At 71.9% G+C, this 53,407-nt stretch carries 44 protein-coding genes and 2 tRNA genes; 18 read left to right on the top strand and 28 right to left on the bottom strand.

Annotated features, from left to right (window positions below; translation table 11 throughout):
- Positions 1 to 380 (top strand): DDE-type integrase/transposase/recombinase (locus AB1460_RS18805; protein ID WP_368962879.1); only part of this gene is annotated, 380 nt, incomplete at its 5' end.
- Between the two features lie 409 nt (positions 381 to 789).
- Here AB1460_RS18805 and AB1460_RS18800 read toward each other — a convergent pair.
- Positions 790 to 865, bottom strand: a tRNA-Thr gene (locus AB1460_RS18800).
- Between the two features lie 496 nt (positions 866 to 1,361).
- On the opposite strand from AB1460_RS18800, the gene AB1460_RS18795 reads away from it, so the two are divergent.
- Complete coding sequence (locus AB1460_RS18795; protein WP_420497311.1) at positions 1,362 to 2,486, top strand: adenylate/guanylate cyclase domain-containing protein; 1,125 nt, start codon at positions 1,362 to 1,364, stop codon at positions 2,484 to 2,486.
- A 16-nt stretch (positions 2,487 to 2,502) separates the two neighbouring features.
- On the opposite strand, the gene AB1460_RS18790 is transcribed toward AB1460_RS18795, so the two are convergent.
- The 10 genes from AB1460_RS18790 to AB1460_RS18745 form a co-directional block, all read right to left on the bottom strand.
- Positions 2,503 to 2,928 carry a DUF3307 domain-containing protein gene (locus tag AB1460_RS18790; protein ID WP_368962875.1) on the bottom strand — a complete coding sequence of 142 codons (426 nt, stop codon included), beginning with the start codon at positions 2,926 to 2,928 and terminating at the stop codon, positions 2,503 to 2,505.
- Positions 2,929 to 3,319: 391 nt separating this feature from the next.
- Positions 3,320 to 3,805, bottom strand: coding sequence for a hypothetical protein (locus tag AB1460_RS18785; protein WP_368962873.1), 486 nt, complete (start codon positions 3,803 to 3,805; stop codon positions 3,320 to 3,322).
- A 223-nt stretch (positions 3,806 to 4,028) separates the two neighbouring features.
- Positions 4,029 to 4,862, bottom strand: a complete 834-nt coding sequence (locus tag AB1460_RS18780; RefSeq protein ID WP_368962871.1) for a hypothetical protein — start codon at positions 4,860 to 4,862, stop codon at positions 4,029 to 4,031.
- A complete protein-coding gene (locus AB1460_RS18775; RefSeq protein ID WP_368962869.1) occupies positions 4,859 to 5,212 on the bottom strand; it encodes a hypothetical protein in 354 nt (117 codons plus the stop codon). Before AB1460_RS18775 ends, AB1460_RS18780 begins: the two co-directional genes overlap by 4 nt.
- Positions 5,213 to 5,302: 90 nt before the next feature.
- On the bottom strand, positions 5,303 to 5,911 hold the full coding sequence (locus AB1460_RS18770) for a GTP-binding protein (protein ID WP_368962868.1): 609 nt from the start codon (positions 5,909 to 5,911) through the stop codon (positions 5,303 to 5,305).
- On the bottom strand, positions 5,892 to 6,284 hold the full coding sequence (locus AB1460_RS18765; protein WP_368962867.1) for a DUF742 domain-containing protein: 393 nt from the start codon (positions 6,282 to 6,284) through the stop codon (positions 5,892 to 5,894). The genes AB1460_RS18770 and AB1460_RS18765 overlap by 20 nt, the downstream gene beginning before the upstream one ends.
- A gap of 43 nt (positions 6,285 to 6,327) precedes the next feature.
- A complete protein-coding gene (locus AB1460_RS18760; RefSeq protein WP_018637389.1) occupies positions 6,328 to 6,738 on the bottom strand; it encodes a roadblock/LC7 domain-containing protein in 411 nt (136 codons plus the stop codon).
- Between the two features lie 3 nt (positions 6,739 to 6,741).
- Positions 6,742 to 9,675 (bottom strand): nitrate- and nitrite sensing domain-containing protein, encoded by a 2,934-nt coding sequence (locus AB1460_RS18755; protein WP_368962866.1) that lies wholly within the window; start codon positions 9,673 to 9,675, stop codon positions 6,742 to 6,744.
- A 303-nt stretch (positions 9,676 to 9,978) separates the two neighbouring features.
- A complete protein-coding gene (locus AB1460_RS18750; RefSeq protein WP_368962864.1) occupies positions 9,979 to 11,412 on the bottom strand; it encodes a LuxR family transcriptional regulator in 1,434 nt (477 codons plus the stop codon).
- A 577-nt stretch (positions 11,413 to 11,989) separates the two neighbouring features.
- A complete protein-coding gene (locus AB1460_RS18745) occupies positions 11,990 to 13,237 on the bottom strand; it encodes a sensor domain-containing protein (protein WP_420497310.1) in 1,248 nt (415 codons plus the stop codon).
- A 1,055-nt stretch (positions 13,238 to 14,292) separates the two neighbouring features.
- Here AB1460_RS18745 and AB1460_RS18740 point away from each other — a divergent pair.
- The 5 genes from AB1460_RS18740 to AB1460_RS18720 all read left to right on the top strand — a co-directional run bounded on the left by AB1460_RS18740 (position 14,293) and on the right by AB1460_RS18720 (position 20,141).
- Positions 14,293 to 14,673 (top strand): hypothetical protein, encoded by a 381-nt coding sequence (locus tag AB1460_RS18740; RefSeq protein WP_368962862.1) that lies wholly within the window; start codon positions 14,293 to 14,295, stop codon positions 14,671 to 14,673.
- The gene (locus AB1460_RS18735) at positions 14,670 to 15,995 is read left to right on the top strand and encodes a glycosyltransferase (protein WP_368962861.1); all 1,326 of its coding nucleotides are present in this window, start codon (positions 14,670 to 14,672) and stop codon (positions 15,993 to 15,995) included. The genes AB1460_RS18740 and AB1460_RS18735 overlap by 4 nt, the downstream gene beginning before the upstream one ends.
- Positions 15,996 to 16,144: 149 nt before the next feature.
- Entirely contained in the window at positions 16,145 to 16,819 is a 675-nt protein-coding gene (locus AB1460_RS18730; protein WP_368962859.1) for a family 16 glycoside hydrolase, read from the top strand.
- A gap of 71 nt (positions 16,820 to 16,890) precedes the next feature.
- Positions 16,891 to 18,171 carry a non-hydrolyzing UDP-N-acetylglucosamine 2-epimerase gene (wecB, locus tag AB1460_RS18725; RefSeq protein ID WP_368962858.1) on the top strand — a complete coding sequence of 427 codons (1,281 nt, stop codon included), beginning with the start codon at positions 16,891 to 16,893 and terminating at the stop codon, positions 18,169 to 18,171.
- Between the two features lie 122 nt (positions 18,172 to 18,293).
- Positions 18,294 to 20,141 (top strand): DUF2334 domain-containing protein, encoded by a 1,848-nt coding sequence (locus AB1460_RS18720; protein ID WP_368962857.1) that lies wholly within the window; start codon positions 18,294 to 18,296, stop codon positions 20,139 to 20,141.
- Between the two features lie 95 nt (positions 20,142 to 20,236).
- On the opposite strand, the gene AB1460_RS18715 is transcribed toward AB1460_RS18720, so the two are convergent.
- The 3 genes from AB1460_RS18715 to rlmB form a co-directional block, all read right to left on the bottom strand.
- Complete coding sequence (locus AB1460_RS18715; protein WP_368962855.1) at positions 20,237 to 20,881, bottom strand: hypothetical protein; 645 nt, start codon at positions 20,879 to 20,881, stop codon at positions 20,237 to 20,239.
- Positions 20,882 to 21,179: 298 nt separating this feature from the next.
- Positions 21,180 to 22,661: an EAL domain-containing protein gene (locus AB1460_RS18710; RefSeq protein ID WP_368962854.1), complete on the bottom strand. Its 1,482-nt coding sequence runs from the start codon at positions 22,659 to 22,661 to the stop codon at positions 21,180 to 21,182.
- A gap of 180 nt (positions 22,662 to 22,841) precedes the next feature.
- On the bottom strand, positions 22,842 to 23,936 hold the full coding sequence (rlmB, locus tag AB1460_RS18705; RefSeq protein WP_368962852.1) for a 23S rRNA (guanosine(2251)-2'-O)-methyltransferase RlmB: 1,095 nt from the start codon (positions 23,934 to 23,936) through the stop codon (positions 22,842 to 22,844).
- Positions 23,937 to 24,270: 334 nt separating this feature from the next.
- On the opposite strand from rlmB, the gene AB1460_RS18700 reads away from it, so the two are divergent.
- The 4 genes from AB1460_RS18700 to AB1460_RS18685 all read left to right on the top strand — a co-directional run bounded on the left by AB1460_RS18700 (position 24,271) and on the right by AB1460_RS18685 (position 29,167).
- Complete coding sequence (locus AB1460_RS18700) at positions 24,271 to 25,530, top strand: protein kinase domain-containing protein (protein WP_368962851.1); 1,260 nt, start codon at positions 24,271 to 24,273, stop codon at positions 25,528 to 25,530.
- A 220-nt stretch (positions 25,531 to 25,750) separates the two neighbouring features.
- Entirely contained in the window at positions 25,751 to 27,319 is a 1,569-nt protein-coding gene (locus AB1460_RS18695; RefSeq protein ID WP_368962850.1) for a protein phosphatase 2C domain-containing protein, read from the top strand.
- 92 nt (positions 27,320 to 27,411) lie between these two features.
- Positions 27,412 to 27,585: a hypothetical protein gene (locus AB1460_RS18690; RefSeq protein WP_195905297.1), complete on the top strand. Its 174-nt coding sequence runs from the start codon at positions 27,412 to 27,414 to the stop codon at positions 27,583 to 27,585.
- A 4-nt stretch (positions 27,586 to 27,589) separates the two neighbouring features.
- The gene (locus tag AB1460_RS18685; protein WP_368962848.1) at positions 27,590 to 29,167 is read left to right on the top strand and encodes an FHA domain-containing protein; all 1,578 of its coding nucleotides are present in this window, start codon (positions 27,590 to 27,592) and stop codon (positions 29,165 to 29,167) included.
- 121 nt (positions 29,168 to 29,288) lie between these two features.
- Here AB1460_RS18685 and cysS read toward each other — a convergent pair whose 3' ends face one another.
- The 5 genes from cysS to AB1460_RS18660 form a co-directional block, all read right to left on the bottom strand.
- On the bottom strand, positions 29,289 to 30,812 hold the full coding sequence (gene cysS / locus AB1460_RS18680) for a cysteine--tRNA ligase (protein WP_368962847.1): 1,524 nt from the start codon (positions 30,810 to 30,812) through the stop codon (positions 29,289 to 29,291).
- 147 nt (positions 30,813 to 30,959) lie between these two features.
- Positions 30,960 to 31,352 (bottom strand): PPOX class F420-dependent oxidoreductase, encoded by a 393-nt coding sequence (locus AB1460_RS18675; RefSeq protein ID WP_018637407.1) that lies wholly within the window; start codon positions 31,350 to 31,352, stop codon positions 30,960 to 30,962.
- A 204-nt stretch (positions 31,353 to 31,556) separates the two neighbouring features.
- Entirely contained in the window at positions 31,557 to 32,039 is a 483-nt protein-coding gene (gene ispF, locus AB1460_RS18670) for a 2-C-methyl-D-erythritol 2,4-cyclodiphosphate synthase (RefSeq protein WP_368962845.1), read from the bottom strand.
- Positions 32,036 to 32,725: a 2-C-methyl-D-erythritol 4-phosphate cytidylyltransferase gene (ispD, locus tag AB1460_RS18665; RefSeq protein WP_368962843.1), complete on the bottom strand. Its 690-nt coding sequence runs from the start codon at positions 32,723 to 32,725 to the stop codon at positions 32,036 to 32,038. Before ispD ends, ispF begins: the two co-directional genes overlap by 4 nt.
- 206 nt (positions 32,726 to 32,931) lie before the next feature.
- On the bottom strand, positions 32,932 to 33,414 hold the full coding sequence (locus AB1460_RS18660) for a CarD family transcriptional regulator (protein ID WP_006545253.1): 483 nt from the start codon (positions 33,412 to 33,414) through the stop codon (positions 32,932 to 32,934).
- 1,171 nt (positions 33,415 to 34,585) lie between these two features.
- On the opposite strand from AB1460_RS18660, the gene AB1460_RS18655 reads away from it, so the two are divergent.
- The 4 genes from AB1460_RS18655 (at position 34,586) to AB1460_RS18640 (ending at position 39,375) form a co-directional block, all read left to right on the top strand.
- Positions 34,586 to 35,371 carry a hypothetical protein gene (locus AB1460_RS18655; protein ID WP_368962841.1) on the top strand — a complete coding sequence of 262 codons (786 nt, stop codon included), beginning with the start codon at positions 34,586 to 34,588 and terminating at the stop codon, positions 35,369 to 35,371.
- A 139-nt stretch (positions 35,372 to 35,510) separates the two neighbouring features.
- Entirely contained in the window at positions 35,511 to 36,983 is a 1,473-nt protein-coding gene (gene radA / locus AB1460_RS18650; RefSeq protein ID WP_368962839.1) for a DNA repair protein RadA, read from the top strand.
- 146 nt (positions 36,984 to 37,129) lie between these two features.
- A complete protein-coding gene (gene disA / locus AB1460_RS18645) occupies positions 37,130 to 38,209 on the top strand; it encodes a DNA integrity scanning diadenylate cyclase DisA (protein WP_368962838.1) in 1,080 nt (359 codons plus the stop codon).
- A 245-nt stretch (positions 38,210 to 38,454) separates the two neighbouring features.
- The gene (locus AB1460_RS18640) at positions 38,455 to 39,375 is read left to right on the top strand and encodes an A/G-specific adenine glycosylase (RefSeq protein ID WP_368962881.1); all 921 of its coding nucleotides are present in this window, start codon (positions 38,455 to 38,457) and stop codon (positions 39,373 to 39,375) included.
- Between the two features lie 52 nt (positions 39,376 to 39,427).
- On the opposite strand, the gene AB1460_RS18635 is transcribed toward AB1460_RS18640, so the two are convergent.
- The 5 genes from AB1460_RS18635 to pstS all read right to left on the bottom strand — a co-directional run bounded on the left by AB1460_RS18635 (position 39,428) and on the right by pstS (position 44,999).
- Complete coding sequence (locus AB1460_RS18635; protein ID WP_368962836.1) at positions 39,428 to 40,597, bottom strand: winged helix-turn-helix transcriptional regulator; 1,170 nt, start codon at positions 40,595 to 40,597, stop codon at positions 39,428 to 39,430.
- A gap of 35 nt (positions 40,598 to 40,632) precedes the next feature.
- Positions 40,633 to 41,409 (bottom strand): phosphate ABC transporter ATP-binding protein PstB, encoded by a 777-nt coding sequence (gene pstB, locus AB1460_RS18630; protein ID WP_368962834.1) that lies wholly within the window; start codon positions 41,407 to 41,409, stop codon positions 40,633 to 40,635.
- Between the two features lie 56 nt (positions 41,410 to 41,465).
- On the bottom strand, positions 41,466 to 42,530 hold the full coding sequence (gene pstA / locus AB1460_RS18625; protein ID WP_368962833.1) for a phosphate ABC transporter permease PstA: 1,065 nt from the start codon (positions 42,528 to 42,530) through the stop codon (positions 41,466 to 41,468).
- Positions 42,527 to 43,714: a phosphate ABC transporter permease subunit PstC gene (gene pstC / locus AB1460_RS18620; protein ID WP_368962831.1), complete on the bottom strand. Its 1,188-nt coding sequence runs from the start codon at positions 43,712 to 43,714 to the stop codon at positions 42,527 to 42,529. Before pstC ends, pstA begins: the two co-directional genes overlap by 4 nt.
- Positions 43,715 to 43,886: 172 nt before the next feature.
- The gene (gene pstS / locus AB1460_RS18615; protein WP_368962830.1) at positions 43,887 to 44,999 is read right to left on the bottom strand and encodes a phosphate ABC transporter substrate-binding protein PstS; all 1,113 of its coding nucleotides are present in this window, start codon (positions 44,997 to 44,999) and stop codon (positions 43,887 to 43,889) included.
- 1,083 nt (positions 45,000 to 46,082) lie between these two features.
- On the opposite strand from pstS, the gene AB1460_RS18610 reads away from it, so the two are divergent.
- The 3 genes from AB1460_RS18610 (at position 46,083) to AB1460_RS18600 (ending at position 50,030) form a co-directional block, all read left to right on the top strand.
- On the top strand, positions 46,083 to 46,376 hold the full coding sequence (locus tag AB1460_RS18610) for a hypothetical protein (protein WP_368962829.1): 294 nt from the start codon (positions 46,083 to 46,085) through the stop codon (positions 46,374 to 46,376).
- Positions 46,377 to 46,456: 80 nt separating this feature from the next.
- Entirely contained in the window at positions 46,457 to 47,863 is a 1,407-nt protein-coding gene (proS, locus tag AB1460_RS18605; protein WP_368962827.1) for a proline--tRNA ligase, read from the top strand.
- A gap of 733 nt (positions 47,864 to 48,596) precedes the next feature.
- The gene (locus AB1460_RS18600; RefSeq protein WP_368962826.1) at positions 48,597 to 50,030 is read left to right on the top strand and encodes an aldehyde dehydrogenase family protein; all 1,434 of its coding nucleotides are present in this window, start codon (positions 48,597 to 48,599) and stop codon (positions 50,028 to 50,030) included.
- 63 nt (positions 50,031 to 50,093) lie between these two features.
- On the opposite strand, the gene AB1460_RS18595 is transcribed toward AB1460_RS18600, so the two are convergent.
- The 4 genes from AB1460_RS18595 to AB1460_RS18580 all read right to left on the bottom strand — a co-directional run.
- Positions 50,094 to 50,921, bottom strand: a complete 828-nt coding sequence (locus tag AB1460_RS18595) for an SDR family oxidoreductase (RefSeq protein ID WP_368962824.1) — start codon at positions 50,919 to 50,921, stop codon at positions 50,094 to 50,096.
- Positions 50,918 to 51,853: a zinc-dependent alcohol dehydrogenase gene (locus tag AB1460_RS18590; RefSeq protein ID WP_368962823.1), complete on the bottom strand. Its 936-nt coding sequence runs from the start codon at positions 51,851 to 51,853 to the stop codon at positions 50,918 to 50,920. The genes AB1460_RS18595 and AB1460_RS18590 overlap by 4 nt, the downstream gene beginning before the upstream one ends.
- 462 nt (positions 51,854 to 52,315) lie before the next feature.
- Positions 52,316 to 52,392, bottom strand: a tRNA-Pro gene (locus tag AB1460_RS18585).
- Between the two features lie 144 nt (positions 52,393 to 52,536).
- Positions 52,537 to 53,407: metallophosphoesterase (locus tag AB1460_RS18580; protein ID WP_368962821.1), on the bottom strand; the 871-nt coding region annotated here is incomplete at its 5' end.

Raw genomic sequence — 53,407 nt, 5'->3', positions numbered from 1 at the left:
TCGACGTCCTCGCCAGCACCCGCCGTGATCAGGCTGCGGCACGCCGGTTCTTCACCGGCGCGCTGTCCCACGGGCGCCGGCCGGTCGAGGTCACCACCGACAAGGCCCCCGTCTACCCGCGGATCCTCGACGAGCTGCTCCCCGAGGCCTGCCACGTCGATGCCGCGCGGGAGAACAACCGGATCGAATCCGATCACAGCCGCGTGAAAGCCCGGCTCCGCCCGATGCACGGCCTGAAACGGCTGCGTTCCGCCCAGACGATCAGCGCAGGGCATGCGCTGGTCCAGAACATCCGCCGCGGCCACTACGAACTCGGGATCGACACCGACCCGCACGCACGGCTGACAGCCGCGTTCACCGAACTCACCCTCGCGATCTGATCACCCGCTCGGCAGGGCCAACCATGCCCTGCCATCCCGCAATGCAACAGACCCCCGACACATTCGCGCCCACGGCGGCGCCACGGCCCCCAACGGCCCCGTGCACGCCCGATCCTCACGCAGCGCGACCAGCCGGCTGGGTGCGCGGATGAACCACCGCCAGCCGACGCGCAACGCTCTTACCGCGCCCCACCCACCCCAGAACCGCAGAAAAATAACAGACCGTAACCACCGCTGGGACGGTGGTGGGCCCTCAGATCCCGGCCCAGACGGACAAAGGCGACACCCAAAACAAGATCGCCCCCAGCACGCCAACGCAAAATGCGCACACCATGCGCACACCAACCCGGTTTGATCTTGTTAAAATGATCTTTGACTTTGTAAAATCGCAGGTCAGAGCCTATTTTTCTGGAGCCGGCGAGGGGACTCGAACCCCTAGCCGCTCGATTACAAGTCGAGTGCGCTACCAATTGCGCCACGCCGGCCAGTGCCCCCAGCGTACCGGACGGCGTCCGCCACCCGGGCCGACCGCCAGCTCCCGCTGCGCCCCGGACGCCGGCCACTGGACTGAGTCGAGCGGGAACGGTTCGAGCCCCGGGCCGGCCTGAGCGGGCGGAGGCGCCGGTGGCCCGCGGGCGCCGCACCGGTTCCCCGGGGTCGACTGAGACCGACAGCACGGAACCTCGCAGAAGGCCGACCGGTTGCCCCGCCCGAAGGTTCGCGCCCGCTGCGGTCCATCGATCGTTCCTGGTGAACGCGTCGGATCCGAAATGCCCCCGCGGGCGGCGGTACGACACCCGGCGAAGGGTGTCGGGTACTGGACATTGAATATTCGGGACCAGGTCGGATGATCTGATCGTACATCTCCTCGGTTCCGGGGGTCTTCCCTCGAATCAGGCTGGCTGGCTCCGGATTCACGGCTATGATTCCGCCGGGCCCGCCGTGTCAGCGGGTCGAAGGACGGGGACGACGATGGTGGGAATGGAAACGACAACCGTATTGGTCGTGGATCTCGTGGGGTCGACGCGAGCCATCGCATCAGTTCCACAGGTTCGCATGGACGAAATGATGGCCGAGGCCGTGCTGCCGGTTCGCCGGGTCGTCGAGGAGCTCGGCGGTGAGATCATCAAGTTCACGGGTGATGGTTATCTGACCGCGTTCCGATCAGCGACGGGCGCGCTGCACGCGGCCGCACAGATCGTCAATCTGTTCATCTCCGGGCGGCGGTTGCCGATCGGCGAGTGGGTGGAGGGGTGCCGGGTCGCGATCCACACCTGCGACACGACCAGATTCGAGAACGACCTGCTGGGCGAGGGTGTTGTTATCCCGGCCCGGATGGAGAAGCAGGTTCCCACGAACGAGGTGTACGTGACATCGACGACGGTGGAGGCCGCGAAGTCGGCGGAGTTCGCCTTCGACCTGATCGGTGATCTCTCGTTCAGCGGGATTCCGCGGCCGGTGCGCGTCCATCGACTGCTCGCGGAGCGCTACCGGGGAATCGAGCGCGAAACGTTCCTCACGGTGACCGATCTGATCGGGCTGAACGCGCTGGCCGCCCAGGTCTCGCTGACCACGCTGAACGAGCGGCTGCGCAGCTGGGTCGGCATGCACCACGAGGCGCTGGGCGCGACGCGAGGTCGGCTTCGCTCCGTGGCCGGCGACAACATTCTGTCGACGCACGACAGTGCGGACGACGCCACGGACTTTCTGGTCATGTTGGATCGCCTCGCCCGCGACCGGGTTGGCACGCCCGTCCCCGAACAGGCAGCAGCCACAGACCCGGCGGCGGCTGCGGCAGGTGTGACGGTCGTTCCGGGGCCGGACGAGAGGCTCCAGGCTCCGTTCGCCTTCAGCGCCGTCATCACCTACGGTGATCTGTTCGTCCCGGATTTCGGTCTGGCCGGTCCGGCCGTCAGCACCGCCTGCCGGACACTGCAGGCCCTCACACCGGGAATGAAGATCGCGTCAGCGGAGGTGCTGCGCCAGCTCGCCGCGCCGCGCGAGGAGTTCGGCGGCGCACTGCCGCCGCTGCCGGACGGGCCGCCGGCCACCTACCACTTGTTCGGGATCCCCGACGGCGGCGGGGCCGCCTTCTCCGGGGCCTGACCGAGGCGTTCGCCGGTCAGCTCAGAGCTGCCGCCAGCAACGCGCCAACGAACAGGCAGCCGATGTGCAGGGACTGGTCAGCCAGGTAGATCCCGTTGATGCCGCCACTGTCGATCTCGGCGAAGCGGGGGGAATGCCCCCGTTGCAGGATGCGGCGTACCGGCCATCGACGATCGATGAAGGCGTGGGTGACGAGCGACCAGGCCAACGCTGCCGCAACACCGGCGGGTCGCAGCGGCACATCGATCAGTACGAGGCCCAGCAGCGCCGCGCCGATACACAGGTGGTAGTTGAGGAGATGACTGGCCATCGCCCGGGCCGCCGCCCAGCCCGGACCGTGCTTGCTGGTGGCCTGCCAGTCGGTCTGCGCGACGTGGTCGCCAAGATGGTGTCCGACAAATAACGCGATGAACACAGCAGAGAATAGCGCGGTCTGATTCACATTTCCCCCTCCTGCCGAAATCACAGTAGGACACGAACGCGGGAGATATCCGCGGGTTCGGCGGAGAGAGAGCTCGGAACACGCCAACTGGCTGGCATCGTCGCCTCCAGTGTTCGCACAGCTGGGCGAAACGACGAAAATCAGCGGTGTTCGTCCCGATATGCGACGGCCAGCCAAGGCAGAATACGCATATCCATTTTATACGGACAGAAGCGGCAACGACGAGCCTCTGCACCGTGGTTCCGGCGACCAGGTGCGGCGCGCAGGCTGCCGGCCGCGACTCGGAACCGTGACTCCGGTCGGGGCCACCGACCGAGAACGGAAGGCCCGACCGGTCGAACGACCGGTCGGGCCTGACGGTGCTGCGAGGCGGTGCGGCGGTGCGGCGGTGCTACAGGGTGCGGGTGCCGGTGGAGCTGACCGGGCCGGAGAACAGGACGTTGCCGTTCAGGTCGTAGGCGGTGGCCGTGCCCGTGGAGGTGTACGTGTTCCACGCTGTGAAGGTGGCCGCGTGGCGGATGTCGATGGTGCCGATCACCGAGCCGTTCGGGCCGGGCAGGCTCCGGACGAACTTGTAGGTGAAGGTGCGCGGGCCGGTCGACTTCCAGCTACCGGTGAAGGAGCCGGTCGGGGTGGCGACCTGGAAGGTGCCGTTCAGCAGGAACTTCGTCTCCACGGCCTCGGTCTGGCCGGTGGAGGTCGTCGCCGTGCCCGACCAGCAGCCGACCGGCAGATAGTAGATCGATCGGGCCGACGTGTCCGCGGTGGCGGGAGCCGCGGTGGCCGCCGGGGCGCCGACCAGGACGAGCGCCCCGGCCAGTGCCGTCAGGATCAGTGTCACGCGTGTGGCGGCAGCCCGGACGCGAGATCTCAACATTCATGTGCTCCTTTGTTGCCGTCATCATCGAGGCGCCTGAACACCCGGACCGACATGCGGATGTCTGGGGATCACGTCGGTATGCGCACTCAGGCGGCGTCGCGCACACGTGCCCGCCCCGCGACAGATCTGGGACTCCACGCCCCCCGTCCGTGGTGTTGGGGGTTCGTGCCGCCATCCACGGCACGAGCCCCCGACCTCACGGCTGGCGGACCCCGTTCTGTCAGCGTGCGGGCGACGGCAACGACGAGCGCGCGGGAAAAGGGGTGAAGCGGGACGCGTCAACGTCCGTACTGAGTGCTTCTGACCAGTTCCCCGCGGCCGGGACGACAACCTTCCAGTCGTCATCGACCCAGTTCACCTCGACCCGCATCGCTGTCATGACGACTCCACCGCCGCCCCCGGACCGGGTGAGAACATACCGTACAACCGCGTTCCCGGATGAATAACGCTCCATCTGCCATCCGCTGATCTCAATCAGATCGGGAAGGAAGGATGTGTGCTCCCGAATTTCTTCGGTCTCCCGGCGGATCACCGGGCCGGCCGGCGCCGAGCCTGACCGCCGATGCCGAGCAATCAATCCTTTTTCGGCATAAATGTCCGGTTTATCTGCCACCCGAGCACTCGAGAGGACGGCACCATCACACCGGTTGGCGGGTTCAGGACATGCGACACGCAACAGCTCGGCGCCGGCAAGCCTCGACGCGAGGTTGATCGCAGCGACAACCGCCCCCAGCGGCGACCGCTCGAAACCCTCCACCTCTCGGTCGTTGATCACTGCCGGGCCGGCGGACGGGCTGTAGGGCAGTTTTATTCCGACCGCCACACCGGATTCTCGCGCAGTACCGGCCACGCCAACCGTGGCAGCCCTCAATCCGGGTGACGCGATACCGCTCTGACCTTTTGCTGCCAGGCTACGGCCGCTTTCCGTCAGGTGCTCGTAGAAAGCGATGTCGGTCATGCTGATTCGCTGGCTGCGTGCCCGTAGCCGGAGCAGGACCCAGACGGTCACGCCGAACACCGTTGCCGCCTCGGCCGTCAGCAGAAGCATCGTCATGCGATGTCTCCGGGAGTGATCCGGGGGCGCGAGCTGGCCGGCGGCAGGTCGGCCAGCTCAGGGTGGTGGTCCGTACCGGCGGCCATCCGGGCGGCCGCGAGCAGCGCGCGGGCGACCTGGGCCCATTCGCTGCAGTCGCCGCCTATCGCGCCGCGGATCGTCTCCAGGCTGTGCAGTTCGTGGGAGAGACCCCCGGCGACGTAGGCGGGCATGCGGACCATGACCGCCGGTCGCCGGCTGTTCGGCGGGTCCTCGACCTCGATCGGGTCCTCCCAGTCGACATAGATCTCCATCTCAACTCCCGGCACCCGGCCGCGCGGCCGGGGCAGGTCGAGGTCGTGGCTGGGCATGGCGGCCTCCTGATGTCCCCCCGGGACTGATCAAGTCTGTCCTGGCGTTACGGGCCGGAACCGGGCCGGACCCGCGTCGAAACAGTCCGATCACGGACCGTTTCGCCATGGGCCGTCCGCAGGATCACCGGAAAGTGCCAGCTCCAGGGCATGGCGCACCAGGTGGACGAGCGTTGTCTGGGCACTGTCCGCACGCCGGGCGTCGCAGTACATCAGTGGTCGGTGCGGTGCGAGGTCAGCCGCATCGCGGACCATCGGGAGGGGGTACTCGCGGTTGTTCGCGTCGAACCGGTTCACCGCCACCAGAAACGGCACCTGACGGTTCTCGAAGAAGTCGATGGCGGGGAACGAGTCGGCCATGCGGCGGGTGTCGACCAGCACCACCGCACCGATCGCGCCGCGGACCAGCTCGTCCCACATGAACCAGAACCGGTCCTGGCCCGGCGTGCCGAACAGGTAGAGAATGATGTTGTTGCTGAGCGTGAGGCGGCCGAAGTCCATGGCCACGGTCGTGGTGGTCTTGCGGTGCACGGCGGAGGTGTCGTCCACGCCGACGCTCGCGCTCGTCATGGCCGCCTCGGTGGTGAGTGGCTCGATCTCGCTCACCGCCCCCACGAAGGTCGTCTTGCCTACGCCGAAGCCACCGGCGACGAGCACTTTCACCGCGGTGGGCGCGCGCCTAGAGAGTGGTGAGACCATGCAGAACCCTCCGTAGGAGTTCCGGGCTGGGCCGATCGGGATGTTCGGGGCGGTGGACGGAGACCATTCCGTCCCGCGCCATGTCGTCGATGAGGACCCGCACGACCATCAGCGGCAGTTTCAGCCGGGCGGAGATCTCGGCGATCGAATGGATGCGCATGCAGAGGATCGCGATGTCGTGTTCCTCGGGGGCGAGCCGGCCGCGGCGCCGGATCGCGGCCATGCCGCCGTCCGTCGTCGCCACCAGGGCGACGAGTTCGAGCGGTACGGCCGGAGTGGTGCGTCCCCGGGTCACCGCGTAGGGGCGGACCATCGGTTCGGCGTCATCCCAGCTCTCGCCCGGCGCCGGTGACCCGGACCAGTCCTGCGCCACCGTGTTCCTCCTCCCTGGTCGGACCGGTCCCCACGGTCCGCCGTCAGGACGGCAGGGCCGCCCGCATCTGGTTGCGCAGTTCGGGGGTCAGGAAACGGCCGGCTCGGCTGACCAGATGCGCCATCTCGTAGGCGATCTGGCCGACGTCGGCGTCGGCGGTGCTGGAGACGGCGAGGCAGGCGCTGTGCCCGACGGCCGTGATGAACAGGTAGCCGTTCTCCATGTCCACCATGGTCTTGTTGACCTGGCCCCAGCCGTGCTGCCGCGCGGCGCCGCGGGCCAGCGCGTCGAAGCCGGAGGCGACGGCGGCGAGCTGGTCGGCCGCGGCCCGGTCGATGCCGCTGGAGGTGGCCAGCAGCAGTCCGTCGGCGGACAGGACGACCGCGCAGAGGATGTCCGGCACGGTTTCGCGGAGCCTGTCGAGCAGAAAGGACAGGTCGGGCTGTCGGGGCATCGCTTATCTCCCGTCGAGGTCGTCGGCGTCACGCATGCCGCGTTCGAAAGCGCTGGTGAAGCCCTGCGCGAGTGCGCGGGCGGCCTCGGGGTCGGGCGTGCGGGCCACCCGTCGGGCAGCCGGCTCGCCGGGTGCCCCGCCGGGGTCCTCCCGCAGGCTCTCGGCGAGGTGTGAGCCGCGGCGACGCCGTGGGAGATCTTCCAGGCGCGGGTGACCGCCGGCGCCTGCCGACGCGGTCGACGCGGCCCCGTCGCTGCCTCGTAGCGGTCCGAACAGTGGGTCGAACATGCCGTTGTCAGCAAGATCCGTGCCGCCGTGGGCGGCCAGCCCGGGCGCCCGGCCGTCGACACGGCGCGGCGGGGCGGCGTCGAGGTCCCGATTGAGGCGGATGTGCCGCGAGTCGTCCGCGAACCGGTCACCGACGCCGCCGGCATCCTCGTACCCGTTTGTCCGAGCCGTCTCGCCGTACCCGCCGGCGACCCGCGCTCCGTCCCCACCCCGCTGGGCCGCGGCGCCGGCCTGCGGCTCCGCGCCGACGCCGTCGAACCGCCCCGCATAGCCGTTCCGCCCGGCATAGCCGTCCCGCCGGGCATCGCCGTCCCATCCCGGGTAGCCGTCTCCGCCCCCGTGACCCTCCCCGCCTCCGTGGCCTTCCCCACCCGCGTAGCCGTTCCCGCCCTGCCCGGCGTAGCCGTCGTGTCCGGCCTGCCTCGCGTAGCCGTCCTGTCCTGGCTGACCGTCCCGTCCGGCGGAACCGTCGTGCTGCCCGCCGTAACCGTTGGGACGTCCGTCCGTGCCGTCGGGATGTCCGCCATGGCTGTCGGGACGTCCGCCGTAGGTGTCCTCCGCGCGCGGGCCCAGGTGGTGCGGTGCCGTCCCGGCCGCGCCGGTCAGCGCGAGCTCCTCGGTGGGTGCGTGCATCCCGCGCATCCCGGCCCGGCCGCCCGAGCCGGCGCCGCCCCCCTCGCCGCCCGAGCCGAGCTCGGCCATCCGGCGGCCGGGGGCGTCCGGGCCGCCGGGCGTCGCGGCCCGGCCGGCGGGAAGCAGGGCGTTCTGGTGGGGAACCTCGGTGTGGATCAGTGCCGCGGGGATGATCGTGACCACGTGGACGCCGCCGTACACGCTCGGCTTGAAGCGCACCGCGATCCGATGCCGGGCCGCGAGCCGGGCGACCACGAACAGGCCGATCTGGCTGCCGTGCGTGGAGGCCTCGAAGGGCGGCGGGTTGGCCATGCGGTCGTTCGTCGCGGCGTAGGTCTCGTCGTCAAGGCCGACCCCGCGATCCTCGATCTCCACCGTCCAGCCCTGGCCGACGCGACTGGCCTGGACGGTCACCGGGGTGTCCGGCGGGGAGAACGCGCAGGCGTTCTCGATCAGCTCGGCAAGCATGTGGGTCAGGTCGCCGACGGCGGTGGCGACGATCTCGACATCCGACGTCGGCAGGTGCACGTGAACCCGGGTGTAGTCCTCGACCTCGCTGACCGCCGCGCGTAGCACCTGGACCAGGCGCACCGGCCCGCGGAACGTGCGCCCGGGCTGGCCGCCGGACAGCACGATCAGGCTTTCCGCCAGCCGCCGCATCCGGGTCGCCTGGTGGTCGACTCCGAACAGTCTGGTCAGGATCTCCCCGTCCTGCTGGTCGCGTTCCAGCTCGTCGATCAGCCGTAGCTGGCGCTGGATGAGCCCCTGGGTGCGCCGCGCAAGCGTCTGCAGGATCGCGCCGACACTGCGGCCCTCGGCGACCTCGTAGGCGGCGGTGATGGCCGACGAGTAGGTGACGTTGAAGGCGCGCGCCACGTCGCCGATCTCGTCACCGGTCGCGGTGGCGAACGCCGGTGGTTCGGCGGCGAGATCCACGGGATGCCCCTGCCGCAGTCTCGAGGTGATGGCCGGCAGCCTGCTCTGGGCCACGTCGAGCGCGCCGGCTCGCAGCGTCCGCAGCGCGCCGACCAGCCGGGAGGCGACACCGACGGACACCGCGATGGACAGCGCGAGGACGCCGGCGGCCAGCAGACCGGACAGGATGGCCTGGCGCAGCGCCGCCTCGGCGAGGGTGCCGCTGCGGTTCTCCAGATCCTCGACGACCCGTCGCTGCACCGCGCGGATCTGCTCGGACTTCGCTCCGCTCGCGGACGCCCAGGCGGTGAAGTCGATGCGCTCGCCGCGCAGCACCTGGTCACGCAGGTCGGTGACCGGGGCCTGGGTCGGGCCGACCAGCCGGTCGTAGAGCGCGGCCTGGTCAGCGGTCGCCGACAGGCGGAACTGGGTCAGCCACGCGGTCTCGGACCCGGTCGCGGCCTGCACCCGGGTGACGCTGTCCGGCACCGCGGTGCCGAGCACGGCCGCCGAGGAGACGTACCCGTACTGCTGGCTGATCGCCTCACCCACCCGGGAGATCGCGGACAGCGCGGTCGCGACCCGGACGAGCTCGGTGTCCTCACTGCCGATGCCGACCATGGCGGCGCCAACGTCCAGCCAACCGGAGATCATCTGGTTGTAGGTGACGGTGCCCGGGCCCGGCCGCAGGGACTGCGCGTCGACACCCGCACGGACCGTCACCAGCCCGCCCATCTGGCCGCGCGCGGCGGTGACCGCGTCCCGGACCTGGTTACGGGGGCCGGCCGGAAGCTCGCCGGCGGCCTCCGTGACGGTCGTGAACGCGCCGTCGACCGGGCCCCGCGCGTTCATCGAGCGGACCGCGAAGTCCCGTTCCCGGTACCCGGAGCCGACCAGGCTGGAGACGGCGTAGCGCTCGGTCTGCAGGGCGTACACAAGATCGTTGACGTGGATGAGGAAGCGGGCCGCGGTGCGGGTCTGCTCACTCGCCTGCTGGGCCGCGAGCTGACCGGACACGACCCAGCTCCCGAAACCGACCAGAGCCAGCAGCGGCAGGAGCAGGACCAGCGTGATCTTGTAGCGAATGGGCCAGTTCCGCACTCCGCCACCTCTCGTCGGGGACGTGACCGTCCTCTGGACGTCAAGTCGGCCGACGGGACCGGACTGTGGCAGGGAGGGGACTCACCACACCCAGCCGCACGCGCGCTGGGTGTCGTGGCGACTGCACGCCGATTTCAGTCGCCACACAGAGCCACGCTGAGCAGCTGTACCGATCCCGTCGGCGATCACGACGGTAACTGCGGTAGACGGTTGACCGGAAGAGTAATCATGTGACGCTTAAGGGACGCCGTGTCCTGTTCATGCCATTCCAGCCATGGATAGGACGAACTGTTGACAGATCGGTCACCCTCGCGCGCGCTTCGCCGGCGCGCCCTGGGGCGGACGTCCCGCACGGCCCCGGACCCCTGTCCTCGCCTCCGGGCCGGACCCCGGTCGGGCGTCCGGTGCCGGTCTCCCATCCGCTGCCGCACGGCCATCCGCTGCCGCACGGCCATCGGCCGCCGCTCGGACGTCCGGCGATAACGGCGGCGACGGCGACGGCGCGGGACGTGGCGGGCGCGGCAGCCGTGGCGGGCGGGGCGCGGCGCTCGCGCGCGTAGGCAGCCGCGCGCCGCCGGGGATCGCCAGCACCCCGTCGGTCCGGGTGGCCGCGGCCGGGCCCGCGCCGCCCACCGCACGGCCCGTCCCACCGGCGCCGGCCCCGCCGGAGGCATCGGCCGTCTCGGCCGTCTCGGCCATCTCGGCCATCTCGGTGAGATCGACGCTCTCGGCTCCCCGGGCGGCCTGGACCAGGAAGCCGGCACCCGCGGCGGCGGCACCCAGCTGGAACCGGGTCAGCACCCCGAAGCGTTGGCACAGGTCCGCCACGTCCCGTTTCACCGTCCGGTCGGAGACGCCGAGTTCGCGGGCCGCCCGGCTGTCGTCGAACCCGATGGCCAGCAGCCGCAGCAGCGCACGCTGGCGGCGCAGCGCGGCGGGCTCGTCGACGGTCACCGCCGGGGTTCCGCGTCGCTCGGCCGCCCGCTGCATCCGGGTCACCATGTCCGCGACCGCCAGGACCAGCGTCGGCGCCACGACGACGAAGGCGCCCTCGTCGAGGTCGTCATCACGGACGGGGACGAGCGCCGCGGCACTGTCCCACACGATCGCACGCATCGGCAACGCCTGGGCCACGTGGATCTGGCCGATGGGCGGCAGCCGCCGGCCCTGGTTGCGCCGCCGGGCCGCCGAGATCGCGGCTGCGGTCCACGCACTGGAGACCCGCACGCCGCGGCCGACAGCTGGCACGAGCAGGTCTGTGACCTCGCCACCGAGCCCGGGAGGCTGCGGTCCGTTCAGCAGGAAGCGGATCGACTGGTTCGACTTCCTGGTGAACTCGGCCATCCGGGAAAAGATCTCGTCGCGGGCGAGCACCTGCACTCCGGAGTTCGTCCCGGCCCGGCGACGGCCGGCGACGTAGTCGCCGAACAGGCCGGAGCGGTAGAGCTGGGCACGCTCGTCGGCCATGCGGGCCCGTTCGGCCACCAGTGCCGCCTCGCGTGCCGCATGCCGGGCCTGCAGCACACGTGCCGGGTCCTGCGGCTCCCACTGGTGCCCGACCTGACGGACGAGGCCGGCCTCGACCAGGCGCTCCAGCTCTTCCTGGACGATCGGCTCGGGCCGACGCAGCCATTCGGCAAGCAGGTCGACGCCACAGGAGGGATGCCGCGCCACTGTGCGCCACACCTCGTCGGAGAATTCGTCCAGCCCGTCGAACCCGAGTTCGGACAGACGCATGCGCACCCCTTCCCGCGTGACCTGCCGCCACGAGCAACGAACATTCCAGATACGCCCCGGAAACACTTCGCTGGATTCACGGGAAAGTCGCGGTGCGTGGCAGACCGCACGTTGCGCTGACACACCGATTACAACTGGTTACGGCAAGCTATACCAGCCCCGCCGGTTCTTCAACGGCTTTGCGCGAAATCGCAGAGAGATCCCCGCAACACCACAACGTCATCCCAAAGATGATCGATCATTTGCGTTGCCATGTTCTTGCATGGTGTGTCCGAACGCGGATATGGGCGGAATCCGGCTACCGCGATCAGCACACCAATACACACCAACGGAGACACATCGAAACGTCGTGCGCGGTCATCCACCCACGTCAAAAGGCCCCGCCCGCGCCCCGGCGTCTGGGCGTTCCGCCATGCGCCGGGCACCGAGCGGTAACTCGTCTGTTACCCGGAAGTCGTTCGGTGCCCGGGCGGGAATCACCGCTCACCACTCAGAGAACTATTTACCGGACGGACATCACCGGCCCGGAAACATCGGGTTCTGAATAGCCATCCGACGGAAATGCGATCCTGCCCGGTTACTGAGGGGACTCCCGGTCGCGCCACGGCACCGTCGCGACGACCTCGGTCGGCCCGCCGGCCGGACTCTCCAGCCGCAGTGATCCGTCCAACGCCCCCAGGCGTTCGGTGAGACCGGCGAGACCGCTCCCGATACCTGGCCGCGCACCGCCCTTCCCATCATCGGTGATCCGCAGCAGGAGCCGGTCGCCGGCCCGGCGGACGTGGACGGTCGCCGCCGCCGCACCGCTGTGCTTGCTGATGTTGGTGAGCAGCTCGGCCGTGGTGAAGTAGATGATGCCCTCGATGGCCGCGGCCGGCCGCTCCTCGAGGTCCACCGCGACCTGCACCGGCACGGTGCACCGCGCCCCGAGCGAGGGGATCGCGCCGGGCAGACCGCGGTCGGTGAGGATCGCCGGGTGGATCCCGCGGGCCAGGTCGCGCAGCTCGCGCAGTGCGAGCTTGACCTCTCCGTGTGCCTCTTCGACCATCCTCGCCGCGGCGTCCGGGTCGTCCTGGAGCTTGTCGCGGGCCATGCCGAGGCCCATCGCCAGTGCGACGAGGCGCGCCTGAGCGCCGTCATGCAGGTCCCGCTCGATGCGGCGCAGATCGGCGGCAGCAGTGTCCACCACGGTGCCGCGGTCGGCCTCGAGCTCGCGGATCCGCCGTTCCATCCGGTCGGACGGCGCCAGCAACGTGGTGATCATGGCGGCGTCGGTGGCGGCCAGGGCACGTGCCACGACCGGCAGCACCGGCCAGCCGACGAGGAGCACGACGAGCACCACCACGAAGGTGAAGATCACCCAGGGGAGCCGGACGAGGAAGTACAGCGCGTGCCGCCACCCGACCGGGTCTGCCACACCGGCCCACAGGCGGGCGACCATGCCGGACGAGGACGAGCGGGGCTTCGACGCCGGCGGGACACGCACGCCCAGCATTGCCCCGGCCCGCGCCCGCTCCACCGTGCCGAGGGCCCGCACCCCAACCAGCCCCAGGGCCAGCAGCGGCAGCCCGACGACGGTGACGGCCAGGCCGACGCCGACCGAGAACCAGGCCGCGACGAAGACGAACCCGACCAGCCCCAGCGGGAGGTCCAGCAGCAGGAAGAGCACCCGCCGCCAGGAGCGGATATCCAACGCGAAGACGGGCTCCCCCGCGGTGCCCGCCTCGCCGGAGCCGTCGGGACCAGCGAGACCGTCGGGACCAGCGAGACCAGCAGGACCAGCAGGACCAGCGGTGCCCGGGCTCACGTCGACGGGACCGGCCACCAGACGCTCCTCTCCGCGGTACAGCGCCGAGGGCAGGGAAGCGCGGTTCCCCGGGTTCGTCAAGCCGCTGATCCACCGACCTCGCGGCGGCGCGGCACCCAGCGACGCGACGAGAACTGCCAGCCGCCCAATAAAACAGAGCATACAGATTGTTCACATTGGTTTCACGCGCCCTCTCGGGACCACATTGTGAGACGGCGGGCCCGCATCGAAGAAAAATTGGCCATCCGTACCACCGCGGTCGCACTCCGTGTAAGAATGAGGCCGAACACGCACGTCACGGGGCGCCCTCCCGCCCTGGTCCACTGAGGATTCAGCGAGATCGCGCGGATTCGGCGAGATCGCAGGCGTCGCCTCCAGCTGGCCGTCCAGCGGTTCCGGGAGGCATGCTCCATTGGGGGGAAGATCTGAATCAGCAACAGCCGACGGGCGGCGAATCGCGCCGATGCCAGGGCGCATCAGCCACGGCCATGCCCGCAGAATCCACCTGTGCCGGCCCCGTGCCGGGCAGCCGGTCCGTATCGTGCTCCGAGCTCGCCGCGGCCACTGCCGACCGCTGGCCCGCACGGGCAACCGCTGCCACAGAAGGCATCCGGGGAATGCGCTCGCGGCGTCGCGCGGCAACCGGCCTCCGTCCCCGTCACCACGACCGGAGCCGCAGCGGCAGCGGCAGCGGCAGCGGCAGCCACAACGCGGCCCAACCGTTGACCGAATCCGGGCGTCCGGACTGGTTCTGACCATCCGCCGGTCGGGTGTCACCACCGAACTGGCCGTTCCCGCGAGGCCGGCAACCGGCGCCGTCACCGCGTGATTCTGTCCGCGCTTCCACAAAGACCTCGACGTTCGAGCGACACCAATCCCGGACAACGTCGCGCCTTCGAACTCCCCGCCGATTCAAAGGCGCCGGTCCGGCATGCCTTTCCGGGCCCGGAACAGGCCGCGCCGCGCCGTTCGGCACACGAACACAGATCTGTGTTCCGCAGCCGTCGTTCCGCCGCCGTGTCGTTCCGTCGTTCCCGACGCCACATCACCCGGCTCCGGCCGACGAACCACCGGTGTGCTGGCGCGTCGACGCCGCCCACGCCAGCTCCGCGAGCCGGCGCGGGTGCCCGCGTGCGCTCGGCCCCTCGCACCTGATCTCGCACGGAGGACTCATGTACGTCCCGCTGCCCGCTGCCGAAACGTTCGCCCCTGCGGGGCTCGGCCCGACCGAACCGCTGCGCGACCCAGCGGCCCAGGCGGTCGCCCCGGCCGCTCGCGAGGCATCGCCCGACCACGCGACCGTCCTGCTCGACCTGATCTCCGGCCTGCTGACCGACGTGGTAGGCGTCGCGTTCCTGCTGTACCTGTCGACCGGGCTGCTCGGCATCCTGGTCGCCCTCGTGCTGCGGGCCGGTCGCCGGCCGTCCCGGCCTGGTCCTGGCCCGGCCGCGTGAACCTGCTCGACGCCGACGGCGGCGACGCCCGGCTCCTCGCCGCGGTCATGATCGCTTTCGGAATGCTCTACCTGCTCATGATGCTGGTGCTCTCCCGCGTCCACCGGGCCCGGACCGGGCCTCCTCCGACCGGCATCTTCTTCGTCTTCGTGATGCCCTGCCTGAACGAGGAGGCGGTCATCGAGGCGAGCCTGCGTCGCCTGCTGCTCTCCCCCGCCCCGAACCGCCGGGTGCTCGTCGTGGACGACGGCTCCGACGACCGGACGTCCCAGCTGGTGCTCGACGTGGCTGACGACCGCGTGTGGCTCCTGCGCCGCAACCTGCCGGACGCCCGGCGCGGCAAGGGGGCCGCGCTCAACGCGGCGATCGCGCACCTGGCGACCTGTGACGAGGTCGCCTCCCGCGACCCGGATGACGTGATCATCGCGGTGGTCGACGCCGACGGTCGGCTCGACCCGCACACGGTCGACGCCGTCGCGCCCTACTTCGCCGACCCCCGCACCGCGGGGGTGCAGACCGGAGTGCGCATCAACAACCGCGGTGGCAGCCTGCTCGCCCGGCTCCAGGACATGGAGTTCGTGATCTACACGGACGTGTTCCAGCGTGGCCGGGGCGAGCTGGACAACGTCGGCCTCGGCGGCAACGGCCAGTTCGTCCGGCTCTCCGCGCTGCGCTCGCTCGGCAGTGGCGGGCCGTGGTCGCACAGTCTCACCGAGGACCTGGACCTCGGCGTCCGCCTGCTCCTCGCCGGCTGGCGCAACCAGTTCTGCCCGCAGGCGGACGTCCACCAGCAGGGGGTCGTCCGCCTCGGTCGGCTGCTGCGGCAACGGTCCCGCTGGTTCCAGGGCCACCTGCAGTCGTGGACGCTGCTGCCCCGGGTGCTGCGGCAGGCGCGGGTCCGGGCGCTGCCGGACATGCTGTTCCACCTGTCGAGCCCGCTGCTGATCCTGCTGGCATCGATGCTGACAGCGGCGTTCGCGCTGAGCACCGTGGCCGTGCTGACGCGCTGGCTGGCGGGTGGGGTGGCGCCGGATCCGCGCTACTTCCTCGGCGCCTACGTGATGGCCGCATGCCCGGCGCTGATCTGCGGGCTGATCTACCGCTCGCGGGAGCCGCTCGTCGGCCTCGGCATGCTGCGGCTCGCCGGCTACGCCCACCTCTACTTGGCCTACTCGCTGGTCTGGTTCGTGGCCGGCTGGTGGGCGCTGGCCCGGGTGGTGGGACGCCGGACAAGCTGGCACAAGACCGCCCGCAGCCCGGAACCGGCCCGCGCCGAGCCCAGAGCGCCGGTGCCCGCCGTCCACGACGGCTCCGGCCGATGAGGGCGGCGACACGGGCCGCCGCCGGACGCCAGAACGCCGGGCCCCAGACCGCCGGACGACGGGCCGCCCGACGCCAGGCCGCCGGTCAAAGGCCGCCACGACGACAGCCGAACGGGCGGCCCCGCCCCGGCGCCCATCCGGTGCCGGTGGTGGTCCTGCTTCTGCTGGGTGCCGTCGCGGCGCTGACCGGAGTGTGGGCGGTGGTCCAGCTGGGCTCCGACGGCCGTCCCACCCGCTGGCGCGACGGGACCACGCACGGCCCCTGGCAGGCGATCTTCGACGGCTACGGGCGCACCACCGGGCACACCGTCGGCGGCGATCTCGTCATCACGCTGGCCCCGCAGGCCGCCGAGGGGCCCGAGCACACCCACGCCGGCCTCGTCATCAGCTCCGAGGAGTACCGCGACGTGCGCTTCACAGCGCAGGTCCGCACCGTCCGCCAGCTTCGCCCGGGTTCTCCGTCTCCCTGGGAGGTCGGGTGGGTCCTGTGGAACTACACCGATTCGGCGCACTTCTACGCCTTCGCGCTGAAGCCCAACGGGTGGGAGCTCAGCAAGCAGGACCCGGCCTATCCCGGCGGCCAGCGGTTCCTGGCGAGTGGGCCCACACCGCGGGCCCAGCTCGGCAGCTGGCACACCGTCGACGTGGTCCACGCGGAGGATGCGCTGGCGGTCTCGGTGGACGGCGTCCCGACGGTGCGGACCCAGGACGCCGAGCGCCCGTACCACTCCGGAGCGGTCGGCCTGTACTGCGAGGACGCGGTCGTGGAGTTCCGCCGGGCCGGGGCCCGCAGCCTGCGTCCGACCGACCGGTCGACCTCCTGACCCGCCTGCCCGCCGCCCGCCTGCCTGCCTGCCTGCCACATCCGACATGCGATCAACGATGGGAGGACGACGTGACCAACAGCTCCACCGGTCACACGGTGCTGCTCGTGTACGGCACGAGACCCGAGGCGATCAAGATGGCGCCGGTGGTCCACGAGCTGCGCCGGGGCCGGTCGCTGCGACCGGTCCTGGCCGTCACGGGCCAGCACCGGACCATGCTCGACCAGGTCAACAGCCTGTTCGGGCTGGTGCCTGACTACGACCTGGAGATCCTGCAGCACCGTCAGTCCCTGTCCGGGGTGACCACGCGTGCCCTTGCCGGCCTCGAGGCGGTGATGGCCGAGGTGCGGCCGGACGCGGTCGTCGTCCAGGGCGACACGACCACGGCGTTCGCCGGCGCGCTGGCGGCCTTCTACCAGAACGTGCCCGTCGTCCATCTGGAAGCCGGGCTGCGCACCGACGACCCGTCCTCACCGTTCCCCGAGGAGATCAACCGTCGCCTCACCGCACAGCTGGCGGACCTGCACCTCGCCCCGACCCCGTCGGCCCGCGCCAACCTGCTGGCCGAGGGCGTCCGGGCGGACTCGATCCTCGTCACCGGGAACACGGTGATCGATGCCCTGCTGCAGGTGACCGCGGCGCCGCCGCCCGACGACCGGCTGCTCGCGGACGTCCGGCAGCGCATCGGCGACAGCGGGCGTCCGGTCGTCCTGGTCACGGCGCACCGGCGCGAGTCCTGGGGCGAGCCGCTCGCGCGGGTCGGCGCGGCGCTGGCCCGGCTCGCGACCGAGCGGCCCGAGCTGCTGATCGTGCTGCCCGTCCACCGCAACCCCGCCGTGCGGGAGGCCGTGCTGCCACCACTCGCCGGACTGCCCGGCATCATCGTCGCCGACCCGGTCGACTACGCCGTCTTCGCGCACCTCATGGCCATCGCGACGGTCGTCCTGACCGACAGCGGAGGAGTCCAGGAGGAGGCACCGAGCCTCGGCAAGCCCGTCCTGGTGCTGCGGGACAACACCGAGCGCCCCGAAGGCCTGCGGGCCGGCACCGCCCGGCTCGTCGGCACCGACCCGGACCAGATCGTGGCGGCGGTGGAGAACCTGGTGGACGACCCGGTGGCGTACGCGGCGATGGCCGGGGCCGTCAATCCCTACGGCGACGGGCAGGCCGCCCGCCGTGCGGTGGCGGCGATCGAGCACCGGCTGCTCTGCGCTCCCGGTCCGGACCCCTTCGTCCCGGACCTCCCGCTCCCGGCCGCGCGCCCGATCAGCATCCCGCGCCAGCCGGCGGTTCCGGACCGCGAGCGCACCGGCACCGTGGTCGCGGCAGGCCGAGAGGAAACCGGCGCATGACCTCCCCCAGGAGACCCCGACACCGTCTCCTCAGCCGCTGCCGGACCATCGGCAACCGCCGGGTCGTCGCAGACCGTCAGACCGTCGGGCGGCGCCGGAGCCGGAGCTCGAGCCGGCGGCCGGTGACGGTCGCGGCGGCCGGGCTGCTCGTGATCGCCGTGAGCGCCGGCGCCGCCACCGCCACGGCCGCCGCTCCCGGGGCCGGTGCCGGGGCTGCGCGGCCATCGGTGCAGACACCGCCGCACGCCCGGGCGGCGACCCCCCTGGTCCATCACGCTGATGCCCGGACCGACCTGCTTCCGGCCCCGCCGGCCCCGCCACGGACACCGCCGCCGCGACGCGCGCCGCGGCCGGCACCGCCCGGCAGGGGGACCGACCTGCCGCCGGCCGGACCCGCCCAGTCCCCGGCCTCGGGCGGGCGCGCGGGCGGCGGTGCCGGTGGTGACGGCCGACCGGATGACGCCGCCCCCACGACCACGGCCGCCACCCCGCCGGCCGCCGCGGCAGCGACCGGCGTGGGGACGCTGATCCTCTACGACACGACCGGTGCGTGGGGCTGGCTCGGCGAGCAGTACGCCATGCAGGCGGCGAACCTCGCGTCGCGGTTCGGCACCTGGCAGGCCCGGCCCGTCAGCACCTACACCGCCGGCCAGCTGGCCGGCTACGCGGCCGTGATCTACATCGGGTCCACCTACGACGAACAGGTGCCGACAGCCTTCCTGGCGGACGTCCTGGCGGGCACCCGCCCGGTGGTCTGGATGTACAACAACATCTGGCAGCTCACGGCCCAGTCGCCGGCGTTCCCGACGACCTATGGCTGGAACTGGTCGGGCTTCGACACCTCCACCGTCGGCGCCGTTCGTTACAAGGGGACGGACCTCAGCCGGTACACCGGCAACGCCGCAGGGATCATGAACTACGCGGCGGTGGACACCACCCGGGCGACCGTGCTGGCGGAGGCCGTCCGCGGCGACGGGACGAGATTTCCCTGGGCGCTGCGGGCGGGGAACCTGACCTACGTCGGTGAGATCCCGTTCGCCTACGCCGACATGACCGACCGCTACCTCGCCGTGGCGGACCTTCTCTTCGATGTGCTGGCGCCGCAGACACCGACCAGGCACCGGGCCCTGGTACGCATCGAGGACGTCGGGCCGGACGCCGACCCGGCCGAGCTGCGAGCCATCGCCGACTACCTCTCCTCGGCGCGGGTCCCGTTCTCGGTCGCGGTCTACCCGCGGTACGTCGACGCGAACGGCACCTACAACAACGGCGTCGCACAGGACTACAGTCTCGCCGCACGGCCGGACGTCGTCTCCGCACTGCGCTACATGACCCAGCGTGGCGGAGCGTTGATCATGCACGGCTGGACGCACCAGTTCTCGAACGCGGCCAATCCCTATTCCGGGGCGAGCGCGGACGACTTCGAGTTCTTCCGAGCTCATGTCGACGCGCAGGACAACGTCGTGTACGACGGGCCGGTCCCCGGCGACAGCCAGGCCTGGGCCACCGGCCGGATGAACGGGGCTGCGGCCGCTTTCACCGCGGCCGGACTGGCTGTGCCAACCGTTTTCGAGTTCCCGCACTACGCCGCTTCCGCGCCCGACTACGCGGCGGCCCGGGAGAAGTTCCCGCGCCGGTATGACCGCGGGCTTTACTTCCGCAACCAGCTGGCCGGCGGGACCGTCGACCACACGAGGTACGGGGGTCAGTTCTTTCCCTACCCGGTCACCGACATCCACGGGTCGTTCGTGATTCCGGAGAACATCGGGAACGTGGAGCCGGCGGCGTTCAACAACCACCCGGCTCGACTGCCCGCGGATCTGATCGACGCGGCACGGCGCAATCTGGTCGTCCGGGACGGATATGCCAGCATGTTCTACCACCCGTATCTGGGCGTCGACTACCTGCGGCAGACCGTCGAAGGTGTCCGGGCGCTCGGGTACTCCTTCATCGCCGCCTCGGCGGTCTGAGCGCAGGGAACCTCGCCGGCGGGGAGGGCACGGGAACTCGAGTTCCCGTGCCCTCCCCGCCCGCCCCACCCTCGCACCGGCCGATGCGAGGGCAGTCAGGCCCGGGGCTGCCGTTCCGCGTCCGCCCGCCCGGTGGCCGTGACCGTGACGCGCGCGTCGACACCGGTCAGGTAGAGCGGACTGGTCTCGGTGAAACCGGGGCCGTCCTCCTCCCCGATGTAGAGATCGAGCCGGCGTTCACCCCCGAGCCCCGGGGTGAACTCGTCGCGCACCTCCCACGTCGTGCGCCGCAGCGCCTCGCAGGCGGCCGGGTCGATCGCGGACCCGTCCTCCTCATGGCCGCAGTCGTCGATCACGAAGGCCGTCCCGGCGGGAAGGGTCGACGGATCCGCCGCGGCGCTGCGGAAGGGGACCAGGGCCCGGCCGGCGGTGTCGCTGGGAATGTCGTCGAGCCAGAAACCGGTGTCGAAGGACCAGTTGATCATCGACCCCGATCTCGGCCCGCTGGTGATACGCCCCGTCCCCTCGCCGCGTACCGCGTCGACGAAACCGGTGGGAAAGGCGCCGAGAACCTCGTCACCAAAGGCGCAGTCACGCTGCGGGCAGCCGCGGACCGTCGTCAGCGGCGTATCCGTGTGAAAACCTTCCACCGCCGTGTAGTAGACGGTGAGATGCCAGCCTTCGCCCTTTCCGCCCGTAACCTGGCCGCCGGCAGGCTCCGTGCAGGAGACGGCACCCATAGCCGATGTCAGCAGCGCCGCACCGGCCAGGATCCGCCGGCGCAATCCCCGCGGGGATCTCACAGACGACGCCCGGATGTTCTCCGCAGTTTTCACAGCCCACACTCTGCGGGCACCCTCCGGACGTCGGCAATGCTCCGGTTCAACCGGGTCACCACAACGCCCGGAAGGCCACACCCGCCGACTTCGGCCCCATCATCCCGCGATGGGGCGGGAATCAGGTACCAGAAGCGACGAAGTGCCGGGATGGACCGCGGCCGATCCGGTCGATCCGGCCGATCAGGCCATTGCGGGCCGATCAGGCCATTGCAGCGGATTTCCGCGTGCCCTGCCTCAGTGGGAGGCACCGGCAGTGCGCGGGCAGCGGCAGCGGGCCCGGCGGGCCCAGGAAGTCCCCCTGGCCCTGGTCCACACCGGCCGCGGTCAGCACCCGCATCGCGCCGGTCGTCTCGATGCCGGCAGCGACCAGGGTCGCCCCGATCTGCCGGGAGAAGTGCACCAGTGCCTCGACCAGCGCGCGGCGGGCCGTGTCCGCGCCGATCTCGACGGAGAGCCAGCGGTCCATCTTCACGACGTCCGGCAGGATCTGCACGAGCCGGCGCAGGCTGGCATAGGCCACGCCCACGTTGTCGACCGCGACGCGGACGCCCATGTCCCGCAGCTCCTGCAGCCGGCTGAGCGTGCCGGGCAGGTCGTGGATGCCCTCCCGCTCGGTGATCTCGACGACCACCTGGTCGGCGGCTGGCCCGCTGAGCAGCTCGGTGAGACGTCCGGAGGCGATGGTCGCCGGTGCGGCGTTGACTGCGACGGACAGGCCGCGCGGGAACCGGGGCAGCGCCACGAGGGTCGCTCGGATCGCCGCGAGCTCGAGATCGATGCCCATGCCGACCGACGTCGCGTAGGCGAACCACCGCTCCGGGGCCAGGCCGCCGTACTCCGGCCGGCGGGCCCCGGCCCCGGCCCCGGCCGCGGTCCCGGGCGTGGTCCCGGGCGTGGATCCGGCCACGGGCTGCCGGCCAGCCTCCGTGCCGGCTTCGTCGATGCTTCCCCGACCCGCGCCCTCACCACCGTCGTCGCCGCCCGGCGGTGGGAAGGAGGGGAAGCGCGCCAGCGCCTCCGCCCCGATGATCCCGTGGGTCGGCAGATCGAACACCGGTTGGAAGACCATCTCCGGACCACCGCGGTCGATGATCCTCCCGATCACCGACCGGAGGTGGTCGTCGTCCGCGCCGCTTCGGTGCAGTGCCGACACCGTCTCGGTCAGGGCCTCGGCCAGCAGCCGCAGGAAGTGACCGTCCCGGTCGCCCAGCTCCGGGTCCGGGTCGGTGCCCAGCGCGCACAGCATGCCGTAGAGGTCACCGGAGTCCAGGTAGACCGGCGCTCCGACGTAGGAGCCGATCCCCAGCTCCCGGGTGACCGCCAGGCCGGCGGTGCGGCTGTCGGCCCGCGCGTCGGGAATCACCGCGGGCAGCCGCCCGTCCAGCACCCGGGCGCAGTATGTGTGCTCCTGGCCGACCTGACGTCCGACCAGGCTCTCGACCAGGGCGCCGTCGCCGGCGACCAGGTCGATGACCTGATCGTCCCCGCTGAAGCGGGACAGCCAGGCGACGTCGGTGCGCAGGTGGCGGCGGGCGAGATCGAGTACCCGCGTTATCTCGTCGGTGTGCTCCCGTGCCGCCTGGACCCGGTCGCGCCCGCCGTGCCGGTCGCTGTCGGCACCGCCCGGATTCGCCTGCCCGCGCGCGGCCTCCCGCCTGCCGCCGGCCACACGCTCACTCACGGGTGCACCTCCCGCTCCTCGGCCGCGGCGCCGAACCGGCGCTCCTGCTCCGTCGGTGGCGCTTCGTGCCGTCGCTGCTCTCCTGTCCGCTCCTCTGCTCATGGTGCGCCGGGCCGCGCAGCTCCGCAGGTCCGCCAGCTCCGCAGGTCCGCCAGCTCCGCGGAGCCCAGCCGGGGAAGCTCAGTCGGCCGTGAGGGCCTGCCTGCGACGGCGGGCGATCTCCGCCAGCGCGATGCCGGCCGCCACACCGGCGTTCAGCGACTCCGTGGCCCCCGCCATCGGAATCCGGATCCTGAGGTCACAGCATTCGCCGACCAGCCGGGAGAGCCCGCGGCCCTCCGACCCGACAACAACGACCAGCGGGTCGGTGGCGACCTCCAGGTCGTCGAGGCTGACCTCGCCGTCCGCCGCCAGACCTGCGACGAACAGGCCCGCTTCGGCATACGACCGCAGCGTGCGGGTCAGGTTCACGGCGCGCGCGACCGGCAGCCGCGCCGCCGCGCCCGCGGACGTCTTCCAGGCCGCCGCGGTCATACCGGCGGCGCGCCGCTCCGGCACCACCACCCCGGTCGCGCCGAAGGCGGCTGCCGAGCGGACGACCGCCCCGAGGTTGCGCGGGTCGGTGACGCCGTCGAGTGCGACGACGAGGCCGGGCTGCGCGCTGCGGGTGGCCGCGGCCAGCAGGTCGTCCGGGTGGGCGTAGCTGTACGGCGGGACGGTCAGCGCCAGCCCCTGGTGCGGGGCGTTCGGGCAGAGCCGGTCGAGCTCGATCCGCCCGATGTCGACGACGCTCAGCCCGGCCCGGCCGGCGAGGCGGCGGGCGTCGGCGACCCGCTCGTCGAAGTCGAGACCGCCGGCGATCAGCAGCGTGGTCGCCGGCACGCCGGCACGCAGCGCCTCGACCACCGCGTTGCGGCCGACCACGTACTCGTCGGACTCGCCGCCGCGCCGTGAGGCGTACGCCGCCGAGCCGCCAGCCGGGCCCACCCCGCCCGCCGCACCCGCACCGGCACCGGCACCCGCGGCACGCTCCACCCCAGGACGCCCACGCGCCCCCCGGGTGGCCGCGTTCGCCGCCGCGGCTGCCCGGCGCTGGGCCGGATGGCCCGGCCGCATCTGCGCCGGCGGTGTCGCGCCCTTGCCCTCCAGCGCCTTGCGGCGCTGGCCGCCGCTGCCAAGCGCCGCGCCCTTACGGTGGGAGCCCGCCTTCCCGGCCCGGCCCCCCTGCCCACCGCGAGCGATGCCGCCACCGCCCCGGCCCTGGCCACCGGCCATCACAGACCACCTCGTCACTCACGCGTCGGGCCGTCGACCCGTCTGCGAGCCAACGATCATCAGACCGCACCCGGGTGCCGGCGCAGGCCGGCCGGGTGCTGTCGTCCATCAACGGTATCCGCCGACATCACGCCACGCGGCGGACACCGTCACCGGCGGCCCCCCGCACCTCCACGCCTCGCCGGGCGCCGGAACCACGGCCCCGACCGGCCCATGGCCGCACCAACCGGCCGCGACTGGCCCGGTCGGGGCACCAGTTGGCCAGGACGTACGCCGGACGGGCGCCTTGCTACCTATCCTCAGGGTGATGCGCGGACCGACGTCTGGAGGGCAGGTGGCAGGCTTCTCCGGACCGGGAGCGACGGGTTCCGACCCGTCCGGCGCTCACCCTCCCGCCCACTCCCACTCCCATGCCCGCGCCACCGCCACCGCCACCGCTGCCGGCGCCGGCGCCGGCGCCTGGCGACAGGAGCATCCCGCCGTCTCCTGCCCGGTCTGTGCCAGCCCCCTGGGCCGCGCCGGCGGCCGGGCCGGCGCCGTCGGGCACCTGCGGGAGAGCGGCTTCTGCCCGCGTTGTCGGACGCCCTACTCCTTCGCGCCGCCGCTGCGCGCCGGGGACGTCGCCGGCGGCTACGAGATCGTCGACTGCCTGGGCGCCGGAGGCCCGGGGCCAGGCGGCTGGGTCTTCCTCGCCGTCGCGAGCGGCGGTCCGGTGGGCGCCGGGCGGCGGGTGGTGCTCAAGAGCCTGCGGCGAGCAGGGGCACGCCCGGCCCCGCTGAGCGCGCGGCTCTCCCGGCGCCCGCTTCCGGACCCCCCGCTGCGGCATCCGGCGATCGTGGAGACCCTCGGCGAGGTGCGGCACGGCAACATCGTCTACACGGTGATGGACTTCGTGCCCGGCCCGTCGCTGGCGGAGCTGCTGCGGTCCAGGCGGCTCGCGCGCGGCGCGGTGGGCGCCCCGCTGCCCGTCCCGGACGGAATCGCCGGCGCCCTGCGGCTGCTCTCCGCCCTGCGGTACGTGCACGAACGCGGCTACGTCCACGGCGACCTCGCGCCGGGCAACGTGGTCTGGAACGGCGACCAGGTCACGCTGATCGATCTCCAGTCGGTGCGCCACCGCGGCCGGCGCTGCGGGGCTTTCCACGTCACCGCTGGATTTGACGCCCCCGAGCTCGCCATGAGGCCCCCGTCGGTGGGTTCTGACCTCTACGCTCTCGGCAGGCTGTTGGCAACCGCGGTGCTCGATTTTCCGCACCGTGCGTCAACATATCGCTACACCCTTCCGGCGGAGGAGGTCCACCAGGTGCTGGCCAGGAACGAACCCCTGCACCGGTTCCTCCTTCGTGCCACCGCGACCGATCCCGCGCGGCGGTTCGGCACTGCCGGCGACATGGCCGCGGCGCTGGCCGCGGTGGCGGCGAACGCTGCGCCGCAGCGCCCCGTCGACGCCGAGCCGCGCCCGGCCGGAGTTCAGCAGAGGCCGTTGACCAGGCAAAAGGCCTGGGGGGCAGCGGAGGTTCCGGAGCACGCGCGGGCGGCGGGCGTACTGCAGGGGAGAACTTCCGGCATTCCACGCAGGACGGGCGGACGTTGACACCGAGGCAGACACCGAGATCACCGGCGTCGACGCACCTGGCGGACCATGCCACTATTCATCTCGGCGTCCTTGGATCTGAGCAGGTCGACGTGATATATCCGGTCCCCACAGGACGGGCAGGAGGCACTTACCACATGGCTCCGCGCCAGACGGCCCCGCGCATACCGCCCAGACTCGCTGTCACTGGCGGGCCGCTGCCGCGGCCGGTGGCCTGACTGTGGACCTCAACCCCCGCCCGGGGCAGAGCTATCCCGGGCACGGCTACCCACCGGAGGGCCCGGGTGCCCCCCGCCCCGGTGACGTCTACCCCGACGAGTCGGGGCAGCAGGGCCGGTACCAGGGTAGCGATCTGCCGCCGGAGGGCTACCCACCGGAGGAGTTCCGTCCGGAGCACCGCGGGGAGGGCTACGCCGCGGGCCGCTTCCAGGACGCGCCCTATTCCGGGAACGGCTACCCCGAGAACAGCTACGGCGAGGGCGGCTATCCGGAGAACGCCAGCTACCCGGAGAACAGCTATCCGGGCGGCGCGGCCTATCCCGGGGCCGGCTACCAGGCAGAATCGGGCACCTATCGTGACAGCGAGTACCGGGATGGGTACACGGAGCACGGCTATGAGGCTTCGGCCTACCCGCCCGGCGGTTACTCGGACGGCGACTACTCCGGCGGCGGATTCGCCGGCGACGGGTACGGCCCCGACTCCGATCCCGCCACGATGCTCCTGGGCCACCGTGCCTCGTCGGTGAGCGAGTCCGCTGCCGGCGAGGAGGTCGTCCGCTGCCCGGTGTGCGCGGCGCCCAACTACAGCGATGCGCGGTACTGCGAGGCATGCGGCTTCGCCTTCACCGGCGCGCCGGTGGGTGGCGGCGACGCGGACCACCGCGAGATCGACCTGGGCCCGCTGGCCGGGGTGTGCGACCGCGGGGTCCGGCACACGACGAACGAGGACTCGATGGGCGTGGCCATCGTCCACGGAACGCTCATCGCCGTGGTCTGTGACGGCGTCTCGACGACCCCGGGGTCCGGCGAGGCGTCCGCGGCAGCCACCTCGACCGCGACGGCGATCCTCGCGGACGCGGTACGCGCCCACGGGCCCGGCGAGGCCGTTCCGTACGAGGAGCGCGCCGAAAGCTCCGCGAACGACGTTCTGGACGTCCTGGAGGAGTACACCGAGTACGACGAGCCGCGCACCGCGCCGCGCCGGATCTCCGGAGGTTTCGGCCCGGACGAGGCCGACGCCGCCCTGCACGCCGCGGTCGAGGCTGCCCAGGCCACCATCGCCCAGCTCAGCGCGGCCGAGGGCCGGATGGCTCCCTCCTGCACCATCGCCGCGGCGATCATCACCCCGCCCTCGGTGGACGGCCCGGGCATGGTCACCGTCGGCTGGGTCGGCGACAGCCGGGTCTACCTGCTCGGTCCGCGCTGGTGCGAGCGGCTGACCGCGGACGACACCTGGGCGGCCGAAGCGGCCCGCGCCGGGCTGATCCCCGCCTCGGAGGCGGAGACGCACCGGCGTGCCCACACGCTGACCCGCTGGCTGGGCGGCGACGCCGAGGACGTCACCCCGCACACGGCCGCCTTCCCGATCGAGACACCGGCCACGGTGCTTGTCTGCAGTGACGGGCTGTGGAACTACTCCTCCCGGCCGGACGTGCTCGCCGCGCTGGTGAACCAGCTCGACCCCGGCGCCGCGGCGCTGGACGTCGCCCGCCACCTCACCGACTTCGCGATCGACCAGGGCGGCCATGACAACATCACCGTGGTCGCGGCCAGGGTGACCAGTCAGTGACCTTCCACGGCCGGTCGGAAACGGCCCGGGGCCCGGATGCCCGGCCGTCGACCGCGGCGACACGGCTGCCAGACCGGTGATCCGGCAAGGCGATTCGGGAGGCCCTCACCTGGGGCAACGACGCAACCCACCGCCTCCTACAGGAGGCGGTTCACATCGACATTCCAACAACGGGTACGGTTCGTCTGAAGAAATACGTCGAGAAGATGGACGAGATGGTCCGCGACTCGTCGATGTCGGCCAGGACCGTTCGGGTGAACAGGTGATCAGGTGAGCGCACGCTGCCCGGAGGGGCACCTGTCCCACGATCCTGACTACTGCGATCAGTGCGGGCTACGGATCGTGGGCGGTCAGGATCGTTATGGTTTCCGCCAGGACGATGGCGGCCGTGATCCCGCCTACCCGGCGGGCGCGCCCGCCGGCCGGGCGGCGGACCCGTACGCGCGACGGGCACCGGAGCGGGACCCGTCGGTCCCGCCGCCGGGCGCCGACGGCGCTCAGGGCGGCTACGACCCGCTCGGGATCCGGCGCGCGCCGGCCGACGCCCCCGGGGTGGCGGACCCGCCCCGCGGCGCAGGCCGCGGCGGTGACCCGTACGGCGGCTACGGCCGCGAGGGCTACGCCGAGGAACCGCGCTCCGCTCGTGGTGGCTACCCGGCGGACCCGTACGCCCGCGAAGGCTACGGGCGGCCGGAGGAGCGCGGGCGTCCCGACGCCCGCGGTGAGCGGCACGACCCGTACGGCCGTGAGCCCGACGAGCGCGGCGCCGGCTTCGGCGGCCGCGACGACCGAACACCGCCCGGGTACGGCCGTGAGGGCCGGGACGAGCGGGACGGGCGGAGCGGTTACCCCGCCGGGCGCGCCGAGCCGGACGGCGGTTTTCCCCGCGGCCGCGACGACCGCGGCGGGTACGGCGGCCCTGAGGGCCGGCCCGACGGCCGCGGCGGGTACGGCGCGGGCGAGCCGGGCCGGGGCGCCCCGGACGCCGACCCCCGGCGCGGCTACCGCGACGGCGGGTCGTTCGGTGCACCCGGCGGCGGCTACGGTGCCGACCCACTGGGCGCGGCGGGGGCCGGCTCCACGCCGGTGCCGGCGGGGCCTGCCGGGCCGGGCGTCCGGGACCGTGCTGCTGCCGACCGCTACGCGCCCTGCCCCAACTGCCGGTCGCTGAACGACCCGTCCGCACGCTTCTGCGAGAACTGCGGGCTCGACTTCAGTACCGGTCAGCTGCCCGCCCCGGCGGGCGTCGGCGGGATCGACGACGCGGGTGCCACCTCGCGGCAGGCCGGGCCGCGGCGCGGCCAGGAGGCCCGCCACGCCACCGATCCGAGGATGGCCGACCCGCGCCTCGGCGACCCCCGCCTGGGCGACCCGCGGATCGGCGAGCAGCGCCGCGACGACCCGAGGATGGGCGACCCGCGAGCGGGGAGCCGGGGCCACGACTGGGACGCGCCGCAGGCCGGCACCTGGGAGGCCGTCGTCGAGGCCGAGCGGGAGTACTACGACAGCGGTGACGACCACCGCGTCCCGTTCCCGGCGTTCTACCCGCGCCGCGTCTTCGCGCTGACCGAGTCGCAGATGCTCATCGGGCGGCGCAGCGAGTCCCGGGGCATCAACCCGGAGATCGACCTGTCCGGCGCGCCGGAGGACCCGGGGATCTCCCGGGCCCACGCGACGCTGGAGCGGATGCCCGACGGCACGTACGCCGTCCGGGACCCGGGGTCGACCAACGGGACCCGGCTGAACGACGAGCCCGACCCGATCGAGCCCGGCCGCCCGATTCCGCTGCGCGACGGCGATCGCGTCTACGTCGGCGCCTGGACGAGGATCACCGTCCGCGCACAGTGATCGCCGCCGTCAGGCGGGAACCTGGCGGCTCGACATGCTCTCTGGCCCGCGTCGCTGTCACCAGCGGCGCGGGCCAGATCGTCCAGGCGATGCGATGTCGTCCAGGCCAGGTCCGTTTCCTTCAGGCCAGGTGCCAGCGCTGGCCTTCGGGCGTGTCCTCGATGACGACGCCGGCGGCGGCGAGCCGCGAGCGGATCGAGTCCGCCTCGGAGTAGTCCCGCCGGGCCCTGGCCGCCGAGCGCAGGTCGAGCAGAACGTCCATGACGCCGTCGAGCGCCGGGCGCAGCTCGGCGCCGGCCGTCGGCCACTGCTCCACCGGATCGAGGCCGAGCACGGTGAGCATCCGGCGGGTGACGTCCACCCAGCCGGCCAGTTCCCGGCTGTGCGTCTTGGAAAGCACCTGGTTGCCACGGCCGACCACGCCGAACAGCGCCGCCAGCGCGCGACCGACCGAGAGATCGTCGTCCAGCGCTGCCGCGAACTCGGCCCAGGCCTGACGGGGCGTCAGGTCATCGCCTGCGGGCGCGGCCGCACCCGCCAGCCCCCCGGGCGACAGGGTCCGCTGCGCCGGCCCCGCGGGACCGACTCCCGGATCCATGCCGTCGCGGTCGGTCTCCGCCGCGAGCGCGGCGGCCTCGTCCGGCCCACCCAGGATGTCGAGGGCGTTGCGGACGAACGTCTCCACCCGGTCGTGCGCCGCGCCGGACTCGTCGAGCGTCTGCGCGCTGTACTCCAGCGAGGAGCGGTAGTGCGCCGAGAGCAGGTGGTACCGCAGGACCTGCGGGCGGACCGCGGCCAGTGCGTCGGTCACGAAGAACGAGTTGCCCAGCGACTTGGACATCTTGGTGCCGCCGGTCGTCAGCAGACCCACGTGCATCCAGTAGTTGGCCATCTCGGCGGCGTCTGGTCCACCGGCCGAGCAGACGGTCTGGGCGCGCTCGTTCTCGTGGTGTGGGAAGACCAGATCGAGCCCACCGCCGTGGATGTCAAAGACGTCGCCGAGGTACTTGCCGGCCATCGCCGAGCACTCCAGGTGCCAGCCGGGACGGCCCGGCCCCCAGGGTGACGACCAGGAGGGCTCACCGGGCCGGGCCGCCTTCCACAGGGCGAAGTCCCGGGGATCGGACTTGCCCGGCTCGGCCTCCGGAGACGGGTGCATCGACGCGGGCCGCTGGTGGGACAGGGCGCCGTAATCCGCGTAGGAGCCGACCCGGAACCACACCGAGCCCGCGCCCGGGTAGGCCAGCCCCCGCTCCACCAGGACGGAGACCATCTCCAGCATCTCGGGGATGTGCCCGGTGGCACGCGGGGAGATCGTCGGCGGCAGGACACCGACAGCCCGGTAGGCCTCGTCGAACGCCCTGGTCTGCCGGGTGGCGAGCTCCCAGACGGTGGTACCCGCCAGGTCCGCGTTGACGATGATCTTGTCATCGATGTCGGTGACGTTCTGCACGAAGGTCACCGCGAGCCCGCCCTGCGTCATCCACCGCCGCAACAGGTCGAACGCCAGCGCGGTGCGGATATGGCCCACATGCGGCGGAGACTGGACGGTGGGCCCACAGACATACACGCCCACATGACCGGGGCGCAGCGGCACAAACGGCCGCACGCGCCGGGTGCGCGTGTCATAGAGGCGAAGACCCATCTGTCAAGGGTACGGCCCCCGGCAGCCACCACGCCGAAGGGAGGTACTGGAATGGGGTCGCGCCGGGATAACAGGGGGGGCCGCATCGCGGAACCGACCCCCGTGTGAAGAGGGCCGCGGGCGGGTGTCAGCCCGCGGTGAGAACGGTCAGCCCGTGGTGAGAACGCGCTCCGCGATGACGCGGATCACCAGCCTGACCTCGTCCGGCCCGTCCCAGCCGTACGGAGAGCCGGTGTACTTCGTGGAGAGCAGGTCGATGAGCTCCTTGCCGCCCTCCTCGGAGAGCGAGGCCACACCGCGGATCTCGACGTAGGCATACGGGTCGCGCTGGTCGAGGAACATCAGGCCGACCCGGGGGTCTCGGGCGATGTCCCGTTCCTTGGCCCGGCCGCGCACCGTCGACAACAACAGGTCGTCGCCGTCCCGCGCGATCCAGAGCACGGTGAGGCGCGGCGCGCCGTCCGGACGGATCGTCGCCAGCGTCACGTAGGTCGGAGCATCCGCGAGTGCCCTGACCGCCTCCGGGAGCCGCGCCGCCATCACACTCCTCCGAGACTTGCTCACCGGGCACACCCTCTCACTCCCCCAGCATCAAACTACGTCCGATGCCAGTCAGGCATGCCAACAATCCGGCAACCGCGCCTGCAGTCCGGAGAGGGCCCCACCCACAGACGCCCAGGAACGCCGACGACCTCGGCTCCCGGCGGCCAGAGCCGCCGGGAGCCGAGGTCGTCGGGAGTGAGCTCAGAGACGGGCGACCAGGGCCGTCGCGACCGCGGCCAGCCCCTCACCCCGCCCGGTCAGGCCGAGGCCGTCCGTGGTCGTCGCGGACAGGTTGACCGGGGCGCCCAGAGCCGACGACATCGCCTCCTGCGCCTCGAGCCGCCTGGCGGCCATCCGGGGGCGGTTACCCACCACCTGGACAGCGACGTTGCCGATCAGCCAGCCGCCCTCCGCGAGCAGCCGGGCTGTCTCGCCCAGCAGTGCGGCACCGGAGGCACCGGACCACTCCGGGCGGCCCGTGCCGAACACCGCGCCGAGGTCGCCGATGCCGGCGGCGGTGAGCAGCGCGTCGCAGGCCGCGTGTGCGGCCACGTCGCCGTCGGAGTGCCCGGCCAGGCCGGTCTCGCCCGGCCACTGCAGGCAGGCGACCCAGCAGTCGCGCCCCGCCTCGAAGGGGTGGACGTCCACCCCCGTGCCCACACGGGGCAGCTGCGGCGCGGTCATCGCTGGCCGTCCCGGGCCAGCGAGTCGGCCAGCAGCGCCTCCGCGAGGACCAGATCGACCGGCCGGGTCACCTTGAACGCCTCCTCGGAGCCGGGAATCGTCGTCACCGGCACCCCGAGCGCCTCGACGAGGCCCGCGTCGTCGGTGACGGGCAGGTCGCGGTTCGCGTAGGCGGTGCGCAGAATGTCCCGCCGGAAGCCCTGCGGGGTCTGCACCGCGCGCAGCACGTCCCGGCGCGGGGTCCGCACCACCCGGCCGTCCGCGTCGATCTCCTTGACGGTGTCCGTCACGGGCAACACGGGAATCACCGCCGGATGACCGGCGAGCACCGCCGCCGCGACCGCATCCACCAGCGTGGCCGGTGTGAGCGGCCGTGCCGCGTCATGCACGAGGACGACCCCGATGTCATCGTCCAGGGCGTCCAGCGCGGTGCGCACCGAATCCACCCGCTCCCCGCCGCCCGGCACCACGCACACACCGGGGCCGAGGATCTGCCCGACGACGTCCACCAACGTGGGTGGCGCCGCGACGACGACCTGGGTGACGTGCGCGGACGCCAGCAGGGTCTCGACCGCCCGCAGCAGCATCGGACGGCCAGCGAGCGGCCGCAGTGCCTTGGGCGTGCCTCCACCGAGGCGCTCGCCCCGGCCAGCTGCCGGCACGACCGCCCCTACTCGGGTGCTCACCACCTACGGCCTCCGCGGCGTCCGCCTGTCGCGACCCGGTCGATCCGGGCGGGTGAGAGGCCCCCTTCCGGGGGCACTCCCACAGGTACGGAAATCCGCCGCAACCACGATTCGGTCGGGAACATCAAGCCTTCCGCTGACGTCGAGCGGCGTACACAAAGCCGCCCTGGTGTTGCCGACCGTGCATGTCCGAGGTGGCGCCGGTATCAGCCGGCGAGGACCTCGTCGAGCATGGCTTCGGCCTTGTCCTCATTGGTTCCCTCAGCGAGCGCGAGTTCACTGACAAGAATCTGCCGCGCTTTGCTGAGCATGCGCTTCTCACCTGCAGAAAGACCGCGCTCGCGATCACGCCGCCAGAGATCACGGACCACCTCGGCGACCTTGTTCACGTCGCCGGAGGCGAGCTTCTCCAGGTTGGCCTTGTAACGCCGCGACCAGTTGGTCGGCTCCTCCGTGTGCGGGGCGCGCAGCACCTCGAACACACGCTCCAGGCCGTCCTGGCCGACGACGTCACGCACGCCAACCATGCCGACGTTGTCGGCTGGAACACGGACAGTGAGATCGCCCTGAGCGACCTTCAGCACGAGATAAAGTTTCTCTTCACCCTTGATGACGCGCGTTTCAATCGCATCAATCAGAGCAGCACCATGATGCGGGTAAACAACGGTCTCGCCGACTTGGAACGCCATGTGTCACGTGCCCCTTCCGCCTCTACCAGCGTAACACGCACGCATCGCCGCAGGTCAGACGCGCACTCCTGGCCGGCGGAGGAAGAGCGCCACCGTCGTGTTGCGGCCACCCTCCGGGACGGACAGCTGCTGCACGCGACCGGGTCGGTGCGCAGGCCGACCGGATCCGTGCAGGTCGGGGCCTATCAAGAGGCGGATCGACCCGGCTGGCGAAACAGATGGCGATGCGGCGGAAGTTGTCCGGTTGTTGGCATCAAGGGCGCCGCGACACTACCGCTCCGGCCGCGCGTCCCCCCGCCGACCCGCCGGATGTCCCCCCGGCACCGGCCGCGCCGGCCGGGCGTGTCGCGCCGCCGCCACCAAGGTCGGGCACCCCGCCCGTTGGTTCCGGGCACGGTCCGGCCCCGTCCGGCAGGTGCACCGGCGTCCCGTGCGGACACCCGCGTGCTACCCGATCGCCAACCCGATGATCACTGGCCCGAGGTGGCCAATGGCCCGCGATCCCCGTGTACTGCGGCCTTTTCCGTCCGGACCGGCGGGGACCAGGCGGCCTCCCCCGCGCGTGCCGGGCCCGGGCGGGCCCCCCTTTCCGCGGTCCCACCTTGGCCGGAGCGGACGGGTCCCGAGCGGGCGGCGCACGCCGCGGACATCCACATCCTGTTGCGCGAGCCAGGACCGAAACGCCATGCTCGCGATCGCTCGCCCCGGGCCCCCGCCGGCTCCCTTCCGCCCGCTCCACCTGCCGGCCGGCTCCACCGGGGGGCCTGGTCAGGCCGGCCCCGGCGGCCGCCACCGGCCGGGCCCGGCCCATCCGGGCGGCGGTGCCCCTGCCCCGGCGCCCCGCCCAGGCCCGCGGACGGTCTTGTCTGGGCCGTTCGGGCGGCGCCCCGCCGTCCGAACGGCCCAGATGTCGAGCCCGACACGTACCAGACGCACATTGAGGGCCGGGATGGCTAGTGTTAGCCCCGCACCCGCGGCCCGACCTGGGTCTCGCGGGTGACCGGGTGCGCTCCCGGTGTGCCATGGACGATCCACCGGCTGGACTCTCCACGGCCCGCGGGGGAGCGCGCCGGCCGCTGCGGATTCCCGCAACGGCCACCTGACCGGTCACGACCGTTCGGCACCGACGCGCCAGCCGCGCCGGTCCCTGCGCAGGAGGAGCCACCGAGCCGTGAGCCGCCGTCTGGGTGCTCGTTCCGCGACGTCCACCACCATGGGGACGCCGCCCGTCGACGCCACCGATACCGATGGCCCCAGCCACGCACCGCGAGCCGGCGCCGGCGCACCCGCCGCCCGCCGCAGCGGCACGCGCAGGCGGGCCGCCATCGCCGCGTCGTCCGTCGCCGCGGCCATTGTCACCGCCACTCTCAGCGGCTGCGCGTCCGGGACGGACGCGGTCACCAACTCCGCCCGCACGACAACCAACTCGGTGAGCGGATCCGTCGGCTCCGTCACCCTGCGGAACGTCTACGTCGCCGGGCCCGCGGACGAGGGCGGCACCGCCCAGATCATCTCCGCGGTGTTCAACGGGGGCGCCGAGGAGGACAGTCTCATCACCGTGTCCTCGCCGGCCGCGAGTGGCGGGCGGGCACCGTCGCCATCGATCATTCGTCCCGGCGGCGGCAACATCTACATCGCCAACGGCTCGGCCCCGACACTGACCGGCCTCACCGAGGACCTGATGGTCGGCGCCGAGATCCCGGTGACGTTCACCTTCGCCAAGTCCGGCAGCCTCACGCTCGACGTACCGATCGAGCCGCCCGCTCCCGGCGCCTCGGCGGCCGCGACGGCGGCCACGACCCTGCCGGCCACGGAGCCGGCGACGTCGTCGCCCGCCACTGCCAGCACCCCGGCCGGGGCCGGCGCCGGGACACCTGGAGCCGGTGGGACCGCACCCGCGGCCACGGCGCCCGCGGAGACCGCACCCGCGGCCACGGCGCCCGTACCCACCTCCTGACCGGGCTTCCTGACCCCGCGGCCTGAGGGCGCGGGCCCGCCCCGCCCGAACAGGCCGCGGGCGTGGACTGGGGCGTGGACTGGACGGCACGTAGCCCGCCGGGCCCGAACTGTCGGACCCGGCGGCTACCGTGACCGTCATGTCCTCTGTTGGCCCTGCGGGGCGGTCGGCCGGTGGCCTGGGGCGGGCTCCGTCCCGTGGCGCGAGCTCCCGCAACCCCGCCGGAGGCTTCCGTTGCTCCGCCTGTGAGACGGAGACCGTCCGCTGGGCCGGGCGGTGCCCACGCTGCCAGGCCTGGGGCACACTCGAGGCACAGGCACCGTCCACCCGCCGGCCCGGCGCTCTGAGCGGCGGCGGGCTGGGTGGCGGGGCGCGGCTCGGGGCGGCCGCGCCGGTGACCGCGCCCGCGACCCCCGTCACCGCGGTCGACACCACGGCCACCCGCATGCGTCCCACCGGCATCGGTGAGCTCGACCGGGTGCTCGGCGGCGGGCTGGTGCCAGGGGCGGTGATCCTGCTGGCCGGCGAGCCGGGCGTAGGCAAGTCCACGCTCCTCCTGGAGGTGGCCGCGCGCAGCGCCACCGGCGGCTCCCGGGCCCTCGTCGTGACCGGCGAGGAGTCCGCGGCCCAGGTGCGCCTGCGCGCCGGTCGCATCGGGGCGCTGCACCCCGACCTCTGGCTGGCCGCCGAGACCGACCTCGGCGCCGTGCTGACGCACGTCGAGGAGGTGCGTCCGGAGCTCCTCGTCGTCGACTCGGTGCAGACGATCTCCTCGTCGGGCTCCGAGGGCTCCGCCGGCGGCGTCACGCAGGTGCGCGAGGTCACCGGGGCGCTGATCCGCACGGCCAAGGCGCTGGGCCTGGCGACCGTGCTGGTCGGCCACGTCACCAAGGAGGGCACGGTGGCCGGCCCGCGGCTGCTCGAGCACCTCGTGGACGTCGTCCTGCACTTCGAGGGTGAGCGGCACTCCACGCTGCGGCTGGTGCGCGCGGGCAAGAACCGGTACGGCCCGGCCGACGAGGTGGGCTGCTTCGAGATGCACGACTCGGGCATCCGCGAGGTCGCCGACCCCAGCGGGCTGTTCCTCTCCCGGTCCGGCGGTGCGGGCCCGGCGGCCGTGGCCGGCACCTGTGTCACGGTGACCGTCGAGGGCCGCCGGCCCCTGGTCGCCGAGGTCCAGGCCCTGGTCGCCGAGGCGTCCGCACAGGTCCCGCGCCGGGCCGTCTCCGGGCTCGACGCGGCCCGGGTCGCGATGATTCTCGCGGTCGTGGAGCGGCGGGCCCGGGTCCGCTTCGGCCGGGCCGATGTCTACACCGCGACCGTGGGCGGGGTTCGGCTCGCCGAGCCCGCCGCCGATCTGGCCGTGGCGCTGGCGACGGTGAGCGCCGCGCGGGACCATCCCCTCCCCGGCGACCTGGTCGCGATCGGCGAGGTCGGCCTCGCCGGCGAGGTGCGGTCGGTGGGCGCGGTGCGGCAGCGCCTCGCCGCGGCGGCCCGGCTGGGCTTCCGGCGCGCGCTCGTCCCCACCGGCTCCGGTGAGGCTCCCGAGGGCCTTGTGGTCCAGGAAGTGCCCGACCTTATCGCGGCCATTGCGCACATGTACGACGAATGAACTGGCTTTGGCGATTGCCGGATTTGGTGAGATCGCGCTGAGCCTGCGCTCATCCGCACGGGGCCTACCGATACCATCAGGGCGACAGGCACGACACGACGGGGGCGTTCGACGCACAGGACGTCGGAGAACAACGAGGGAGCCTGATGGCAGGACCACCCGGGGATGACATCTTCCGGGCGACACTCGCCGCGGTCGCGCCCGGAACTCCGTTCCGTGATGGTCTCGAGCGCATCCTGCGTGGTCACACCGGAGCCCTGATCGTGCTGGGCCACGACAAGGTCGTGGAAGGTCTGTGCACCGGCGGGTTCGAGTTCGATGTCGAGTTCTCCGCCACCCGCCTGCGCGAGCTGGCGAAGATGGACGGCGCGATCGTGCTCTCCTCCGACCTCGCCCGCATCGTCCGGGCAGCGGTGCACCTGGTCCCCGATCCGACCGTCCCGACCGAGGAGTCCGGCACCCGGCACCGCACCGCGGAGCGGGTCGCCAAGCAGACCGGCTTCCCGGTGATCTCCGTCAGCCAGTCGATGCACATCATCGCCCTGTACGTCGCCGGGCGGCGCTACGTCCTCGACGGGGCGGCGGCCATCCTGTCCCGCGCCAACCAGGCGCTGGCGACGCTCGAGCGGTACAAGCTGCGGCTCGACGAGGTCGCCGGCACGCTGTCCGCGCTGGAGATCGAGGATCTTGTCACCGTCCGCGACGCCATCTCGGTCAGTCAGCGCCTCGAGATGGTCCGGCGGATCGCGGACGAGATCGAGAGCTACGTGGTCGAGCTGGGCACCGACGGGCGCCTGCTGTCCCTGCAGCTCGAGGAGCTGATGGCCGGGGTCGAGACGGAGCGGGAGCTCACCGTACGCGACTACCTTCCGGCCGGGGCCCGGGCCGGGAACGCCACGCAGGTCCTCACGGAGCTCTCCGCGATGTCCCCGACCGACCTGCTCGACCTCACCGTGATCGCCCGGGTGATCGGCTTCTCCGGTGGGGCGGACATCCTCGACCGCCAGATCAGCCCGCGGGGCTACCGGATGCTCGCCAAGGTGCCGCGCCTGCCGCGGATGGTCGTCGACCGCCTCGTCGACCACTTCGGAACGCTGCAGAAGCTGCTCGCGGCCGGTGTCGACGACCTGCAGGCCGTCGACAGCGTCGGGGAGACCCGGGCGCGGGCCGTCCGCGAAGGCCTCTCCCGGCTCGCCGAGTCCAGCATTCTCGAGCGCTACGTCTAGCGCGGTCACCGTGCCAGTGCGGTGACCGGCAGGGTTCGGGTTCACCCGGCGCCGATACCGGGCGTGCCCGGGAGCGATATCAGCACCAATAACCCCACCATTGTTCTCGATCAGGAGAATGCGTTTCCGCTCCGCGGCATTTCCGGTCCACCGGGAATAGGCCCGCGCCGCGATGCTGAACCGGGTGCTGAACGACAAACGGACCAGTGTCCTGATCCGGGCGCCCGGATGGCACGATGGAGCCGATGACATCGATGACGACATCCGGGATCGAACCGGTCGGAACAGCCGACCCGACGCTGGCACTCGCGGAGCGCGTGCTGGGCTGGTTCGGTGCACACGCCCGGGAGCTGCCGTGGCGGCGGCCGGAGACCGGCCCGTGGGGTGTTCTCGTCAGCGAGATCATGCTCCAGCAGACCCCGGTGAACCGGGTCCTGCCGGTCTGGGAGCTCTGGCTGCGCCGCTGGCCCACCCCTGCGGACCTCGCCGCCGAGCCCTCCGGTGAGGCGGTACGGCAGTGGGGGCGACTCGGCTACCCACGCCGGGCGCTGCGTCTGCACCAGGCCGCCGTCGCCATCGTGGAACGGCACGGAGGGGCCGTGCCGGACGGTCTGGACGACCTGCTGGCACTGCCCGGGGTCGGCAGCTACACCGCCCGAGCCGTCGCCGCGTTCGCCTTCCGCCAGCGCCAGCCCGTGATCGACGTCAACGTCCGGCGTTTCGTCGCGCGGGCCGTCGAAGGCGTGGCCGAAGGGCCGGCCGCGGTGTCGCGGCGGGATCTTGAGCTCGTCGCCGGCCTGCTGCCGGCGGACACGGAGACGGCGGCCCGGGCGAGCGCGGCGTTCATGGAGCTGGGCGCGCTGGTCTGTGTGGCGCGCACGCCGCGCTGCCCGGCCTGCCCGGTCAGCGATCTCTGCGGGTGGGCGGCGGCCGGCAGCCCGCCTTCGAACGTCCCGGCCCGGCGCCCCCAGACGTACGCCGGAACCGACCGTCAGGTCCGCGGGCGGCTGCTCGCCGTCCTCCGTGACGCCACCGGGCCCGTCGAGCGGTCCATCCTCGACCAGGTGTGGGACGAACCCGTCCAGCGCGCCCGGGCGCTCGCCGGGCTGGTCACCGACGGGCTCGTCGTGGAGTGCGCCCCCGGCGTCTACGCCCTGCCGGGCTGACCACGCGGGCACTTCGTCCCCGACACAGGGCGCCCGGGGCGCCGGGCCGCTCTCAGCTGGGGTGTGGGTGGTGGGGGGCCCGGAAACGGTAGCCGATGCCGCGGATGCTCTCGATGAGCGGCGGCCGCACCTCGACCGACCCCCGGGTGGCACCCGGGCGACCGAGCAGCGGCGCGGAGCCGACCCCCGGCTCCGCCGTGGCCTGCAGGGCCGCCTGGTCGCCGAGACGGCGGCGCAGCCGGCGCACGTGGACGGCCAGGGTGTTCGGGTCGGTGTCGGGTGAACCCCAGACCTCGGTGAGCAGCGTCTCCCGGGTGACCACCCGTCCCGCGTGGCCGAGCAGCAGCCGCAGCAACCTGAACTCACGCGGGGGCATGTGCACGGCCCGGCCGTCCACGGTGACCTCGTGGGCGTCGACGTCGAGGACCACCGGGCCGGAGCGCAGTATCTCGGAGCGTTCACCGACCAGTGCGGCAGCCGTGGGCAGGCCCTGCACCCCCGGGACGGGCCCGCCGCCCGCAGCGGGCACCAGGCCCATCCCGGCCGGACCGTTCTGCGGGCCCATGCCCTGCGCGCCCACCACTCCCGCCACGCCCGGGACGCCGGGCCACGTTGACGCGCCGGGCGTGCCGTCGGCGCCGACGAGGCCTGCCGCATTCACCGGAGTGCCGGGCAGGCCGACCGAGCCGGGAGGGCCCGCCGTGAGCACCCGCGCCACGGCGCCGGCATCGCTGGCGGCGGCGCCGGCCACCAGCGCGGCCGGCGGTCGGGCGGCCAGGTCGTCCGGGCCGGGGGGTGCGCTGACGGCCAGGCCGCCGACGGCGCCGACCATCGCGAGGACCTCGTGCACCCGGTAGGGCTTGCCGACGCAGGCGCTCGCCCCGGCCTCCAGCGCGGCGGCGGCCTGCTCGCGGTCACCGGGTCCGACGGCGAACAGGATGGGGGTGGTGGTCCGGCCCGTGGCCGCCCGGACGGTACGGATCACCGTGACGCCGTCCACCACCGGCAGACTCGCGGTGAGAAGCACCGCGGAGGGTGCGAGGCGCCCGATCTCCACAAGCGCCAGCGCCCCGTCCGCGACCACGCTCACCTCGACGCCCTGATCCCGCAGTGCGGGCAGCAGCTCGTCGTCGGCCTCGCTGTCGGCGATGAGCAGCGATGGACGCCGTTCCTGGCCGGGCCCGGCCAGGAACGGGCCGGTCCGCCAGGAACCGGCCGCCACCTGCGCCTCGGAGGATCCAGGAACCTCGGAGGGGCTCAGCCGAACCGCCCGGAGACGTAGTCCTCGGTCCGCTTCTCCCTGGGGTTGCTGAAGATCTGCGAGGTGCGGTTGTACTCCACCAGCCGACCCGGGTCACCGGTCTTCTCCAGGGAGAAGAACGCGGTGGTCTCGCTCACCCGGGACGCCTGCTGCATGTTGTGGGTGACGATCACGATCGTGTAGCTGGACCGCAGCTGCTGGATGAGGTCCTCGATCGCCAGCGTCGAGATCGGGTCGAGTGCGGAGCAGGGCTCGTCCATGAGCAGCACCTGGGGCTCGACCGCGATGGCGCGGGCGATGCACAGCCGCTGCTGCTGGCCGCCGGACAGGCCCGCGCCCGGACGGTTCAGCCGGTCCTTGACCTCATCCCACAGGTTCGCACCGCGCAGCGACTGCTCGACCCGCTCGTCGAGCAGCGACTTGCGGCGGATGCCGTTCAGCTTCAGGCCCGCAATGACGTTCTCGTAGATGGACATCGTGGGGAACGGGTTGGGACGCTGGAAGACCATGCCGACGTTGCGCCGCACGTTGACGGGGTCCACGCCGGGGCCGTAGAGGTCCTCACCGTCGAGCAGGACCTCGCCCTCGACCCGGGCACCCGGCAGCACCTCGTGCATGCGGTTGAGAGTGCGCAGGACGGTGGACTTGCCGCATCCGGACGGCCCGATGAAGGCCGTGACGCTCTTCGGCTCGATGGTCAGGTTCACATCCGCTACGGCCTTGAACTTCCCGTAGTAGGCGGTCAGCCCCGAGATGTCGATACGGGTGGCCATGGCTACCTCGACTCAGGTGATTGTGCGGTCGGTCGTCTTGTTGTTGCCACCGGGCGCTACTTGATCTTCGCCTGGCGCGCGATGAGCCGAGCGATCGCGTTGATCAGCATAATGATGATAATCAGCGTGAGTGCTGCAGCCCAGGCCCTGTCGATCGCGAACTGCTGCGGCTGTCCGGCCTGTGAATAGATGTAGAGCGGCAGGGCGGACTGTTCACCGGAGAACGGGTTGAAGTTGATCGAGTTCTCGCCGAACACGGTGAGCAGCAGCGGCGCCGTCTCGCCGGCGACGCGCGCGACCGCCAGCATGACGCCGGTCACGATCCCGGGCAGCGCGGTCGGGAGAACGACCTTGAGAATGGTCCGCCAGCGGGCTATTCCCAGTGCGTAGCTCGCCTCGCGGAGCTCGTCCGGGACGAGCTTCAACATCTCCTCCGACGAACGCACCACCACCGGGATCATCAGGATTGCCAGCGCCAGCGCACCGGCGAAGCCCGAGAAGTTCTGGCCGAGGGCCAGAATCCAGAAGCCCAGCACGAACAGACCCGCGATGATCGACGGCAGACCGGTCAGCACGTCGACGAAGAAACTGATCGTCCGGCTGACCCGGCCCCGGCCGTACTCGACCAGGTAGATGGAGACGAGCAGGCCGAACGGCACCGCGATGAGACTGGCGAGCCCGACCTGCTCAAGGGTCCCGATAATCGCGTGGTAGATACCGCCACCGGCGTCCCGCGCCCCGATGCTGCGCATCGAATGCGTCAGGAAGTCCCCGTCGAGGCGCTCGGCACCACGCGTGATGACCGAGACCAGGACCGCGACCAGCGGGATCAGCGCGAGCAGGAACGACCCGAACACCAGCGTGGTGACCAGCCGGTCCTTCGCGCGCCGGCTGCCCTCGACCACGACGGACGCCACCGTCTGTCCGACCGAGAACAGCAGCAGCACGATCAGCACGAACTGGAGGCGGCTGTGGATCGACGTGACGAGGTAGAGCAGCCCGGTGAGCACGACCGCGCCCACCGCGATGGCGCCGAGCACCGGCCGGGCCAGGGTCTGCCCCCGCAGGTTCGGCGGGTTGTGCCCGACCGGCGCGGTCGGGGTGGTCGTCGCGGTGCTCATGCGGCCCGTCCCGAGAACTCGCGGCGCCGGGCGATGACGGCCCGAGCGATCATGTTGACCACCATTGTGACGACGAACAGAACGAGACCGGACGCGATGAGCGCACCCCGGCCGATGTCGTTTGCCTCACCGAATCCGTTCGCGACGTTGGCCGCGATCGTGTTTCCGGTCGGCGTCAGGATCTGCCAGGAGATGTTGAACGACGCGGGCAGCACCAGGGCGACCGCGATGGTCTCGCCCATGGCCCGGCCGAGGCCGAGCATCGAAGCACTGATGACACCGGGCTTGCCGTAGGGGATGACCGCGGTGCGGATCATCTCCCAACGGGTCGCGCCGAGTGCCAGAGCGGCCTCCCGGTGCGTGATGGGAACCTGCGAGAACACCTCACGGGAGATCGCCGCCACGATGGGGAGGATCATGATTGCCAGCACGACGCTCGCCAGGAAGATGGAGCGGCCGACCGTGTTGTCACCCGTGTCGAACAGCGGGATCCAGCCGAAGTAGTCGTTCAGCCAGGACTGCGTCCCGTTGAAGTGCGGAGCGAGGACCAGTAGCCCCCACAGGCCGTAGATGACACTGGGCACGGCGGCGAGCAGGTCCACGATGTAGCCGAGGCCGGCAGCGAGCCGTCGAGGCGCGTAGATCGTGATGAACAGCGCGATGCCGACCGCCACCGGAACCGCGATGAGAAGCGCGATGACAGCACTGATCAGCGTTCCGAAGAGAAGTGCCGCCACGCCGAAGTACGGCGGCGAGGCGTTGGGGCGCCAGTCCTCGGTGGTGAAGAAGTTGGCCGTGTTCTCACCCAGCGCGTCGCTCGCGCGCAGCACCAGGAACAGCGCGATCAGTGCGATCAGCACGAGCAGGCCGACGCCCGCCGTCCTGGTGAGGTTCTTGAACACCGTGTCGGCCAGGCCGACCTTCGGCTTGGCTTCCGGCACCGGCGCGATCTCCCTGGGAGGGAGGTCCCCGGCCGGCTCGGCAGTCGGCTCGGCAGCCGGCACGGTGGTCGGCTCGGCAGCCGGCACGGTGGTCACTGTGGCCTTTGCGTCACCCGCTGGTTCCGTCGCGTTGACCGCTGTGGCCTCGGCGTCGGCCGGCGTGGCCTTCGCGTCAGCCGGTGTGGCCTGCGAACCGGTCCCCCGCGGCCCGGCGTCTGCCGGGCTGCCCGGCTCCGTCGTCATCGCTATCTACCTCGACTCTTCACTCCCTCAGGGGCCGGCACGCGACCGGCGACCGGCTGGATGACCAGCCGGCCGGGTCCCGCGTCGGCCCGGAGAACCACGGCTTCCGCGGCCGGGGCGACACTGCCCCGACCGCGGAAGGATGTGCTGTCAGATCGTCATGCGGTGGTGATCAGGCGAGCTTCGCGATGACGGCGCGGACCTTCGTCGCGATGGTGTCCGGCAGCGGGGCGTACCCGAGGTCGGCGATCGCGGCCTGGCCCTGCTCGGAGGCCGTGTAGGTCAGGAAGCTCTTGACCAGGGGAGCAGCGTCCGCGGGGGTGCCGGCGGTGCAGACGATCTCGTAGGTCGCCAGGTAGATCGGGTAGGCGCCCGCGGTGGACGTCGCGTAGTCGAAGGTGAGCTTGAGGTCGTCACCCTCGGCGACCTCGGCGGTGCTGATGCCCAGCGACGCGGCGTCGGTGCTCGGCGCGATGAACTCGCCGGCGGCGTTGCCCACCTGGGCGGTGGAGAGCTCGGCGTTCTCGGCGTAGGAGAGCTCGACGTAGCCGATGGCGTTCGGGGTGGACTGAACCGCGGCGGTCACGCCGTCACTGCCCCTGGAGCCCTGACCACCGGGCGCGGTCCAGTCGGAGCCGCCCTCGAAGGTCCAGTCCGCCTCGGCGGCGCCCTTCAGGAACTTGGTGAAGTTGTCCGTGGTGCCCGAGCCATCCGAGCGGTGCACGGCCTGGATCGTGGCGTCCGGCAGGTTCGCGCCGTCGTTGTCGGCGACGATCGCCGGGTCGTTCCACTTGGTGATCGCGCCAGAGTAGATCTTCGCGATGACCGAGGGGCTCAGCTTCAGGTCCTCGACGCCGTCGAGGTTGTAGATGAGTGCGATGGGCCCGATGACCATCGGGAGGTCGACGGCCGCGCCGCCGGTGCAACGGGCGTCGGCGTCGGTCTTCTGCTGGTCCTTCAGGGCGGAGTCAGAGCCCGCGAAGGTGACCTGCCCATCAATGAACTGCTGGCGCCCGGTCGACGACCCGGAGCCCTGGTAGTTGATCGTGGCGCCGTCACACTCGTCCTGGTACTGCGAGATCCACTCGTCCATCGCGTTCCGCTGGGCGGAGGATCCGGATCCGGTGATCGAACCGGTGGCGCACTCGATGGCGCCGCCACCGGCTCCGGCAGAGGGAGCGGCGCCCGGCTCCGAGTCGCTGTTGTCGTCCGAGCCACACGCGGCCAGTGAGAGCAGTGCCGCGGCGGCAAGGCCCGCGACCACCTGACGCTTGCCTAGGTTCACGAGCAATCCTTCGTTTTTCGCGCCTTGCGGCGCCGGTCTCGTCCCGCCACCCGTTCGGGGTGCCGGCGAGAATCGAAGCGAGGCGACGTGAACGAAAGGTGAACGTTGCCGAACATGGAACGAACCCCAACCAGAACACATCAGGTGCACCGAGTTCAAGGTTGCTTCACAACCAAGACGCCAGAGATCTCCATACTTTGTGCTACCGTTCGCTTACTTCAGGCGAGAGAATCTCGCACCCACAGGCGGACGGGCGCGTCGCTCCGGATTCATCCGAACAGGCCGCGCGACAGACGCCGACCGGAGGCCCACGAGGGGGATTCCGCGCCCGGCACGAGGCGTCGCGACGCCGGGTCCCGGACCCACTCCCGGCCACCGGCCTCGACCCCCGCACCCGACAGGGAGACCACTGCCGGCCACGAGGTCGACCGCACCGACAGCGATAGCTCGCCAAGGCGTCATTTCGGACGTCCAGCTACTCAGATGAACCAAAGTTTCTCTCTCCGTGACGAGACGTCCACTCTGACCTGAGATCACCCCCCGCCTTCCCTGCCACCCTCTCGCTTGCTATAAAGCAAATCAACGGTAGCTGACAGCATTAGTCCGTAACCGCAGAGTCAGGAGGTGTGTGAGGTTCGATCCGCTCGCCTGTCATCGTGAAACGACGGCCAGTCCAGTCCGCCCCAGGCTCGCCGGACGATCTCGCGGACCCGTCGGACGTCGGACGTCCCGCGAGGTCCCCCCGCGCAGACGCCCTGCGGTCACACCGTCCCGCCGTCGCCGTTCAGTCACCGTTCAGTCGTTGATGCTTCACGTCAGGTTCGGGTGCGGGCCGCCCGGGCCCACCAGGCGCCGCGGACCGCTGCGGCCCACCGAGCCAGGCACGACTGATCTCTGGCACACCGTCATCCGGCTATCCCCGGCGGCACCCCCAGACCCGCTGGTGAAGCCCCTTCCCCGCCGACGGAGCCAGGTCCGGTTACCAGCCTGCGCTGCGAACCCGCGCCGAACGCGCCCGACCGACGTCTCCGCCCCACGCCACCGATTCCGGTGACGGCCAGCAACAGGAAGGCAGCGCGCACGATGAACACCGTCGACACCGGCGAACTCATGCCGGAGCCCAGACCCGTATCCGGTGGTCCGCCGCCGTCGCTGGCGGAGGTCGTCACCGTGCGGGCGGGATTAATGGTCGAGCACGAACTGGTCCTCTCGCCCGGCGCCACCGCAGCCGACCTGACCAGCGCGATGATTCTGGTCCCGCCGACCGCGGCCCTCGTCAGCCACCACGGTGACGTGGATCTTTCACTCGTGTTCCGCGAGGTACCTCGCCCGGCGCCGGAGGAACCTCCGAATCTCGCCGGCTCCAGCCCTCGCTGACACCGCGAGCGGAGCGGCCCGTCCACGGGGGGCGGGCCGGCTCCGCCGTACCGTCGCCCCGACCCAATATCGTGGACCACGTGGCTGTTATCACCCCCCGCTCCACCGACTTCCCACGCTGGTACCAGGACGTGCTCGAGAAGGCCGAGCTCGCCGACAACGGGCCGGTCCGCGGCTCCATGGTCATCAGGCCGTACGGCTACGCGCTGTGGGAACGGATGCAGGCCGACGTCGACGCCCGGATCAAGGCCGCGGGCGCGGTGAACGCCTACTTCCCCCTGTTCATCCCGGAGAGCTACCTGCACCGGGAGGCCGAGCACGTCGAGGGGTTCAGCCCGGAACTCGCCGTCGTCACCCACGGCGGCGGCAAGGAGCTGGCCGAGCCGGTCGTCGTCCGCCCCACCAGTGAGACGGTCATCGGCGAGTACATGGCCAAGTGGACGCAGAGCTACCGCGACCTGCCGCTGCTGCTGAACCAGTGGGCGAACGTCGTCCGCTGGGAGCTGCGCCCGCGGCTGTTCCTGCGGACCAGTGAGTTCCTCTGGCAGGAGGGCCACACCGCGCACGCCGATGAGGCCGACGCCGCCGCGTATGCCCGCCGGATCGCGCTGGAGGTCTACCGGGACTTCCTGACCTCGGTGCTCGCACTGCCCGTCTTCGTCGGCGCCAAGACCCGCAAGGAGCGCTTCGCCGGCGCCACCAACACGATGACCTGCGAAGCGATGATGGGAGACGGCAAGGCCCTGCAGATGGCGACCAGCCACGAGCTCGGCCAGAACTTCGCCCGCGCCTTCGAGATCGACTTCCTCGGCGCCGACGGCGGCCGCCACCTCGCCTGGACGACGTCCTGGGGCTGCTCGACCCGCATGGTCGGCGGGCTGATCATGGCCCATGGGGACGACAACGGCCTGCGGGTCCCGCCGACGCTCGCGCCGACCCAGGTGATCGTGCTGCCCGTCCGCGACGACGAGGCCGTGGTCGCGAAGGCCCGCGAGATCACCGAGGCGCTCACCGCGGCCGGCGTCCGGGTACGCCTCGATGCTCGGCCGGGCCTGTCGTTCGGCCGCCGCGTCACCGACGCCGAACTCAAGGGCATCCCCGTCCGCATCGAGATCGGGCCGCGCGACCTCGCCGCCGGGAACGTCACGATTGCCCGCCGGGACACCGGCGAGAAGGCCCCCGCACCGCTCGCCGAGGTCGCCGCGCGAGTGCCGGCGCTGCTCGACGAGGTGCAGGCCAGTCTCCACGCCCAGGCGCTGGCGCACCGCGACGCCCGCACCGCGGACGTCACCTCGCTGGCCGAGGCGGTCGAAGCCGCTGCGACCGGCTTCGCCCGGCTGCCCTGGCGCCTGGTCGGCGAGGCCGGCGAGGCCCGGCTGGCCGAGGACTCGGTGACCGTCCGGTGCCTGCAGACCGCCGACGGCGAGCTGCCGACCGCCGACACCGCCGAGGACGACCTCGTCTGCCTGGTGGCCCGCTCCTACTGAGCGCCCGTCGCGCCGGCCGGACCGCCCGCGGCGGAACGGCCGGCGCATCTCGCCGCGAGATGCTATACGCTCGGTCAGCAGGAGGCTGAGGTTTTCTCGCAGACCCAGAAATAGCCAGCCGCCCGGTCTCGGCATGGGCATGCCGGCATGGGCATGCAATTGGCCTCGGGAAGTTTCCCGTGTGATCACCGGGGGCTGCTGGCACAGGTCGTGACCGAGGCATCGATGCACCGCCAGAATTCCGTGGGCCGGCGGTCACGAATCCGCGTGCGGAAATGCGCCATGGATTCGCCCGGGCGCTGTTTCGGTCGCGGTGGCCAGGCGACGGAGCGCGACGCCGGGGTCCGGATGAGCGACCCGGATCCTGGTGGCGCAGGGATCGTCCCTACCGCGGCGGCCCGGCTGGCCTGCTGTCCTGCAGGTGGCTGGGCAGCGGCTCCCTCCCCGAGCGATGCCGTCCGGGCTGCCGCCGATCCGGTTGAAGGCCCGGCTGTAGGCCCGGTTGTCGATCGGCTTGTTGATCCCGGTCGGACCGCGGTCGCTGCCAGCGCAATCGGTTGACTCCGAAATTGGCGCAAGTAGGATTACGACACGAATGCGACGTGTCGGCGCAGCGGGCACCATCGGTGTTCCCCGATGCTTCCGCGCGCTTCCGCCGTCGCACCGTGGCTCCGGTCGGGTCGTCGGCTCCGGGCGGGTCATCATGGACTACCGACATCAATGAGGAGCGGCTGTGAAGCGGTTGCTGATCGACGGGCAGCTTGTCGAGACCGAACGAACGGTCGACTCGATAAACCCCGCCACCGGTGAGGTCGTCGGCACGGCTGCGGAGGCGACGGTCGAGCAGGTCGAGGCCGCGGTCAAGGCCGCCCGGCGGGCGTTCGACACGACGGACTGGTCGACCAACGTCGAGTTCCGCGTCCGCTGCCTCAACCAGCTTCACGAAGCCCTCGTCAAGCACCTCGAGGAGTTCCGCGAGCTGACGATCGCCGAGGTCGGGCACCCCCGCATGATCACCGATGGCCCGGCGCTCACCGACCCGGTCAACCTGGTCAAGTACTACGCGGACCTCGCGGCCGGCTACTCCTTCACCCAGGACCTGGGTGTGGTCGAGGCCCGCGGCGGCCAGCACCGCCGCTGGATCGAGCGGGAGCCCGCCGGCGTGGTCTCGGCGATCGTCGCCTACAACTACCCGACCCAGCTCGCCCTGGCGAAGCTCGCCCCGGCCCTGGCCGCCGGCTGCACCGTCGTGCTCAAGGGCGCGCCCGACACCCCGCTGCTGGCGCTGGCGCTCGGCGAGCTGATCCTCAACGAGACGGACATCCCGGCCGGGGTCGTCAACGTCGTCACCGCCGTCGACGTCGAGGCCGCCGAGGTGCTGACCACGCACCGCGACGTCGACCTGATCACCTTCACCGGCTCCACCGCGGTCGGCCGCCGGATCATGGCGGCGGCCAGCGACACGGTGAAGAAGGTCTTCCTGGAGCTCGGCGGCAAGTCGGCGCTGATCCTCCTGGACGACGCGGATCTGGACCTCTCGGCGATGATCGCCGCGTTCACGATCTGCTCGCACTCCGGCCAGGGCTGCGCGATCACCTCCCGGCTCGTCGTGCCACGCGAGAAGCACGACGCCGTGGTGGAGAAGGTCGCCGCGATGATGGGCAACATCAAGGTGGGCGACCCCACCGACCCCGCCACCTACATGGGGCCGCTGATCAGCGAGAAGCAGCGCGAGAAGGTCGACAGCATCGTCCAGCGCGCGATCGCCGCGGGCGCCACGCTGGTCACCGGCGGCAAGAAGATCGAGCCGGGCTTCTTCTACGAGCCGACCCTGCTCGCGAACGTCGACCCGGACAGCGAGATCGCGCAGGAGGAGATCTTCGGCCCGGTCCTCGTCGTCATCCCGCACGACGGTGACGACGACGCGGTCGCGATCGCCAACAACTCGATCTTCGGTCTGTCGGGCGGCGTGGTCAGCCCGGACCAGGAGCGGGCGCTCGGCGTCGCGCGCCGGATCCGCAGCGGCACGATCAGCGTCAACGGCGGGAACTACTTCTCGCCGGACGCGCCGTTCGGCGGCTACAAGCAGTCCGGCATCGGCCGCGAGAGCGGCATCGCCGGCCTGGAGGAGTTCCTCGAGATCAAGACCATCGCGACTCCCGCCTAGGTCGCCCCGCCGGCGGCTGGACTGCTCCCGCCTTTCCGGAGCTCGTCCAGCCGCCGGCTGCGGTCACCTCGCGGCGCCACCGCGGATGGCCGCGAGCACACCGCCGTCGACCAGGACGTCGATCCCGGTGACGAAACGCGCCTGCGCGGACAGCAGGAACGCGACCACGTCAGCGACGTCCGCGGACTCCCCGCGCCGCCCCAGCGGCGTCCGCTCGACCAGCATCTGCATGCTGGCGTGCTGCTCCGCCTCCTGCCGGCCCTGCGGGGTGTCGATGATGCCCGGAGAGACCGAGCAGACCCGCCCGCCGAGCGGCCCGACCCGCACCGCCTCCTGCTGCGCGAAGCGATGCACCCCCCGTTTGGCCCAGGAGTAGGCCCAGCCCGGATCCTCGACCTGGGCGCCGAGGACCTCGTGGAGCCGGTCGAGGAAGTCGTCCGCGAGCGGATCCGCCAGGATGGCGTCCGCCGCCGGATGCGGCTCGGTGATGCTGAGCAGCGGCGCCATCGACGCGAAGTAGACCGACGCCGAGCCGGCGACAGTCAGCGGCCGCAGCGCCCGCGCCAGCAGGGCCGTGCCGACCAGATCCACCACGAAGATCCGCCGCCAGTCGGCCATTGACGGGGAGATCCCCGCCGCGTGGGCGACCGCGCGCAGCTCGCCGAGCTCACTGACCCGGGTCGCGAGCCGATCCATACCCTCCGCGTCGGTGACGTCCAGGACGAATCCCTCGACGCGCGCCGGAACCCGGCTCGCGAGCTCCTCGGCGACCGCGCCGACCGACTCGTCCCGGTCCACCAGCAGCAGGACGTCCACCATCATCGCGAGACGCTCCGCGCAGGAGAACCCCATTCCCCGCCCGGCGCCGGTCGCGATGCCCACAGTCGTCACAGCTCGACCACCACCCGCAGCGCCCCGGCCTCGCGGTCACCCGCCACCCGGAAGGCCTCCGCCGCGTCCTCCAGGGGAAAGCGATGCGTGATCAGGGCACGGGCGATCTCCGGGTCAGCGGCCAGCATCGCGGCAGCGTCCTCCATCTCGCGCCCCGTCTCGTGCGCTCCGTAGCCGATCGACGGCAGGAGCCGTGCCTCCCGGTGGAACAGCGTTCCCCAGTCGATCTCCACCCGCCCCAGCTGGACGCCGATGCAGACCACGATGCCGCCCGGAGCCACCAGGTCGATCGCGCGGTCCAGCCCACTCGGTGTGCCGGCGGCCTCGACGACCACGTCATACAGCCCGCTCGGGCCGACGGCGGCGCCGAGCCGCTCGGCGGCCTCGGCCTGGTGGGGATAGCGCGCATCCACGGCGACCTCGGGCGCGCCCTGGGCGCGGGCTCCGGCGGCTGCCATCAGGCCGAGCGCACCAGCGCCGACCACGGCGACCCGGCTGGCCGGGCCGGTCCCGGCGATCCGCACGGCGTGCCAGGCCACCGTGGCCGGCTCGACCAGCGGGGCGTCACGGGCGTCGAGACCGTCCGGAAGCGCGACGAGGTGTTCCGCCGGCGCCCGGAACTGCTCGGCCATGCCGCCGTCGGCCGTCGCGCCAAGCGCCCGCTCCCGGTGGACCGGGCAGAGGTTGTACCGGCCGGACCGGCACAACTCGCACTCCATGCAGCTCATCATCGCCTCGACGACCACGGCCGAGCCGTCGGCGCGGACCCCGGCCAGCTCGTGCCCGACGACCTGCTGGAGGCCCAGACGGACATACAGCAGGTCCGAGCTGCAGATGCTCGCCGCCCTGATCGTAAGTAACTCCCCCGTGCCGGGCGGTTCGTCGATGTCGACGACGCCCACAGCGCCGGCGCTGGAACGCACAGCCTTCACGAAAACTCCCTCATGCTGGTACGGGCCCGGCATCGCGGCCGGCACGGTTTCTGCGACCGGCAGGCGGGCACCCCCTTGCCTGCCCTCCTGACCTGTCCGCCTCTCCACCCTGGGCACGTCGCGGCTGCGCCTGCCGCTCCCCGGGGTGCAGAACGCGGTTCCAATATTTAAGAAGGTTCTTCTTACAAGGCGGAATCGTAACCCGCACCAGTGGTCATGGGGTACCCACGGCGCAGCAGCCCGAGGACCGGAGCGTCTTCGAACCGCGGTGGACGAAGGATGGCCGAGCGCTGCGAGAGCGGGGCGATCCCATCCCTGGGCGCGACGGGCCCCAGATCGCTGGCTGCGGATCGCTCCCCACGGCATCTACCGGGAAGCGGTGACCGCATGCGGCGGGGGACGCATCGGCGTGCCGGAACAACAGTCAGGGGCATGATCCGAATCTGGATCATGCCCCTGCGCTGGTCGGGGTGGCGGGATTCGAACCCACGACCTCTTCGTCCCGAACGAAGCGCGCTACCAAGCTGCGCCACACCCCGTAACCGTGGCTCAGTGTACTAGAAAGCCGGGTGCAGGTGACGAGGCGGGTCCCTCGGGCTGCGACCCGCTCCCGCACCACCGTCCGGGACCGCAGCCCGGGACCGCAGCCCGGGGGACCCGCCTGAGACTGCCGGCGACCGCGGTCACTGCGCGCCGCACAGGGCCAGCAGCGTCGCCTCCGGGCGGCAGTTGAGCCGGAACGGTGCGAACGGCGAGGTCCCGAGCCCGGCGGAGACGTGCAGCCAGGAGCGGCGTCCCGCGGCCTCGTGACGGGACAGGCCCCAGGCCCGCTCGCGGTCGATGCCGCAGTTCGTGACCAGCGCTCCGACCCCCGGCAGCCGGATCTGCCCGCCGTGCGTGTGCCCGGAGAGGATCAGACCCACCCCGTCGGCGGTGAAGGCGTCGAGGACGCGCGGCTCCGGGGTGTGGGTCAGGCCGAGCGCCAGCTCGGTGCCGGGCTCCGGCGGGCCCGCCACCAGCGCGGTCCGGTCACGGCGCAGCCGGGCGTCGTCGACGCCGCGCAGGTCGATACTGCGCCCCGCGATCTCGATGCGCGCCCGGGTGTTCGTCAGCTCCCGCCACCCGCTCGCCGCGGCCAGCTCGCGGGCGAACCCGGGCCAGTCGAGCGGCGTACCGCGGCGCGTGGGCTGGTTGTTCCGCTTCAGGTAGTGGTGCGGACTGCGCAGTGTGGGTGCGTAGTAGTCGTTGTTACCCGGGACGAAGAGGCCGGGAAAGGCGAAGAGGGGCTCGAGGGCGGCGAGCAACGGCGGCTGGGCCCGCGGGTCGGAAAGGACGTCCCCGGTGAGCACGACGAGGTCGGGGACGAGCCGGGCCAGATCCGACAGCCAGGCGAACTTGCCGTGCTGGTTCGGGGTGACGTGCAGGTCCGAGAGGTGCAGCACGCGCAGGGGCACGCTTCCGGGCGCGAGCACGGGCACCTCGCGGCGGCGCAGGGTGTAGGCGGTGCGCTCGTGGACCCCCCCGTAGAGCGCGGTCCCCAGCCCCGCCGCGGTC

Source organism: Parafrankia sp. FMc2, assembly GCF_041008525.1.
In the GTDB taxonomy this organism is placed as follows: Bacteria; Actinomycetota; Actinomycetes; order Frankiales; family Frankiaceae; genus Parafrankia.
The sequence above is the reverse complement of the archived record's forward strand: the minus strand, read 5'-3'. Positions and strand labels throughout refer to the sequence as shown.

Excerpts from the sequence above, each read along its gene's own strand:
- AB1460_RS18795 (WP_420497311.1), top strand. The coding sequence starts at position 1,362 with ATGGAAACGACAACCGTATTGGTCGTGGATCTCGTGGGGTCGACGCGA.
- AB1460_RS18785 (WP_368962873.1), bottom strand. The coding sequence starts at position 3,805 with ATGTTGAGATCTCGCGTCCGGGCTGCCGCCACACGCGTGACACTGATC.
- AB1460_RS18780 (WP_368962871.1), bottom strand. The coding sequence starts at position 4,862 with ATGACGATGCTTCTGCTGACGGCCGAGGCGGCAACGGTGTTCGGCGTG.
- AB1460_RS18775 (WP_368962869.1), bottom strand. The coding sequence starts at position 5,212 with ATGCCCAGCCACGACCTCGACCTGCCCCGGCCGCGCGGCCGGGTGCCG.
- AB1460_RS18770 (WP_368962868.1), bottom strand. The coding sequence starts at position 5,911 with ATGGTCTCACCACTCTCTAGGCGCGCGCCCACCGCGGTGAAAGTGCTC.
- AB1460_RS18760 (WP_018637389.1), bottom strand. The coding sequence starts at position 6,738 with ATGCCCCGACAGCCCGACCTGTCCTTTCTGCTCGACAGGCTCCGCGAA.
- AB1460_RS18750 (WP_368962864.1), bottom strand. The coding sequence starts at position 11,412 with ATGCGTCTGTCCGAACTCGGGTTCGACGGGCTGGACGAATTCTCCGAC.
- AB1460_RS18715 (WP_368962855.1), bottom strand. The coding sequence starts at position 20,881 with ATGGGTGCCGTCTCCTGCACGGAGCCTGCCGGCGGCCAGGTTACGGGC.
- rlmB (WP_368962852.1), bottom strand. The coding sequence starts at position 23,936 with ATGGCCGGTGGCCAGGGCCGGGGCGGTGGCGGCATCGCTCGCGGTGGG.
- cysS (WP_368962847.1), bottom strand. The coding sequence starts at position 30,812 with ATGGGTCTTCGCCTCTATGACACGCGCACCCGGCGCGTGCGGCCGTTT.
- AB1460_RS18675 (WP_018637407.1), bottom strand. The coding sequence starts at position 31,352 with ATGGCGGCGCGGCTCCCGGAGGCGGTCAGGGCACTCGCGGATGCTCCG.
- ispF (WP_368962845.1), bottom strand. The coding sequence starts at position 32,039 with ATGACCGCGCCGCAGCTGCCCCGTGTGGGCACGGGGGTGGACGTCCAC.
- AB1460_RS18660 (WP_006545253.1), bottom strand. The coding sequence starts at position 33,414 with ATGGCGTTCCAAGTCGGCGAGACCGTTGTTTACCCGCATCATGGTGCT.
- radA (WP_368962839.1), top strand. The coding sequence starts at position 35,511 with ATGTCCTCTGTTGGCCCTGCGGGGCGGTCGGCCGGTGGCCTGGGGCGG.
- disA (WP_368962838.1), top strand. The coding sequence starts at position 37,130 with ATGGCAGGACCACCCGGGGATGACATCTTCCGGGCGACACTCGCCGCG.
- AB1460_RS18640 (WP_368962881.1), top strand. The coding sequence starts at position 38,455 with ATGACATCGATGACGACATCCGGGATCGAACCGGTCGGAACAGCCGAC.
- pstB (WP_368962834.1), bottom strand. The coding sequence starts at position 41,409 with ATGGCCACCCGTATCGACATCTCGGGGCTGACCGCCTACTACGGGAAG.
- pstA (WP_368962833.1), bottom strand. The coding sequence starts at position 42,530 with ATGAGCACCGCGACGACCACCCCGACCGCGCCGGTCGGGCACAACCCG.
- pstC (WP_368962831.1), bottom strand. The coding sequence starts at position 43,714 with ATGACGACGGAGCCGGGCAGCCCGGCAGACGCCGGGCCGCGGGGGACC.
- AB1460_RS18610 (WP_368962829.1), top strand. The coding sequence starts at position 46,083 with ATGAACACCGTCGACACCGGCGAACTCATGCCGGAGCCCAGACCCGTA.